Raw genomic sequence first — 57,671 nt, 5'->3', positions numbered from 1 at the left:
GGGAACGGACTCGATCGAGTCTTCTGCGTGACCTGTGGTTCCCGGGTCTACACCAACAACCTGGCTGACTTCCCCGGTGGCGTCTTCGTTCAGGAGGGGAGCCTCGACGGGCTGGACCAGTGGTTGCCGCCGCAGGTCGAGATCTTCACCTGGAGCCGCCGGCCCTGGATGCCGGCCCTTCCGGTCCCTCAGTACGACCACGGGGTACCGGCCACCGCGGACGCGTGAACAGGGGCCCGTCGGCCCTGTCGTGACCCGCCCGGCCGGGAAGCGCCCTGGACTTGCGGGAGACTGCGTCGTAACGTCGGGGCGAGATCATTAACTAGCGGTGCTAGTTATCACCCCCGCCGGAGGCTGTCGTATGTCCGCGTCCTCGAAGCTGCCGCCCCTCGACCCCGCCGATCTGCTCGGGATCGACGACCTGCTGGACGCGGAGGACCTCGCGATCCGCGACACCGTGCGGACCTGGGCCGCCGACCGGGTGCTGCCCCACGTGGCCGACTGGTACGAGAAGGGCGAGCTGCCCGGCATCAGGGAACTGGCGCGGGAACTGGGCGCCCTCGGCGCCCTCGGCATGTCGCTCCAGGGCTACGGGTGCGCCGGCGCCAGCGCCGTGCAGTACGGCCTCGCCTGTCTGGAGCTCGAAGCGGCCGACTCCGGGATCCGCTCGCTCGTCTCGGTGCAGGGCTCTCTCGCCATGTACGCCATCCACCGGTTCGGCAGCGAGGAGCAGAAGCAGGCGTGGCTGCCGGGCATGGCGGCCGGCGAGATCATCGGATGCTTCGGACTCACCGAGCCCGACCACGGCTCCGACCCGGGCTCCATGCGGACGTACGCCAAGCGCGACGGCGGCGACTGGGTGCTCACCGGGCGCAAGATGTGGATCACCAACGGGTCCGTCGCCGGTGTCGCCGTCGTCTGGGCGCAGACCGACGACGGCATCCGCGGGTTCGTCGTCCCCACGGACGCCCCCGGCTTCTCCGCTCCCGAGATCAAGCACAAGTGGTCCCTGCGGGCGAGTGTGACCAGCGAGCTGGTCCTCGACGACGTACGGCTGCCCGCCGACGCCGTCCTGCCCGAGGTCGTCGGCCTCAAGGGTCCGCTCAGCTGTCTCTCCCACGCCCGCTACGGCATCGTGTGGGGCGCGATGGGCGCGGCGCGCTCCAGCTTCGAGTCCGCCGTCGCCTACGCGAGGACGCGGGAGCAGTTCGGGCGTCCCATCGGCGGTTTCCAGCTCACCCAGGCCAAGCTCGCCGACATGGCCGTCGAGCTCCACAAGGGAATCCTGCTCGCCCATCACCTGGGCCGCCGCATGGACGCGGGGCGGCTCCGCCCCGAGCAGGTCAGTTTCGGCAAGCTCAACAACGTGCGCGAGGCCATCGAGATCTGCCGCACCGCGCGCACGATCCTGGGCGCCAACGGCATCTCCCTGGAGTACCCCGTGATGCGGCACGCCACGAACCTCGAATCGGTGCTCACCTACGAGGGCACCGTCGAGATGCACCAACTCGTGCTGGGCAAGGCGCTCACCGGACTCGACGCCTTCCGGTAGAGACCCGTTCCCGGAACCCCGGTGAGGCAGGGCCGGTGAGCGGCCCTGCCTCAGCTCTGGTTGAAGAACCCGTCGGTCTGACGGCCGGCGGCCTCGCCGCTGACGATCTCCGTGTTGGCCGGGGTCAGCAGGAAGACCCGGGTGGCGACCCGCTCGATGGTGCCGCGCAGGCCGAAGGTCAGACCGGCCGCGAAGTCCACCACGCGCTTGGCGTCGGTGGGTTCCATGGCCGTGAGGTTGATGATCACCGGGACGCCGTCCCGGAAGAGTTCGCCGATACCGCGTGCGTCCCGGAAGCTGTCCGGGGTGACCGTGCCGATCCGGCGGCCCTTCTCCTCCGCCGTCTCGGAAGCGACCTTCACGCGCGGGTCGGTGACCCAGGCCTCGCCAGGGGTCTCCTGACCCTCGGCGTAGTCGTCGTCGTAGTAACGCTCGTCATCGTTGTCGTCGACGAGGCCAAGCCAGGCACTCGCCTTGCGCACCGATCCCATGGACGCCTCCTCTCACAGCGGTCTTTCGTGCTTCCGCATCCCCATGGTCGTCCATGATGCGGATGTCGCGCCAAGTGGATAGACGCCGCGCGGGGGTTTCGTGACGGTACTGGTGCACAGCGAATCCGTCGAGAGCCCGCGCCCCCCAAGGGTCCTGTGCTGTACGGCTGCTGACTGAGAGTGAAATATGATTTCTCTCGGCGATCGGGTGACGACGGGGCGTACGGGTGAACGGAGTGGTCGATACGATGCCGCAGCCCAACGTCGTACGTGTCACGGGGGAGTGTCGTGTTCGGAATCGTCAGGCCCTGCAGCCATCGCCTCGGTGAGGGGCTCAAGACGCAGTGGATGGCGCATCTGTGCGGGTTGTGCCTCGCACTGCGCGGGGACCACGGCCAGTTCGCACGGGTCGTCACCAACTACGACGGCCTGCTCATATCGGTTCTGACGGAGGCTCAGGCCGAGCGCGCCACAGGATGGCGGCGCACCGCCGGCCCCTGTCCGCTGCGCGGCATGCGCACCGCCTCCGTCGCCCAGGGCGAGGGTGCCCGGCTCGCCGCGGCCGTCTCGCTCGTCCTCGCCTCGGCCAAGGTGAGCGACCACGTCGCCGACGGGGACGGCCTCTTGGCGCGCAGGCCGGTGGCGCTCGCCGCTCGCCGGGTCGCGGCGAGCTGGGGGCGGGCCGGAGCACGGACCGGGTCCGACGTCGGCTTCGACACCGCCGTGCTCGTCGACGCGGTGGACCGGCAGACCGGGATCGAGGCGCTGGCCGGCCCCGGCACCTCGCTGCTGACCGTGACGGAACCCACCGAGACGGCCACCGCGGCGGCCTTCGCCCACACCGCCGTCCTCGCCGGGCGTCCCGGCAACGCCGCGCCGCTGGCCGAGGCCGGCCGGCTCTTCGGCCGGCTCGCGCATCTGCTGGACGCCGTGGAGGACAGGGAAACTGACGCCGCGTCGGGTGCCTGGAACCCGCTCACGGCCACCGGCACGCCGCTCACCGAGGCCCGCAGGCTCGCCGACGACGCCCTGCACGGTATACGGCTCGCGCTGCGCGAGGCCGAGTTCACCGACGGCAGGCTCGCCCATGTGCTGCTCGCCCACGAACTGGGCCGCTCTGTGGACCGCGCGTTCGGGACGTCGGGATGCGGGCACCCCGCGGACGGCTCGCACGGGTCGGGTGATCTTCACGGTGTCCCCGGTACCCCCGGAGTTCCGGGTTCACTCGGATCGGCTGTCCTGCTCGGTCCCGAGGGTGCCTTCGGGCCGCCGCCGCAGCACGGCGGCACCCCGTACGTCGGTGGCGGCAACCCCTTCGGCGGAGGTCCTTCCGTCCAGCCCCCGAACCCCGGCAAGCGAGGATTCTGGGCGGGCTGCGCCGCCGCCGTCGGGCTGTGCTGCACCTGCAAGGTGTGCTGCGCCGACGAGTTCGAGGGCCCCTGGTCGCGCAAGAAGCGCGAAGGGTGCCTGAACGACTGCGACTGCGACTGCGGTTGCTGCGAGGCGTGCCAGTGCTGTGAGTGCTGCTCGTGCTGCGACTGCGGGCTCTGAACCCTTTCGCCGAACGGGGTGTCGGCGCGGGGCACGGCCCGACTTCGGGCCATGCCCCGCACCGTCGTCGTCCTGGCCCGGAACGGGGCGTGACGCCGTTCCGTGGTGCGCGGTGAGGGGAGGGGTGCGCGTGTGAAGGCGGGGAGTGAGGAAACGCTGCGAAACGCCGGCAGGTGCGGCGGGGCGACCGTCCGGGACGGGCGCACAGGCGGTCAGCTCAACAGGAAGAGGACCACACGCGACCGAAGTCGATGTGGGAGCGCTTGACCAGCCACTGCTGTGGATGCATGGGCCAAGTGGAACAGGCATCCGGGGGCACGTCAACCGATGTGAGACGGACCGCTCACAGTACGGACACCCTTGACACGGAGGGGAAACGCCGCCGTACTCTCGTGCCACGGCCCTGCTGAGGGGCTCGGCCGTGCGGCGCCCCAGGGCGTCCTGCGTGACCTGTGTGAAGGCACCCGTGCTCGACTCGACGCATCACGGAGCCTCCGCATGTCCTCCGACACCCCTGCGCACCCCGTTCCCGCACCGGACGAACCGGTGTCCCCGCCCGCCGCCCGGCAGCCCGGCCCCGTCGTGCCGGCGCACGTCCCCGCCGCACGGGTCCCGGTCGCACGGGACCGGGGCGCGCCGACCGCGGGCCGCCCCTCGCTGGTGATCGTGGGAGCCGGGCCGCGCGGGACCGGACTCCTGGAGCGGATCGCCGCCAACGCACCCGAGCTGTACGCCGGTTCGGTGCTCGACATCCATGTCGTGGACCCGTATCCGGCGGGCGCGGGACGCATCTGGCGCACCGAGCAGTCGCCGCTGCTGTGGATGAACTCCGAGGCGCAGGACGTCACCATGTTCACCGACGAGACGGTCGACATGGCCGGACCCGTGCTCGAAGGGCCCACGCTGGACACCTGGGCCGGCCTCGACGGGCGGACGTTCGCCGGCCGGCCGCAGCAGGGCGCCTATCTCCGGTGGGTGTACGAGCGGGCGGTGGCCGCCCTGCCGCCGGGCATCCGGGTGCACCGGCACGCGTGCCGTGCGGTGCGGGTGAGCGGATCCCGCGACGGCCGGCAGCAGGTCTGGCTGGAGGGCAGGGCCCGGCCGCTCCTCACCGACACCGTCGCCCTGACCCTCGGCCATCTCGACGCCGAACTCGACCCGGAGCAGGTCGCGTTGGCCGCGTACGCGCGCGAGCACGAACTGCTCCACCTGCCGCCGGACTTCACCGCCGACAGCGACCTGTCCGCCCTCGCGCCCGGCGAGCCCGTCCTGGTCCGCGGTTTCGGACTGGCCTTCGTCGATCTGATGGTGCTGCTCACCGAGGGCCGCGGCGGCCGGTTCGAGGGCGACCGCTACCGGCCGTCCGGACGGGAGCCGATCCTGTACGTCGGCTCCCGGCGCGGCGTCCCCTACCACTCCAAGATCGGCTACGACTGGGAGGGCGAACGGCCTCCGCTGCCACGGTTCTTCGGGCCCGCCGAGGTCGACGCGCTGCTCGCCCGCCCGGACGGCCACGACTTCCGGCGGGACGTGTGGCCGCTGATCGAGAAGGAACTGGGGTTCGCGCACTACCACCGGCTGTTCGCCGCCCACCCCGAACGCACCCGCACCCCCTGGCCGGACTTCGAGGAGAAGTACGCCGCCGGCACGGGGGAGGAGATCCGGGCGCTGGTCGCGGACGCCGTGCCCGACCCCGCCGACCACCTCGACCTCACCGCGCTCGACCGGCCGCTGGAGGGCGTGCGGCACACCTCGTACGAGGATCTCCAGCGCGGACTGCGGACGTACATCGAGGACGATCTGGAGCGACGGCACGACGCCTCCCGCAGCCCCGACCTGGCCGTCTTCCTCGGACTCCTCTCGGTCTACGGGCAACTGGTCCGGCTCGGCGACATCGGTCCGTGGTGGCACGGGTTCTTCAGCTACCTGGCCTCGGGGCCGCCCGGGCCCCGGCTGCGGCAGATGCTCGCCCTGTCCCGGGCCGGCATCCTGAGGTTCCTCGGCCCGGACATGACCCTCACCGCCGAGGACGGGGTCTTCCGGGCGTCCGGTGCCACTCTGCCCGGCGCGGTCGTCGAGGCCCGCGCGCTCGTCGAGGCCCGGCTGCCGCACCCCACCGTCGAGCGCACCCGGGACACCCTGCTGCGCGAGCTGTACACCGACGGAGCCGCCGCGACCCCCGAGGGGCTCCTCGCCGTCGACCCCGCCGACGGACGGATCCTGGACCACGACGGCACCCCGCATCCCCGACGCTTCGCGCTCGGGCCGCACACCGACGCCCGGGGTTCCGGTGCCTTCACCCGGCCGCGCACCGGCGGGCCGGCCTTCCGGCAGAACGACGCGACGGCCCGCGCCGCGCTCACGTTCCTGCGGGCGCTGTCCTGCCGCATGGCGGCCTGACGGTCCGTGACACGGGCGCGGGAGCGGGCCCCACGACGGCGCGGCGGGCCGCCGCGCCCGTGCCGTGCGCCCGCGCCGCACGGAATACACGGACACCACGGCGCGCTCGCACCTCGGGTTGGCCGAGTGCGTGTGGAAGGGTTGATCACATGACGACGGACGCACCCGAGGACTGGAAGCACTGGCAGGAGCACCGCGAGGCCGCGGTGTCCGCGCCGTACGGACCGCTCTCGCTCACCGCCACCCACTGGGTCGAGGACTATCCGGAAGGGCGACTTCCGGACATCCCCGGTCTGTGGGGTGTGAAGGGCGACGGAGTGGTCCTGACGGCGGTGGCCGAGGAGGGGCTCACCGTCGACGGAGAGCCGTTCACCGGCGAGATCGTGCTGGGCGCCGACCACGGTCCGGCCGACGGGGCACGGGTCGGACACGGCGACCGCCGGTTCGTGGTCCTGGTGCGCGAGGAACTGTGGGGCGTACGCCGCTACGACCCCGACGCCCCCGCCCGGAAGGCCTTCGCCGGCATCGAGGCGACCCCCTACGACGAACGCTGGTCGGTGCCGGGACACTTCACCCCGTACGGCGAGAGCCGCACCGTCCGGGTCGAGAACGCCGACGGCGTCGCCCGCGGACTCCCCATCGGCGGCATCCTCGCCTTCACCCTCGACGGGCAGGACCTCACCCTCCAGGTATCGGTGGAGAGCGACGGCTCCCTGTGGGCCGTCTTCTCCGACACCACCAGCGGGGACGGCAGTTACCGCTTCCGGTTCCTGCGCCCGGCGGCACCCGACGCCGAGGGGCGCACGACGGTGGACTTCAACCGCACCGTGCTTCCACCGTGCGCGTTCGCGGACCATTTCGTCTGCCCCTTCCCGCCGCCCGGAAATACCCTGGGCGTGGCCGTCGCCGCGGGGGAGCGCCGGCTGGGCTGAGGTCCCCGGGACTCCCGAAGCCGCGTGGGGATTCCGGGGTCTGTGATGCCCTGTCGATCAACCTCCAGGGGACGTACGCAAGTTGAACGCTGCACGGCCGAAAGGCGCCCTTGCGGCTGTCGGCCGTGCCGCCGAATACTCCCCCTCAGCGCTTGTCAGGAGCACGGCTTGTCCGGAATCCGGACGGGCGGCTCCCGGCTGCGCCTCACGGGCCCCACCACCCCACTAAACGGGGGCCCCTTACTTCCCTTCGGAGGAACGAAACGTGAGGATCAAGCGCACCACCCCCCGCAGTGGCATAGCGAGACGGAGTCGGCTGATCGCCGTCACCACCGGACTCGTCGCCGCGGCAGCGTTCGCGGTCCCCAGCGCGAACGCGTCCGACGCCCAGACGTTCAGCTCCACCCAGCTGAGCAGTGCCAAGGAGTCGGTCCTCAAGTCCGACGTCGCGGGCACCGCCTGGGCGGTCGACGCCAAGACGAACCGCGTGGTCGTCACCGTCGACAGCACGGTCTCGAAGGCGGAGATCGCGAAGATCAAGGAGCAGGCGGGCGGCAACGCCGGCGCCCTCACCATCAAGCACACCCCGGGCACCTTCAAGAAGCTGATCTCCGGCGGCGACGCCATCTACGGCGGCGGCTACCGCTGTTCGCTCGGCTTCAACGTGCACAGCGGAAGCACCTACTACTTCCTGACCGCCGGTCACTGTGGTGAGGTCGCCTCCACCTGGTACTCCAACTCGGGCCAGACCACGAAGCTGGGCACGAACGTCAGCTACAGCTTCCCGACCAACGACTTCGCGCTGGTCCGCTACACCAACACCTCGGTCGCGCACCCCAGCGCGGTCGGCAGCCAGACGATCAGCAGTGCGGCCACGCCCAGCGTGGGCACCACGGTCTACCGGCGCGGCTCGACCACCGGCACGCACAGCGGCCGGGTCACCGCCCTGAACGCCACCGTCAACTACGGCGGTGGTGACGTCGTCTACGGCATGATCCAGACCACGGTCTGCGCCGAGGGCGGCGACAGCGGCGGTCCGCTGTACGGCGGCAGCGTCGCCTACGGTCTGACCTCCGGCGGCAGCGGCAACTGCAGCTCCGGCGGGACGACCTTCTTCCAGCCGGTCACCGAGGCGCTGAGCTACTACGGCGTGAGCGTCGGCTGACCACCGCCCGACCGATGGACCGGCCCCTCGATCGACTCGTCGCCTGACGGAACCGGCACCCCCCACACCGCTTCCGCACGACAGAACGACCGCGCTCCGCACGACGGAGCCACCGGAACAAGGACGAGCCCCCGCACGCAACCGGCGTGCGGGGGCTCGCCCTTGTTCCGTCGTCGGAGTTACCTTCGAAGCACACGCTGTGCACACGCCTGCTGCGCCCACGTCGGACCCTGGGGGGCCGTGATGGTCGAGGAACTGGTGGCGGCGGGGGTCTCCGTCGCGTCCGTGGGGCTGGTCTACGTGATGACCGGAGCCCGCGTCGTCAAACAGTACGAACGGGGCGTGGTGCTGCGGCTCGGCCGGCTGCGTCCTGAAGTGCGCGGTCCCGGGTTCACGATGATCGTTCCGTTCGTGGACCGGCTCCGCAAGGTCAACATCCAGATCGTGACGCTGCCGATCCCGGCCCAGGAGGGCATCACCCGCGACAACGTCACGGTCCGGGTGGACGCGGTCGTCTACTTCAAGGTCGTCGAGGCGGCCGACGCGGTCATCCAGGTGGAGGACTACCGTTTCGCGGTCTCGCAGATGGCGCAGACCTCGCTGCGCTCGATCATCGGCAAGAGCGACCTGGACGACCTGCTGTCCAACCGCGAAAAGCTCAACCAGGGGCTGGAGTTGATGATCGACAGCCCGGCGATCGGCTGGGGCGTGCAGATCGACCGCGTCGAGATCAAGGACGTGTCGCTGCCCGAGACGATGAAGCGCTCCATGGCCCGGCAGGCCGAGGCCGACCGTGAGCGGCGGGCCCGGGTCATCAACGCCGACGCCGAGTTGCAGGCCTCGAAGAAGCTCGCACAGGCCGCCGAGGTGATGTCGGAACAGCCGGCCGCCCTCCAACTGAGGCTGCTGCAGACCGTGGTGGCCGTCGCCGCCGAGAAGAACTCCACCCTCGTCCTGCCCTTCCCCGTCGAACTGCTCCGCTTCCTGGAGCGGGCACAGCAGGGCGGTCCGCCCCAGCAGCCGATGCAGGCACAGGAGTCCGCGCCCCAGCCGTCCGCGCGGCCGGACGAGCCCCGGCGGCAGGTGGCCGAGTCCGGAGCGCCGGCCGCGCCGCAACAGACCTCCGCGGCACCGTGGTCGGCGGTGCCCGAGCAGTCCGCGGAAGTGCGGGAGCCGGTCACTCCGCCCTCGAACGAACCTCCCGAGGGGTCGAAAACAAGACAGGACTAGTCCTCACAGGCTGCGCCTCGGTGATCCGCGGAGAGTGTTTGCAGGGGGAATCGACGCGCCGTGACCATGGGGGGTCACGGTGTGGGAGGTGTACGGCGGTTGTCGTCCACGCGTCCTGAAGTCGACCTTGTGGGTCCCCTGTGCGTCTCGGAATAGTGGGCCGCGAACAACTGGCATGGACGCGTCGAAACGAGCATTTCTGTCGTTCCGCGGGTTCATGTCCGTACGCCTTCCGGTCCTGGAGGTCCCCACAACCTCCCGGTCCGACCCCCCACAGGAGGACGTGAGTTGAAGCACCGACGCATATCCCGGCGCCGTGCCGTCATGACGGGCGCGGGCGTCGCCGCACTCGTCACCGCCGGCGTCACCTTCCAGACTGCGAACGCGAGTGAGGTCCCCACGGCCTCGACGCCGCACACCCTCTCCGCGCTCGCGGCCGGAAAGCTCGCCTCGACCCTGGGCAAGGACCTGGGTGCCGACGCGGCGGGAACGTACTACGACGCGAAGTCGAAGCACCTCGTCGTCAACGTGCTGGACGCGAGCGCCGCGGACGCGGTCACCGCGGCCGGCGCCAAGGCCAGAATCGTCGAGAACTCCCTCGCCGAACTGAAGGGCGCCCGCACGACGCTCAAGAAGGACGCGACCATCCCCGGTACGTCCTGGGCGACCGACCCGGCGAGCAACAAGGTCGTCGTCACCGCGGACCGCACGGTCTCCAAGGCCGAGTGGGCCCAGCTCGCCAAGGTCACCGACGGGCTCGGCGACGCGGTGGAACTCCAGCGCACGAAGGGGGAGTTCAAGCCCTTCATCGCCGGCGGTGACGCCATCAGCGGTTCCGGCGGCCGCTGCTCGCTCGGTTTCAACGTGGTCAAGGGCGGCCAGCCGTACTTCATCACGGCCGGGCACTGCACCGAGGCCATCTCCACCTGGTCGGACTCCAGCGGCAACGAGATCGGCACGAACGAGCAGTCCAGCTTCCCGGACAACGACTTCGGTCTGGTCAAGTACACCGGGAGCACGGAGCACCCGAGCGAGGTCGACCTCTACAACGGCTCCTCGCAGCCCATCACCAAGGCCGCCGAGGCGACCGTCGGCGAGAAGGTGACCCGCAGCGGTTCGACGACCCAGGTGCACAGCGGCACGGTCACCGGCCTCGACGCCACCGTGAACTACGGCAACGGCGACGTCGTCAACGGGCTCATCCAGACCGACGTCTGCGCCGAGCCCGGCGACAGCGGCGGTTCGCTCTTCGACGGCGACTCCGCGATCGGTCTCACCTCCGGCGGCAGCGGCGACTGCACCGCGGGCGGCGAGACCTTCTTCCAGCCGGTCACCGAGGCGCTCTCCGCCTTCGGCGCCCAGATCGGCTGACGGCCTCCCCGGTCCGACGGAGCTCCGCTCCCGCGCACCCGCGCGGGAGCGGGGCTCCCGGCGTTCCCGACGCGGTCGCGGTCGCCGGCTACGAAGGTTCCGCGGCGGTGCCCCCTGCCGGGGCGCCGGCGCGGGGCCGGGTGCGGAACGCGGCGGCGAGCAGCGTCACCGCGCTGCCCGCCACCGCCCACGCCGAGAGCACCAGCAGGGAGCCGGTCATGTCGTTGCCCTTGAAGTACGCGATCGAACGGGCCGACCAGGTGCCCGCCCCCGGCGGCAGGGCCGGCCCGATCGCCTTCCAGAAGGGCGGCAGCATCGGCAGCGGGAAGGCGCCGCCCGCGCTCGGGTTGCCCGCGATCACCACCAGCAGGATCGCCAGACCGATGCCGACGACCCCGAAGAGGCCCTGCAGGCCGAGGGTGGCGGCGCCCACCGCGAAGGTGATCAGGGCGCCGAGCCCCCAGAAGGCGCAGACGGGTCCGGGCAGGGCGCCGAGGATCGGGCCCACGATCACCGCGCCGCCGAGACCGCCGACGATCGCGACGAGGGCCATCACGAGGAGCCGGACCACCGCGCGCCGCAGGTTGGCGGGCCGGGCCCCCGCGCTGATCGCGAGGATCGAGGCGCAGAGGTAGCCGCCGACGCACCAGCCGACGACCAGATAGAAGGACGAGAGGCCGTCGAAGTCGTGGGTGGAGGCCCGGGCCACGTCGACGGTCCGCACGGTGCGCTGTTCGGTCGCCTCCAGGGTGGTGACCAGTTTCTCCAGGGTGGTGGCGAGGACGGTGCCGCCGCCGGAGGCGACCAGCAGCGTGTCCTTGGCGCCCCGGGGATCGATGATCAGGGCTCCGTCGATCTCCCGGTTCAGGATCTGCTCGCGCGCGGCGGCCGCGTCGGAGACCGTCCGCGGGTCCAGCGGCTCGCCCTTGATCCCCTCCAGCCGGGTCACCGTCCGCTGGGCCACCGCCTGCGGGGCGACCACGCCGAACGGGACGTCCTTCGGCTTCGGATCGTGGAGCGCGCCCACGTAGGAGGCGATGAAGAGCAGCTGGAGCGCGATCACGCCGATGACGAGCAGCGTGGCCCGCGGGGTGACGGCATCCTTCACCTCGGTCAGGAAGGACGGGCGCGGGGCGGTGTCACCGGCTGTCTGCGTCATGCCCCCACGGTCCGAGCCGGCCGGTGTTCGCGCAGGTGGGGAGGGTCCGAACGGATGTCGTACAAGAGTTCGAAAATTGGTCTATGGTGGAGACGGGATGGTTGGGAACTAGTGTTCGAAGTCCGCAAGGACTCACAGGTCGGGAGGTGTGCGTGCCGGGATTCACGCATCTGCACACCTCCTCCGGATTCTCCCTGCGATACGGCGCCTCGCACCCGGAGCGGCTCGCCGAGCGCGCCTCCGAGCGGGGCATGGACGCCCTCGCGCTCACCGACCGGGACGGTCTCGCGGGCTCCGTCCGGTTCGCCAAGGCCTGCGCGAAGGCGGGTGTCCGTCCGCTGTTCGGCGTGGACCTGGCGGTCGGGGAGCCCGTGCGCATGGAGCGGCGGCGGACCCCGGTGCGCGGTGGCGCCTTCATCGACGAGTCGGCGGCCCGCGTGACCTTTCTCGCCCGGGACGGCGGCGCCGGCTGGGCCGACCTCTGCAGGATCGTTACGGCGACCCATGCCGACGCCCAGCGGAGCGGCCCTCCCCTGCTGCCCTGGCCGGACAACCACGGCGACGGCCTGACCGTGCTGCTCGGCCCCTCCTCCGACGTCGGCCGCGCACTCGCCGCGGGCCGCCCCGACCGCGCGGCCGAACTGCTCGCTCCCTGGCGGGAGATCTACGGCGACGCCCTGCGGCTGGAAGCCGTCTGGCACGGCCGCCAGGGCACCGGGCCCGGCTCCCTGCGCCTCGCCGCCCGCACGGTCGGCTTCGCCGCCGAACAGCGGGTGCGCCCCGTGCTCAGCAACGCCGTCCGCTACGCCGACCCCGGCCTCGGGCCGGTCGCCGACGTGCTGGACGCCGCCCGCCGGCTCGTCCCCGTCGACCCCCGGCGCGAACTGGACTCCGGCGAGGCCTGGCTCAAGGACGGGGCCGCCATGCTGGACGCCGCCGAACGGATCGTCGAGGCGGCCGGTTTCCGCCGCGACACCGCGCACCGGCTGCTCGAACAGACGGCGGACACCGCCGCGGCCTGCCGTGTCGACCCCGAGGACGACCTCGGCATCGGCAGCGTCCACTTCCCGGAACCGCGTCTCGTCGGCGCGGACCGCCGTACCGCCCAGCGCGTCCTGGCCTCCCGGGCGGCGGCCGGCATGGTACTGCGCGGGTATGCGGGCCGGCACGCCTACTGGGAGCGGATGCACCACGAGCTGGACATCATCGCCCACCACAACTTCGCCTCCTACTTCCTGACGGTCGCTCAGGTAGTCGACGACGTACGGGACATGGGCATCCGGGTCGCCGCGCGCGGGTCCGGGGCCGGCTCCCTGGTCAACCACCTCCTCGGCATCGCCCACGCCGATCCCGTCGAGCACGGGCTGCTCATGGAGCGCTTTCTGTCCAAGCGCCGCCCGGTGCTGCCCGACATCGACATCGACGTGGAGTCCGCGCGCAGGCTGGAGGTGTACCGCGCGATCATCGGCCGGTTCGGCACCGAGCGGGTCGCGACCGTCTCCATGCCCGAGACCTACCGGGTCCGGCACGCCGTCCGTGACGTGGGCGCCGCCCTCTCCCTGGACCCGGCCGAGATCGACCGGATCGCCAAGGCCTTCCCGCACATCCGGGCCCGCGACGCCCGCGCCGCCATGGCCGAACTCCCCGAACTGCGCGAACTGGCGGCGGAGAAGGACCGGTACGGCAGGCTGTGGGACCTGGTCGAGTCCCTCGACGCCCTCCCGCGCGGCATCGCCATGCACCCGTGCGGGGTGCTCCTCTCCGACGCCTCGCTGCTCGCCCGTACGCCGGTCGTGCCGACCAGCGGCGAGGGCCTGCCCATGTCGCAGTTCGACAAGGAGGACGTCGAGGACCTCGGGCTGCTCAAGCTCGACGTGCTGGGCGTGCGGATGCAGTCCGCGATGGCGCACGCGGTGGCCGAGGTGGAGCGGGCGACGGGGGAGCGGCCGGACATCGACGCGGCGCCGCCGGGCGACCCGGCGACGTACCGGCTCGTGCAGTCCACCGAGACCCTGGGGTGCTTCCAGATCGAGTCGCCCGGCCAGCGGGACCTGGTCGGACGCCTGCAGCCCGAGACCTTCCACGACCTCGTGGTCGACATCTCGCTCTTCCGGCCGGGGCCGGTCGCCGCCGACATGGTCCGGCCGTTCATCGAGGCTCGGCACGGCAGGGCGCCGATCCGTTACCCGCACAAGGACCTGGAGGGGCCGCTGAAGGAGACGTACGGAGTCGTCGTCTTCCACGAGCAGATCATCGACATCGTCGACATCATGACCGGCTGCGGACGTGACGAGGCGGACCGGGTGCGCCGGGGGCTCTCCGACCCCGAGTCGCAGGGGCGGATCCGGTTCTGGTTCGCCCAGCACGCGACCGCGAAGGGGTACGACGCCGAGACCGTCGCGCGCACCTGGGAGATCATCGAGGCCTTCGGCTCGTACGGCTTCTGCAAGGCGCACGCGGTCGCGTTCGCCGTCCCGACGTATCAGTCGGCGTGGCTGAAGGCCCATCACCCGGCCGCCTTCTACGCCGGGTTGCTCACGCACGACCCCGGGATGTACCCGAAGCGGCTGCTGCTGGCGGACGCGCGGCGGCGCGGGGTGCCGATCCTGCCGTTGGACGTGAACCGGTCGGCGGTCGCTCACCGGATCGAACTGGTGTCTGAATCGAGTGAGTCGGGCTCGGCCTCCGGCTCCGCGGGCTCCGGAGGCGGCACGGGCGCGGGTGCGGACACGGACACGGACTTGGCCGGCTCCGGCTCGGCCCCGGCCGGCCGCGGCCCGGGTTCCGGCGGCACCGGTCGCTGGGGCGTCCGGCTGGCGCTGTCCGACGTGCACGGCATCAGCGAGGCCGAGGGCGCGCGGATCGCCGACGGCAGGCCCTACGCCTCGCTGCTCGACTTCTGGGAACGGGCCCGGCCGAGCCGGCCGCTCGCCCAGCGGCTCGCCCAGGTCGGCGCGCTGGACGCGTTCGGCGCCAACCGCCGTGATCTGCAACTGCACCTGGCCGAACTGCAGCGTGGCGCCCGCGGGGTGCGCGGCGGCCAGCTCCCGCTGTCCGGCGGACGGGACACCGCTCCGGCCGGGCTGCCCGACCTGTCCTCGGCGGAGCGGCTGAGCGCAGAACTGGGTGTGCTCTCGATGGACGCCTCCCGCAACCTGATGGACGACCACCGGGCGTTCCTGGGCGAGTTGGGCGTGGTCACGGCCCGTCGGCTGCGCTCGGCGCGACACGGCGAGACGGTGCTGGTGGCCGGCGCCAAGGCGGCCACCCAGACCCCGCCGATCCGCTCCGGCAAGCGGGTCATCTTCAGCACGCTGGACGACGGGACGGGCCTGGTCGACCTCGCCTTCTTCGACGACTCCCACGACGCCTGCGCCCACACCGTCTTCCACTCCTGGCTGCTGCTCGTCCGCGGCGTGGTGCAGCGCCGCGGCCCGCGCAGCCTCAGTGTGGTGGGCGCCGCCGCCTGGAACCTCGCCGAACTGGCCGAACTGCGCGCCGAGGGCGGCCTCGACGTGGTGGCCGCGCGGCTGGCCGAGCCCGCGCCGCGGGCGCCGGGCGGGCGGGACGAACCGGGGGAGTCCGGGCAGCCGGGAGCGCCCGGCGCGTCCGGTGACGGAGGTCCGGCCGGGGGCCGGACGATCCGGATGTCCACGGGGTACGAGATGCACCCCTGGGCCGATCTGCGCCCCGCGGGCGAAGGGCCCGCGGGAGGAAAGAAGTTGTGGCACCAGAGCCCGGGGAGTGCGGGATGACCATCCTCTGCGTACGTTTCCAGCTGCCTCCGACGCGCGAGGCGGAATTTCCCCGACTCCTCGGATTACTGGAGGAGTTCACACCCGTCATCGAGGCGCTGCCACCCGACGGGGCACTGCTCGACGTGCGGGGTGCCGAGCGGTACTTCGGCCGTGGCCCGGCCGGGTTCGCCTCGCTGATCCGGCTCCGCGCCCTCGCCCTGCACGGCGTCGACTGCGTGATCGGCGCCGGTCCCGGACCGATGCTCGCCCGGATGGCGCTGCGCGACGCCGTCCCCGGAACGCCCCGGGTGGTGCTCGCGGACCCGGACGCCGTCACGGAGTTCCTCGCCGAGCGGCCCGTCGGCGCGCTGCCCGGCGTCGGCGGCGCCACCGCGCGGACCCTGGGCGAGTACGGCCTCGACACCCTCGGCAAGGTCGCGGCCGCACCCCTGTCCACACTCCAGCGCCTCACCGGCGCCCGGACCGGCCGCGACCTGCACGAGAGGGCCTCCGGGGTCGACCGCGGCCGGGTCGTGCCGAACGCCACCTCTCGCTCCCTCGCCACCGAACGTCCCTTCCAGCGAGACGAGTTGGACCCCGACCGGCATCGCCGGGCGCTGCTCTCCGCGGCCGAGGAGCTGGGCGCACGGCTGCGCGCCCTGGAGAAGGTCTGCCGCACCCTGACCCTCACCGTGCGCTACGCCGACCGCTCCGCGACCACGCGCAGCCGCACCCTCGCGGAGCCGACGGCGCACTCCTCGACCCTGACCGGAACCGCCTACCGCATGTACGAGATGCTCGGCCTCCAGCGTGCCCGGGTGCGCGCGATCGCGCTGCGCGCCGAGGGGCTCACGCCCACCGAGCGGGCCTCCCATCAGCTGACCTTCGACCCGGTGGACGAGAAGGTCCGCCGTATCGAGGAGGTCGCGGACCGGGCGCGGGCGAAGTTCGGCCCGCATGTGATCGGACCCGGGACGCTGGCCGCGTGACGCCGCCGGATGTGACGCACTCGGGTGTGACGAACGATCCGGCTCCAGGCCCTAGTTGGCCCACGGCGGAGTCAGGACCGAGCCGTCGGCCAGCTCCGCCCGCAGGCCGACGGAGGTGGTGACCCAGGCGGTCGCCGGCCGCTCCGAGGTGTTCTCGATGCCGAGCGCGGTGCCCGCGTTGACGATCACGGTGTCGCCCGCGGTGACCTGCTCGGTCCTGCCGTCGAGCGTGATCAGCAGGTCGCCGGTCAGGAGGTGGAGGATCTCCTCGCGGTCGACGGTGTGCACGGGGGCCCGGAGCCCCGCCGGGAGCTCCGTGCGCCAGGCGCACAGCTCCTTGCTCCCGCTGCGCGGAGCGGCGTGCGAGACGAATCGGCCACCGTGGATCTCGTGGACGACGGCTTCGGAAGAACGGACGACGGGCACGGGTGCCTCCTGGATCGGTGCATCGGACAGGTGGATCGGATCGGTGGGAACCGGGGTCGCGGTCCGGTTCCGGACGGTGCCCGGGACCCGGCGGGGCGGGTCCGGGCCCGTACGGTCGGACGGATGCGACACATGGTCAAGCAGCTTGACCATGTGTGCTGTCCTTATGGTCAAGCTGCTTGACTGATTCGTCAAGGGTGTTTCAATGCCTGAGTGCAGAACTCCGAGGCCATGGCCCTGTCCGCCGCCCTGCTCGCCACCGCCGGCGAGCTGACCCGCCGCATCCACGAGGGCGTGGTCTCCCGCGGATTCGACGACGTGCGGCCCGCCCACGGGTTCGCCTTCGCGCGGCTCTCGGCGGACGGGGCGACGGTCACCGATCTCGCCGCGCATCTCGGGGTCACCAAGCAGGCCGCCAGTCAGCTCGTCGACGAGCTGGTCCGCAAGGGGTACGTCGAACGCCGGCCGCACCCGGAGGACGCCCGCGCCCGGCTGATCCTGCTGACCGAGCGGGGGCGGGCGTGCACCCGTGCGGCCGAAGAGGCGGCGGCGGACGCCGTGCGGACGTGGGGTGAACTGCTCGGTGAGGGTGACATGCGCGCGTTGTATACGCGTCTGCTGCGCATCGCGCCCTACGGTCCCATCAGGCCCGCCTGGTGACGGTTCGAAGGACCGTGGCATCCCTCATCGGCTACCACTGAATGTTTTTACTGACGCGTAACTTCACACGCGTGCTACTCGCTCGTAACTTGACGAGTGAACAGCATCCTCGTGATCCGGATCACAGGGCGTACGCCGTCGCAACTCCCTTGAGCCGCAAGGAGATCACACGATGCTGCCCTGGAACCGAGTGCTCAGACCCCTGGCCGCCCTGCTCCTGGCCGCCGCCGTCGCGGTCGTCCCCGCCGCCACGGCCCAGGCCGCCTCCGCCCCCAGCAGTGGCTGGAACAACTACTCCTGCAAGCCGTCCGCCGCGCATCCCCGCCCCGTCGTCCTCGTCCACGGCACGTTCGGGAACTCGGTCGACAACTGGCTGGCACTCGCCCCCTACCTGACCAGCCGCGGGTACTGCGTCTTCTCCCTCGACTACGGCCAGCTCCCCGGCGTCCCCCTCTTCAACGGCCTCGGCCCCATCGACAAGTCGGCCGCGCAGCTCCAGGTCTTCGTCGACAAGGTGCTCACCGCGACCGGCGCCGCCAAGGCCGACCTGGTCGGCCACTCGCAGGGCGGCATGATGCCCCGCTACTACCTCAAGTTCCTCGGCGGAGCCGCCAAGGTGAACGCCCTCGTCGGCATCGCCCCCGACAACCACGGCACGACCCTGAGCGGCCTGGCCAACCTGCTCCCGTACTTCCCCGGCGCGGCGGACCTGCTGTCGTCGGCGACTCCCGGACTCGCCGACCAGGTCGCCGGTTCCGCGTTCCTGACCAAGCTCAACGCGGGCGGCGACACCGTCCCCGGCGTGCACTACACCGTCATCGCCACCAAGTACGACGAGGTGGTCACGCCGTACACCTCGCAGTTCCTGAGCGGATCCGACGTCCACAACGTCCTGCTGCAGAACCTGTGCGGCCTGGATCTCTCCGAGCACGTGGCCATCGGGATCGTCGACCGGATCGCCTACCACGAGGTGGCGAACGCCCTCGATCCCGCCCACGCCTCCGCCACCACCTGCGCGTCCGTGTTCAGCTGAACACAGCCGGGGGCTGACCGGCCCGAGCCGCCGGTCAGCCCCCGGAGTCCGTGGTCCGAGGCATGTCCTAGCGGCCGTGCCGGCCGCCCGGGGTCGCCCGGCGGCGCACCGACGCGAAGAGGGTCGCGGCGCCGAGCGCCAGGACGGCGGCACCGCCGACCGCGATGTACGGGGTGGTGGAATCGCCGCCGGTCTCGGCGAGGTTCGCGGAGGAACCGGCGGCCTCCGGCTGGTTCGCCGCGGCGTCCGCGGTGGTGTCCGTGTCCTCGGCGACGCCGGCGGCCTTCGCGCTCGCGCTCGCCGCCGGTTCGGCCGACGTACCGGCGTCGCCGTCGCCGTGACCGTGGTGCTCCACCGTCGACCTGTCGCTGCCGTCCGCGATCTGCTCGTCCGAGGGCGCGGAGGCGGTCGGCACCGGAGTGGTTCCGCCGCCCGCTCCCTTGCCGTCACCGCTGCCGCCGAACGCCACGTCGGAACACGAGTAGAAGGCCTCCGGGCTGTCCGAACGCTGCCAGACGGCGTACAGGAGCTGCTTGCCGGAACGCTCCGGGAGGCTGCCGGAGAAGCTGTAGAAGCCGTTCGAGGCGGTCGGGTCGGTCACCGTCGCGACGGGGTGCGCGAGATCGAGGTCCGCCCAGGCCAGCGGCTTGGACGGGTCGTAGCCGGACTTCGTGATGTACACCTTGAACGTGCCCTTGTGCTGCGCCGTCACCCGGTACCTGAAGGTGTACGCCCCGCTGCTCACGCCGGTCGCCGGCCAGTCGGAGCGCGCCAGGTCGAGCCCCTTGAACTCCTCGCTGTTGGCGCTGCACAGCTTGCCGTCCGGGATCAGCGCCTGGTGCTGCCCGTTCGCGTCACCGATGCGGATGCCGTTCCAGTCGTAGAGCGCCTGCGTGCCGCCCGCGGCGACCGCCGCCTTGCAGGCCGCCGACTTCGGGCTCTCCGGACCCTCCGCGTAACACTGGGACACCCGGCTCACCGGGTCCCCCATCGTGCCGTGCGCCGACGCGGGCGCGGCGGCCAGCGCGGACAGGGCGAGCGGGGCGATGCCGGCGGCGACGACAGCGGCGGCCTTGCGGCGTGCAGACATGCGGGAACTCCTCGAACGATCCTGATGCGGGGGGGCGAGCCCCGCACACCGTTCGTGCGGGGATCCCGTGGGGGTGATCAGAAACTAGCCCCAGGAATCCGTGAAATCGCCTGCTGGGGACGGGTGACGGGGATCCTTATGGCGCCGTTAAGGCGGGGCTAACGGGGGGCTCAGGAAGGGAGCGCGGGGCCCGGCCGGGCATCGGTGCGCCGCGGCCTGTGGGTAGCGTGCGGGGTATGACGGAGATGCCCGGGAGATCAGGCGGGTTCGGGGAGCCCGGAGAGCGGCTCGCGGCGTTCGGGGTGCGGCGTGCCGCTGCCGGTGACGTGGCGGCGGTGCGGGCCGTGATCGACGCCGCCTTCGAGCCGTACGTCGAGCGCATCGGCGTCGTGCCCGCGCCCATGGTGGCGGACCACGAGGCCGATGTGGCGGCAGGCCGGGTGTTCGTCACGGGGGAGCCGGTGACCGGACTCGTGGTCGTCGAGGAGCGGCCGGACCACCTGTACCTCGACATCGTCGCCGTGCGGCCCGACGCCCACGGCAGGGGCATCGGGGGACGACTGCTGCGGTTCGTCGACGCGCACGCGCGTGCTCGGGGACTGGACGAGGTCAGGCTCTGCACCAACGCGATGATGTGGGAGAACCAGAAGATCTACCCGAAGCTCGGGTACGAGGTCGTCGAGCGGCGCGTGGACGGGCCCTACGACCGCGTCCACTACCGCAAGCGCCTCGGCTGACAGGGGCCGCGCGCCGGTCCGGCGGGGCGGGCTCAGCCGTCCGGCCACCAGGTGCGCGCGATGTCCTTGCGGATCTCGGGGCGCGCGGCGGGACGTTCCTCGGCCTCGTCCCGTACACGGCGGGAGTCCGACTTCCTCAGGGGCTTCTGCACGGTCGCACGGCGCATGGCTGCCTCCTCGCGTCTACCGGATCCCGATGGTGTACGGAGGTAGACCTTTCGGGGGAGAGTTCCTCATCGGTGGCGATCTGTCTGTGGCGCCGGTCACGTCCTGCGCCGGCCGGTCCGCCCCGGCGGCCCCGCCGGACTGTCGGCCGGACTGTCAGTGGCGGCTGACACGATGGGACGCATGGTGAGCGACAGCGTGACGAATCCGGGGGCGGGCGTCGACTGGGACGCGGAGTCCGCCACGTTCGACGAGGAGCCCGACCACGGCCTGCGTGACCCGGCGGTCCGCGCGGCCTGGGCGGTCCGGCTGCGGACCTGGCTGCCGGACCGGCCGGGCGACCTGCTCGACGTGGGCTGCGGTACGGGAAGCCTGTCCCTCCTCGCGTCCGAGGAGGGACACCGCGTCACCGGGGTCGATCTCTCGCCCCGCATGATCGACCGTGCCAGAGCCAAGCTGGCCGGCCGTGACGCGGCGTTCCTCGTCGGTGACGCGGTGGCGCCCCCGGTCGGCGAGCAGCGGTACGACGTGCTCTTCTGCCGCCATGTGCTCTGGACCCTGCCCGCCCCCGAGCGCGTGCTGCGGCACTGGCGGGGGCTCCTGCGTCCGGGCGGCCGGCTCGTCCTCGTCGAGGGCGTCTGGGGGACCGTGCACCCGGTCGGGCTGTCCGCCGACCGGCTGACCGCCCTGCTCCGGCCGCTGGTCGCCGAGGCCGGCGAGGGCGCCGGGCTGCGCGTGGAGCCGCTGTCGGACGACGCGCGGCTGTGGGGCCACGAGGTCGACGACGAGAGGTTCGCCGTGGTGGCCACCTTCTGACCCCGGGCGACACGGCCCGCCCGGCACCCGACCGGCCCCGGCACCCGACCGGCCCCGGCACCCGACCGGCCCCGGGAGCCGACGGCACCGGCGCTCCGAAGAGGCGGCCGGTGCCCGGCGGAACCCGCCTACTCCAGCAGCGCTTCGAAACCGCCCTCGCGGGCCAGGCGTTCGAGGTCGTCCAGGGCCTTCTCGGCGGCGAGCGCCGCCGCCGGGTCGGTGGCCGCCAGGCCGCTCTCCGCGAACTCGTCCTCGTCCAGCCGCAGGACCTGCGTGCCGTCGGCCGAGCGCCACAGGTCCAGGTCGAGGTCCTCGACCACCAGGCGCCCCTCGGACACGGTGGCGGGCCGCGTGACGTCGCAGTACCAGCCCTTCCGCACGCCCGCCGCGTCCCGGACCTCCTTCACCGCGTACCACCGGTCCCGCCAGTAGTACTCGGTGAAGACGTCACCCCGCTCGAACCGTACGAAGCCGAAGTCCCGGGCGGTGTCGCCGGCCCAGGGAGCGCGCACCACGACCCGCGTCCCGTCGTCGGCGAGCAGCTCCGCCGGGTAACTGATCTTCGTACGGCCCGCCTTGACGAGCACGATCTCCACCGGGTCAGGAGCCCCCGCCGAGTTCGTGGACATACTTCACCTCCGTGGCGCACACCTCGTAGCCGAACCACTTGTTGATCGCGAGCATCGGCCCGTTGTCCGTGTCGTTGCCGGTGAACGCCTCCCGGAAGCCGGCCGCGCGGGCGCGGTGCAGGGAGTGGTTCTTGGCGAGCTTGGCGAGACCGCGGCCCCGGAAGGCACGGGCGGTGCCCGTCATCACCGTGCCGTAGCGGGTGCCGCCGTCGGTGCGGGCCGCGCTGAACGCCGCCGGCCGGCCGTCCACCAGAGCGACGGACGTCAGCTCGTGGTCGAGGAGCGGATGACGCCAGGTCTCCTCCAGCCAGGCCTCGTAGTCCGTGAACTCCCGGTCGACGTCGCTGGGTTCGTCGAGGAGCGTCTCCGCGTCCAGGACGAACAACGGCCGCGGATCGTCCGCGAAGTCCGCCCCGCTGCGCACCTCGACGCCGGGGGGCGGGGACTGGAGCGGCGGCAGCTCGCCGTTCGCCAGGTCGAGGCGGAGGAAATGCGCGGAACGGGCCGAGCGGTAGCCGCGCTTCTCCGCGAAGGCACGGTTCGCGGGCGCGTCCAGCACCCAGGCGAACAGCCTGGTCGCGCCCAGGGCGGCGAGCCGCTCCTCCGCGGAGCGCACCAGCAGCGACCCCGCGCCGCGGCCCGTCCGCTCCGGGTGCACATAGACGTTGACGTAGCCCTGCCCCGGCTCGGGGCTGTCGTACACGATGCCCACCTGCGCGGTGCCGACCGGCTCGCCGTCCTCCAGGGCCAGCAACGGCCGGTAGTGCGCGTCGGGATGGGCGTGCTCGATGTCGTAGGCGATGGACTGCGGGGTGAAGAGCACGAAGGGGAGAGCCTCGTGACGGATGCGCGCGAAGCTCGCGGCGTCCACCGGGTCCCCGCGACGCACCTCACGGATGATCAGTGTCATGGCAGCGAACGCTACGGGCAGGCCGTGTGCGGATGCCTCCCCTTTTCCCCGGGTGCGGGACAATCGCCGGGTGACCCTGAAGATCCACATCGCAGAGGGGGCCGCGCCGTACGAGCAGGTGCGCGCCCAGATTTCCGAGCAGGCCAGGTCCGGTGCGCTGCCGGTCGGCCACAAGCTGCCCACGGTGCGGGGGCTGGCCGAGTCGCTCGGCCTCGCGGCCAACACCGTCGCCAAGGCCTACCGGGCCCTCGAATCGGACGGGGTGATCGAGACGCGCGGCCGCAACGGGACGTTCGTGGCCGCCGCCGGGGACGCCGCGGCGCAGCAGGCGGCGGCGGCCGCGCAGGCCTACGCCGACCGGGCGCACCGCCTCGGACTGACCGAGACCGCCGCGCTGGCCGCCGTACGGGACGCCCTGCGGGCGGCGTTCGAGGGGGACTCCTAGAACGCGGAGCGCTCGGAGCGCCCTGGGCGCCGAAGCCTGCGCCGCCCTTACAGGTACAGCCCGGCGTCCGCGCCCTCACGCTGGTCCGGGACCGAAGTCGGTGTCGTGCCGCGGCGCAGCGCGTACAGCTCGGCGAGGGTCGCGCCCTCGCGCGGGACGCCCTCGTCGGTGCCGAGCCAGCCGACCGACTCCCGGCGGGTCAGCGGTCCGACCTCGATACGGGCGAGACAGCGGCCGGGGCGGACCACGGCGGGGTGCAGACGCTCCAGGTCCTCGTTCGTCGTGACGCCCACCAGGACGTTGCGGCCCTGGCCGAGCAGTCCGTCGGTGAGGTTGAGCAGCCGGGACAGGGCCTGGCCCGCCGTGTGCTTCGCCTCGCCGCGGATCAGCTCGTCGCAGTCCTCCAGCAGGAGCAGCCGCCAGCGTCCCTTGCCGGTGCCGTCCTCCTCGCCGATCGCGATGTCCATCAGATAGCCGACGTCGGAGAAGAGCCGCTCGGGGTCCAGCACACAGTCCACCTGGCACCAGTCGCGCCAGGAACGGGCCAGGGTGCGCAGGGCGGACGTCTTGCCGGTGCCCGGCGGACCGTGCAGGAGCAGCAGCCGGCCCGCGATGTCCTCGGGGGTCGTCTTCATCAGGCCGTCCATCGCGTCCGCGACCGGCGCCGTGTAGTTGGCGCGGACCTCCTCCCACGTCCCGGCGGAGATCTGCCGGGTGGTGCGGTGCGGGCCGCGGCGCGGCGACACGTACCAGAAGCCCATCGTCACGTTCTCCGGCTGCGGCTCGGGCTCGTCCGTGGCACCGTCCGTCGCCTCGTTCAGCACCTTCTCGGCAAGCTCGACGCTCGTCGCGGTCACGGTGACGTCGGCGCCCCTGTTCCAGCGCGACACCAGAAGGGTCCAGCCGTCACCCTCGGCGAGCGTCGCGCTGCGGTCGTCGTCCCGCGCGGAGCGCAGCACCCGGGCGCCGGGCGGGAGCAGGGTGGCTCCGGACCGGACACGGTCGATGTTCGCGGCGTGCGAGTGCGGCTGCTCGCCCGTCGCGAAGCGACCGAGGAACAGCGCGTCGACGACGTCCGACGGCGAATCGCTGTCGTCGACGTTGAGCCTGATCGGCAGAGCGTCGTGTGGGTTCGCAGACATGCCGCCATGATCCGTCACCCGGGCGTCCCATGCACCCGGTTTCCGCAGTGCGTCGCGTGTGTCGCGTGGGTCCCGCTCTTCCGGTGTATCCCTTCCATCCTGTTACAGGGCTGTACGACGACAGACCTGTCGCGCGCCCGATTCCCCCCGTTACTGTTGCCCATGATGGGACGTCATGGGTGGAATTCGGGGGAACGACGGTGGCGCCTGACCGCGCTGCTCGGCGTGGGCGCGGCCGTACTCGCCCTGGTCGTGACACTGCTCAACACCCTGCCGGGGGACGGCGGGAGCACCGCGGGCACCACCCGCGACGGGGACAAGGTGCACGGCACGCCGGTCACCCCGCCGCAGACGCCCCGCCCCGACGTGGGCTGGGGGTTCACCCACACCCAGTACAGCGCCGACGAGGGCGACGACGCGGCCACCGAGCGGGTCGAGGGACTGCTGGGCCGTGACGAGGTGTCGCTGCCGCAGAACCAGCACATCATGGGCTGGGGTGCGGGCAACCCCGAACCGTCCAAGGGACGTTACGACTTCTCCGAGATGGACAGCCGCGTCGACTTCGTCCGCAGGTCCGGCGGCACCCCGGTCGTGACGCTGTGCTGCTCCCCGGACTGGATGAAGGGCGGCGAGGCCGGCGCGGACCGCACGAACTGGAGCCAGGCCTCCCTGGAGACGGCCCCGGAGCCGTCGCACTTCGCGGACTTCGCCGCGCTCGCCGCGACGGTCGCCCGCCGCTACCCCGACGTACGCCACTTCATCGTCTGGAACGAGTTCAAGGGCTTCTGGAACGACCGTGAGGGCCGCTGGGACTACGAGGGCTACACCAAGCTCTACAACCTGGTCTACAAGGCGCTGAAGAAGGTGGACAAGGACATCATGGTGGGCGGCCCCTACCTCGTGATGGACAGCTTCGACCCGCGCCAGACGCAGGACGCGTCCACGACGGTGAAGGGACCGTGGGGCGCGATGGACCAGCGGGTCCTCGACGCCTTCACCTACTGGAACGAGCACAAGGCGGGCGCCGACTTCGTCGTCGTGGACGGCTCCAGCTACACCAACGACGACGAGACGCTGCCCGACGAGTTCGCGGCCACCGACAAGTTCACGGCCGTCGGCAGATGGCTGCGCGGGCAGACGCACGGCCTGCCGCTGTGGTGGGCCGAGTACTACGTCGAACCGGCCGACTCCACGGACGAGCGCAAGGGCTGGTCCGAGACCCGCCGCGTCGCGGTCCAGGCGAGCGGCATGATCGCGATGGTGCGGGGCGGGGCCTCCTCCGGCTTCTACTGGAACCCGGAGAAGGAGAAGGGCGCCGGCTGCCCCGGCTGCCTCTGGACCCCGACCGGCACCGCCGGTGGCGGCCGGGACCTGCCCATGTACGACCTGATCTCCCGTTTCGGCAAGGCGTTCCCGCCGGGCACGGCCTACGCGAAGGTGTCCGTCGCCGCGGACGACGTGCCGAACGTGCGGGTCCTCGCCACCGACCGGACCGTCCTCGTCGTGAACACGCGGGACCGGTCGATCAGCGCCAAGGTCGACGGGAAGCGGTTCGAACTGGGCGCGTACGCGGTGAAGTGGCTCAGCCGCTGACCGCGCGGGCCGACGGCACCCGGACCCGAGGAAGTGGCCGGGCCGGCGTACCGGCCCGGCCACTTCGGCCGCACGCACCGCTCCGGGGCCGCTACTTCATCGTCAGGAATCGCTGCACCAGCGAGGCCAGCAGGACCGCCAGCAGGGGCAGGGAGAACCAGAAGCTGCTCTGCACCCACCGCAGTTGCCGCACGCCGGGCCGCACCGCCACCCGTACGACCTCCCGTGCCGTCAGCAGCACGACGAGGGCGATCGCGGAGAGACCGCCGACGACCGACCACGGCGTCCACGTCACCTGCGGTCCGATCGGCCCCGGCTCGGCCCGCGGGACCGTGCCCTCCGGCCGTACACGCAGCGCGTACATCGTCACGTCGTCGTTGACCAGGACCTTCCTCAGCTCCGGCCGTTCGTCGAGATGGGTGATCAGCCGCGTCTCCCACGTCGCCGAGTAGCCCACGTCCAGCTGCAGGTAGACCACCTGACTGCGGTTGATCATCAGATACGAGTTCGGCCCCGCGTCCTTGAGCGCCTTGACGAGCCCGGACACCAGCACCGGGTCGGCGGGCGCGAGCGTGGGGACGTACTGCACCTTCTCCATGTCCTTGGCGCCCCAGGGCATGGCGGGTGTCACGTTGTCGACCGTGTCGTTGCTCAGCCACAGCAGCCGGGCCGTCGGATCGTCGTGCGCGTACACGTAGTCCATGGCCGTGACCTCGCCCGGCCGGATCCGCTCGAACGACTCGTTGCCCCAACGGGCCACCAGGAACCCGCCCATGAGGAGCAGGCCCGCCATCAGCGCGGCGACCGGGGCGAGACTCAGCCGGTCCTTCTCCCGTTCCTTCGCGGTGATCCCGGTGCGCGGGAAGAGGGCCAGTCCGGCGAGCAGCGCGGCACCCGGCACGGCGAACATGAAGACGCGCAGCGCCATCTCACCGCCGTAGGACTGCATGCCGAAGCCGAGGAACGGGACGAAGGTCAGGACGAGCAGGGACCGCTCGCGGTACCGGTGCTCACGCCGCCGCCACCAGCCCCAGCAGGCGAAGGCCATCATGCCGCCGGCGAGCAGGACCCGGGTGTACAGCACGAGCTTGTGCGTCGAACTGCCGCCCTGGATACGGCCGGAGACCGACGTCGACACATTGCTGCCGACGCCCCCGACCCCGCCGAACAGGTCGTCGAAGTGGCCCGACCAGTACGGCTCGGCCATGAACCCGACCCAGGCGGCGACCAGCACGGCGAACAGGATGGGCAGACCGCGCAGTTCGGAGCGGCCGACGAGGACGAGGACCGCGAGAACGCCCAGCATGACGAACGGGGTGAGCTGATGCGCCGGCACGGTGGCCGCGAACAGCCCGATCAGCACCATCAGGAGCACGGCCCGCTGCCGCCGGTCCGTCGGCTCGACCTCCGCCTCGCCCGGCCGCCGCTTCGTCCACAGCACCCGCGGCGCCCGGAACCACACGAGCAGGATCGCCACGAACACCAGGTACAGCAGGTAGGTGAAGCCCTGCGGTGAGAAGTAGTCCTGGCCGACCCAGCCGCACAGCGTGAAGAACCAGATCCCCGTCCACTTGGCGCGCCAGCCGGCCCGCATCGACCGGACCAGCAGGAACATCGGTGCCAGGTAGAGGAGTTGGACGGCCGTCGGCCACCAGCGGATGACCTCGGACAGATCGGAGACCCCGCACGCCTTCGCGGCGAACGCGGCCACCGCGAAGAAGCCCGGCCAGCTCCAGCGGGCGTCCAGGTCCGGCACGGCGGACCCGGTGCGGTCGATGTAGTCGAGGAAGCCGAGGTGCTGCCAGGCGGTCGCGAACCGCGGCTCGGTCTCGATGACCGCCGGGAGCGCGTGCAGCGACACCACGGTGGCGAGCAGCGTGACCAGCAGCAGCCCCCGGTGCTCGCGTTTCATCCAGAGCAGCGAGCTGAACACCGTGACCAGCAGGGCCGCGCCGATCAGCGTCGGCAGCGGGAGCACCGAGATCAATCCCAGGCCGCCCATGTCCGCGAGCGACGCGTCGTCGAGGCCGACCGCGGGGACCCAGTAGAGCAGGAGCGCCGAGACCAGCAGGAAGCCGAGGACGACACCGGGTCGCGACGGGCGCCGGACGCGCTCACGCCAGGACGGGGGAGGCACGTCCGGTGGTTCCCGGTCCTCCGCCGTCCCGGCCGCCGCGACCGGTTCCGCCGACGCGACCTCCGCCGAGGCGGTCCGCACGTCGGACCCCCCGCCGTCGGGCCCCTCCGTGTCGAACGGGGCGTCGACCTCCGGCACCTCCACCGGACCCAACGATGCCTCCGAACCCGGCTCGCGCGCCTCCACGGGCAGCCCCACGGACGGCTGCCGCCGCGCCCAGGCGGGGCGGCGCTCCGCGCCCGTCCCGGTGCGCGCCGAGGGGGTGCCGGTCGGCGGCGTGCCCGGCCCGGGGCGCACGTCCGGACGGCGTTCCAGGTGGTCGAGGTCGATGTGCAGGCGCAGGGCCAGGGTGTCCGAGTCGAGCGCCCGGACCGGGCCACGCTTCGGATCGTGCGACGGGACGGCGTCGCGCGGTCCCAGGTCGGCGAGGTCCCCGTCCGGTGCCGCGTCCGCCGGCGGGGCGACGGGCGGCGCGGTCCGCACGATCCGGAACAGCCTGGGTGCCGCGATCGTCACGATCACGGCGAGGCTGGAGATCTCCGCGACCCCCGCGCCCGTCAGCCCCATGCGGGGCAGCAGGATCACCGTGAGGCCGAGCACCAGCAGACACAACAGGCCTTGGAGATAGGCCAGTCCGGATGTACGGCTCTGTGCGCGCAGCACGGCGAAGTAGGTCTCCATGACCACCCGCAGCAGCGCGCCGACGGCGAACCAGCGCAGCAGCGGCGTCGCCGCGTGCGCGTACCCGGCGCCGAAGACGTGCAGAATGTACGGCGCACCGAGGAACAGCAGGCCGCACACCGGCAGCATGATCCGGGCCATGCGTTTGAGCGCGGCCCGCGTGTTGGCGGCCAGCCGCGCCGGATCGTGCGACCCCTCCACCGTCAGCGAGGCGCCCATGTTGATGGCGAGCAGGTTGACCGTGCCGCCTATGGTCGTGGTGATGTAGAAGTACGCGTTGTCGGTGGAACTGACCTGCGAGGCCACGATCACCGGCACGAGGTAGACGACCGCGAGCGAGAACAGCGACCCGGTGTAGTCACCGGCCAGGAACCGCCCGATCTCCTTCAGGGTGGGCGGCTCGGTGCGGGTCTCCGTCGCCTTCACGTGCCGGGGCACCAGCCGGCGGAACACCAGGATTCCGAGCGGCACCACCGACAGGGCGATCGCGGCGACCCAGGAGACGAAGACGCCCGAGGTCGGGATCGCTGCGGCGAGACCGATGAGCAGGGCCAGCTTCACCGCGGAGAAGACGGTGTTGCCCACCGGCACCCACAGCGCGCTGCGCAGCCCCGTCAGCACCCCGTCCTGGAGCGTCAGCAACGACCAGGCGACCACCGCCAGCACGAAGAACGTGCCGTGCAGCGGCCCGTGCAGGAAGCGGTACGACGGCCCCCACAGGTTCAGGGTGAGCAGGAAGATCCCGGCGGCGACCGCCACGACCATCGAACTGCCCGCGTACGTACGGAAGATGAGGCGGGCGGTGGCGCGTCCCGCGACGGGGATGAAGCGGGCGAGGGCGCCGGTCAGTGTCACCGCGGTGACACCCGCGAGGAGCTTCATCGCGGCGATGGCGGCGGAGCCCTGGCCGACGGCCGACTCGGTGTAGTACCGGGCGGCGATCAGCCAGTACCCGAGGCCCAGCACCGCGGAGATCCCGGTGTTGAGCATCAGCGCGTAGGCGTTGCGGAACAGCGGACTGCCGCCTCCGCCCGTGCGGCCGGTGCCGGGCAGACGGAGACGGCGGGCCGGACGCTGCTCGCGGGCCTCGGGCGCGGTGGTCGAGGCCTGGGCTGTGGTGGTCGTGTCAGACACGGGAACGGATGGCCTTCCGGCGGACCTGTCGTGCTCTTCGGACCATGGCGTACCCCTTGGTGAGGGCGCGGTCCCGGGCGAAGGTGCGGGCGATCGAACGGCCTTCGACCAGCCGCTCGAACTCCTCGATACCGGTCGTGCGGCGCACGGTGACGCGTTGCAGGGCGTAGGGGCCCTGGCGGCGGCGGGCGAGGCCGTTGCCGACGGCGAGCGACTGGGTGAACCCGGCCGCCCGCACCGAACGCCGCACCCGTGCGCTGGAGTAGCCGTAGGGGTACGCGAACGAGGCCGGGAAAGCGCCCAGTTCGCCCGCGATGATCTCCCGGCAGCGCAGCAGCTCGAACCGGAGCGTGTCGTCCGTGATCTGGTCGAGCTGCGGATGGGTGTGGCTGTGCCCGCCGATCTCCACCTGCTCCCCGGCGAGCGCGCGCACCTGGTCCCAGTCGAGCATGGAGTCGAGACCGCCCCCGGTGTCGTACGCGCCTCTGATCCACCCCGTGGACACGAAGAGGGTCGACGCGAAGCCGTACTTGGCGAGGGCGGGCAGGGCGTGCCGGTGCACGCCCTCGTAGCCGTCGTCGAAGGTGATCAGGACGGGGCGTGCGGGCAGCGGGACGCCCGAACGCCAGGCCGCCGCCAGCCGGGCGGTGCCGACCGGGGTGAACCCGCGGTCGTCGAGCAGTGCCATCTGCTCGGCGAACGCCTCGGGCGCGACGGACAGCGCCCGGGTCGCGGCGTTCGGCGTCCGAGCGACCGAGTGGTACATCAGGATCGGTACCGGTCCGCTCATGCCGCCGCCCCCTCGTCGTCCGGGACCACCTCGACCGCCGCGACGGGGACGACCGAGAACACGGCGCCGCTCCGGTGGGCCCGGACGCTTCCCGCGACATACCCGCCGGCCGCCGTCAGTACCCCGGCGACGATGGCTCCGGCGCGGCCCGCGCCGCCGGGACGGGCCAGGGCCGCGTCCCGCAGCCCGCGCAGCACCCCGACGGGCAGGACCCGGGTGCTGTAGCGACGCTCCGATTCGAGTCCCTTGCCGGCGCCCACACTTCGGGCGACCAGGGCTTTGGAGAGACCCTCGGCGTAGGCCCGGGTGCGGAAGTAGCGGAAGCGCTCGCGGACCGCGGGCACCCGGTGGTGGATGACCGCGCGATCGTCGATCAGCAGGACGGCGTCCGGCCGGGCGCGGGTGAGCCGGATGCACAGCTCCGTCTCCTCGCAGCCCAGGGGACGTCTGTCGCCGTCGCGGCCGATCCCGGTCGCGAAGCCGCCCGCCGCGTCGAACGCCGTGCGGCGGAAGGAGGCGTTGCCGCCGAGGACGTTGCGGACCCGGACCCGGCCCGCCGGCAGGCCCTTGTACGTGCAGCCCACCACCCAGTCGAACTCCTCGGGGAACCAGGCCGGCCGGCGGCCCGACGCCCAGACCGGCATCGTACGGCCGCCGACGGCCATCACCCGCGGGTCGGTGTAGCCCTCGGCGAGATGCCGCAGCCAGTCCCGTTCGGCGACGGCGTCGTCGTCGAGGAAGGCGATGACGCAGCCGTGCGAGGCCGCGATCCCGGTGTTGCGGCCGGCGGACAGACCGCGGGGGCCCGCGTTGGCGAGCACCCGCACGCCCTCGGTCTTCCTGTACTCCCCGGCCAGCCGCTCCAGCAGAACGGTGTTGTGGTCGACGACCAGCAGTGTCTCCAGGGCGGGCAGGGACTGCGCGCGCACCGAGGAGACCGCCGCGAGGATGTCCTCCCAGCGGTCCTCGGTGTACACGCAGATCACCACGGAGATGTCCCGCGTGCTCAAGACACCTCTCCCCGGCCGGAGTCGAGCTGGTGGGCGTGCGGCGTCCGGCGCAGCGCACGCCGGTTGGACCGCTCCTTGAGGATCACCTTGAGCACCCGGATCCCGTCCCGCACGGCCCGCAGATTGCTCGCGCCGTGGATGCGGAGGTACTCGTGGCTGGGTATCTCCTGCACCTTGAGGCCGGCCTTGACGACCCGGATGTTCATCAGGGTCTCGACCTCGAAGCCCGTGCAGTCGAGTTCGATCTTGTCGAGGCAGTGCCGCCAGAACGCGTTGTAGCCGTAGCAGAGATCGGTGTAGCGGGCGCCGAACTTGGCGTTGACGGTCGCGCAGAGCACACGGTTGCCGAGCTTGCGGATCGGCGTCATGTCGGACGTGCCGCCGCCGTTGGCGAACCGCGAGCCCTTGGCGAAGTCCGCCCCGGACACCAGCGCGGAGACGTACGAGACGATCTCGTGGCCGTCGGCCGAGCCGTCCGCGTCGACCATGACGATGATGTCGCCGGTGCACGCCGCGAAGCCGGTGATCAGCGCGTCGCCCTTGCCCCTGCCGAGCTGCTTGACGACCTTGACGTCCGGCCACAGCTCACGGGCGACCTCGACGGTGTCGTCCGTGGAGTTGCCGTCCACGAGGACCACTTCGTGGATCCAGGACGGCAGCGTCTTGAAGACGTACGGGAGATTCTCCGCCTCATTCATGGCGGGAATCACGACACTCACCGGTGGCGCGATGGCCAGGTGAGAGGAGATCGGCCGGTAGTTCGCGGCCACTAACGGATCGTCGCCCGAGATGGCTGGGCGCAGGACTGAGCTCATGAGTCTGGTCCCTCTCGTCCGGTGGACCGCCCGCCCCTGGGCGGTCCGTCTCTTTGTCCGGTTCGAAAGGGGGGTTACTCACTGACGGCATGCCGGAATGGATCTCCGTCCATGCCGGGTGAGCTGGCAAAACGTGCCGGCTCCGCATTGAGGAGCAGGCTGCGCGGCCCGACTCGGCATACGTCTGGTCACCGAGAACGGCACCCCCCAACCGCGCCCCGCGCCGGCTTCCATCGCGGTCCTGAGCCCTCCCCTGGAGCCGCTGATGATGGACCGATGCGGGTGAGATGTACGACGATATTGACGATTGCGCACGTATGGCAAGACCTGAAACGAGGCCTCACCTTTTTGTTGGTTTGACCGTTACCCAGTACCTCGAACGGATTTTCCCCATCCGTTTGAGGGTCCGTGGGTGCGCCGTCGGCGCACCAGTGTGAGCAGCAGAATCAGCGAACTGAGCGCCGTCACGGCGACGATGCCGCCGGGGACCGACCAGCGGTGCACGGCGAGCATGCCCTGCGCCACCAGCATGTTCAGGACGACGGCGCCGGCGACGGACGTGAGGACGCGGCCGAACGGGTCGAGTCCGCGCAGCGCGGCCCCGATCGAGGCCGACGGTGCGGCGAGCAGGAAGAAGAGCGTGAAAGGCCCGCGCAGCGGTGAGTTCGCGTCGGCGAGTGCGAGGAACGCGCCCACGGCCCCCACCGTGGTCGCGCCGCCCGCGAGCAGCGCCGGCAGATCCCTTCCCCTGGGCTGCCGAAGCCCCTTCACGGTGTCGGATGAGGATGCCTTGATCCGTAAGGTCTGCATTGGCGACTTTGCCCCCTGAAGCGCCGGATGCCGGGCTTCAATGTGGCGCAGCGCGTCCGGGGCCGTCAAGGCGCAAAGGGGGCGCGTTCGCGGGTTTCCTGACGCAGTGGCACAGAAGTTTTGGCATGAACACTTCCTGTCAATGCGCGTAGCTGGTACCAAAGTTGTGGCAGAGATCCTGCTAAAGGGAGGTTCCATGAGACGTTCCCGAATTACGGCATACGTGACCTCACTCCTCCTCGCCGTCGGCGTCACCCTCACCGGGGCGGCCACGGCGCAGGCACGAACGGCCGCCGCCACCGGCTATGTGGCCCTTGGTGACTCCTATTCGTCGGGAGTCGGCGCGGGGAGCTACACCAGCGAGAGCGGCGACTGCAAGCGCAGCACGAAGTCGTTCCCCTATCTCTGGAAGACCGCGCATTCACCCTCGTCGTTCGACTTCAAGGCCTGCTCGGGCGCTCGTACGGGTGATGTCACGGCGAACCAGCTCGGCCCCCTCACCTCCTCGACCGGCCTCGTCTCCATCAGCATCGGCGGCAACGACGCCGGCTTCTCGGACGTCATGACGACCTGCGTCCTGCAGTCCGAGAGCTCCTGCCTCTCGCGGATCGCCACCGCGAAGGCCTACGTCGACTCCACCCTCCCCGGCAACCTCAACTCCGTGTACTCGGCGATCCGCGCGAAGGCCCCGTCCGCCCATGTCGTCGTCCTCGGCTATCCCCGCTTCTACAAGCTCAACGGCAGCTGCCTGACCGGACTCTCGGAGACCGAACGGTCCGCCATCAACGGCGCGGCCGACTACCTGGACAGCGCGATCGCGGCCCGCGCCGCCGCCTACGGATTCACCTTCGGTGACGTCCGGGGCACCTTCACGGGCCACGAGATCTGCTCCAGCAGCGTCTGGCTGCACAGCCTGAACTGGCTGGACATCGGCGAGTCGTACCACCCGACCGCGGCCGGACAGTCCGGCGGCTACCTCCCCGTCTTCGGCGGAGCGGTCTGAACTCTCCGGCCTTCCTGAGGTGATGCGGAAGCGGAGGCCCCGTCGCTCGGGGTCTCCGTCGCACACGTGATCGTGAACGGCACCGCGTCGGACGTCGCCCGCACCGGGCTCCGGACCTCCACGCTGATCCTGTTGGCGAACTCCCCGCTCGTGTCGTAGGTCGTCGCCACCACCGTCGTCTGCCGCGTCCTGCCGCCGCCCGCGGGGAACGAGAGTGTCTTCCAGCTCTTGTCGGTCACCTCGCCGGTCTCCGTGACCCATCGGTACTGGACGTCCACCGGCACCCGCCCGACCGTGAAGGTCGCCGTGAACGAGGGTGCCTGGGTGCCGGGCGGCGGACACGCCCCCGTGTAGTCGGTGTGCCGGCCCGACACCGTCACCCGCACCGACTGGGCCGGCGGGGCGGTCGTCGCTCCTCCGCCCGTGGGGGCGCTCGCGGCGGAACTCCCGCTCGCGGTGGGGCTCGTCGCGTCGCTCCCGCTGTGACTCCTCCCGCCGTCCGACGCGCCGCTGTTGCCGCTGCCGCCTCCGTCGGTGGTGCTCCGTCCTTCGGTCCCGCCGGTATCGCCGTTCCCACCGCCGTGGTCGCTCAGCGCGTACGTCAGCCCGCCGACGGCGAGCGCGAGCGCGGCCGCGCCGGCGATGAGGACGAAGGCCGCCGGGCGGCGACGGTGCGGCTCCGCGGTGGGAGCCGTCGAGGACGCCGTCACCGGAGGCGGACCGAATCCTCCCGACGGTGTCGGCGGCCCCGGGGACGGCTGGTGGAACGCGGCGATCGTGGGGGTGTCGGAGGGCGCCGGCGGACCGACGGCCCGCGTGGGTGTCCTGCCGCCCTCGGCGACCGCGCGCAGTTCCGCCTCGGCCGCGGCGGCGCTCGTCCGCCCGGCGGGATCCTTGGCCAGCAGCCCTTCGATCACGGGGGTGAGCGGACCCGCCCGGCGAGGCGCGGGCAACGGCTCGTCCACGATGGCCCGCAAGGTGCTCAGCGGAGTGTTCTGCCGGAAGGGAGAGTTGCCCTCGACCGCCGCGTACAGCAGCACGCCGAGCGACCAGAGGTCCGACTCCGGTCCCGGTGTCCGCCCCAACGCCCGCTCCGGAGCCAGGAATTCGGGCGATCCGATGACCTCGCCCGTCATGGTCAGCGCGGAGCTGCCCTCGACGGTGGCGATGCCGAAGTCCGTCAGCACGACCCGGCCGTCGTTCGACATCAGGACGTTGGCCGGCTTCACGTCGCGGTGCAGCACCCCCGCGGCGTGCGCGGCCCGCAGCGCGGACAGCACCTCGGCGCCGATGCCGGCGACCCGTCGTGGCGCCAACGGTCCCTCGGCGTCCAGCAGATCGGAGAGCGCGATGCCCCGGACCAGTTCCATCACGATCCAGGGCCGGCCGTCCTGGGTGGCCACGTCGTACACGGTGACCACGTTGTGGTTCGAGATACGGGCGGCCGCCCACGCCTCGCGTTCCAGGCGGGCGTACATCCGCTCGATCTCGGACCCGGCCAGTCCGGCCGGGGCGCGGACCTCCTTGACGGCCACCTCGCGCTGCAGCACCTCGTCGCGGGCGCGCCACACCGTGCCCATTCCGCCCTCGCCCAGGGGCGAGAGCAGGCGGTAGCGACCCGCGATCACACGCTCACTGCCCGGATCTTCGGACACGTGCGTCCCCCCTTCGCGTCCGCGCGATATCTCCCCAAAAGTAGCTCAACCGAGTGCGGATGCCGCCCCCTTGAGCACCAATCCGACCCCGAGGGCCACGACGACCGCCGCCGATCCCAGGGGCGCGGTCCGGCGGACGAACCGTACGGCCCGCCCCTCGGCCCAGCGTGGTCGCCTGGCCAGCGCCCGGTTCATCCCGCCGCCGAGCCGGACGACGGCGAAGCCCGCCGCCGTCAGCGTCAGGGCCAGCCCGACGCCGTACGCGAGGACGAGCAGGAGGCCGAACCAGGCCTGACCGAGGGCCGCGGCCCCGACGAGGACGACCACCGCGGACGGACTCGGTACGAGCCCGCCGGCGAAGCCGAGCAGGATCGTCCCGCGCAGGGTCGGCGCGATCTCGTGGGTGTGGGTGAAGCCGCCGTGGGTGTGTTCGAGAGCGGGGGAGGGGCGGCCGAGGGGTCGGGAGACCCGGGACCGAAGGGTGGCCGCGGAGGTGGGGGGCGACGGGTGCCGGTGCTCGTGTTCGTGTTCGTGGGGGTGGGCGTGGGCGTGACCGGGGCCCACGTCCTGCGGGTGCGGGTGCGGGTGCGGGTGGGGGTGGGGTGCGGTCGTGGGCAGGGCCTGCGCCCGGGGAGCCGCGGCGGCGTGGGCGAGTACGAGGGGCCGCTCGGGACGGCCGGCGGCGTGCCGGTCCACGGCAACGGTGTCCCTGTCCGGGGCGACCGGCTCCCGGTCGTGCCGACGTGTGCGGGACGGGACGCCCGACCCGGGCTCGTGGTCGTGGTCGTGACCGTCCGGGTGTTCCTGGTCGACGGCGTGGTGGTGCCCGTCGGCGTGATCCCCGCCGTGCGGGTGCCCGTGGGCGTGATCCCCGCCGTGCGGGTGCGCGTGGACGTGTTCGTCCGTGGGGCGACGGGGCAGGCCGGGTCCCGGCGCCCGGTGGTGCCAGGCCCGGCGCAGGAGCGTGACACCCGCCAGGGTCACCAGGACGCCGCTGGACACACCCAGCCAGGCGATCACGGACGGAGCCGCCGCCGAACCCGCGGTGACCAGAAGGCCGAGCGCGACGACCCCGAGGGTGTGCGTGACCGTCACCGACGCGGCCAGCGGCAGCACGTCCTTCAGCCGGGCCCGGCCGCCGCGCGCCGCCGCGGTCGCCGCCATCAGGGTCTTGCCGTGGCCCGGCGCGAGGGCGTGCATCGCGCCCAGGCCGACGGCGATGAGCAGGGCGAGCGCGGCGAAGCCGACGGTGAGGTGGTGCCGGGCCACCAGGTTGTTCAGGGCCTCGGTCCAGCGGTCGGCGCCGCGCGGCAGCACGGAGGCGGCCGGCGCGTCCCGGTGGCCCTCGACGAGAGCGGGTCCGCCGGGCCGGATCCGCAGCGAGGCGGCGGCGGTGTCGGCCGGGGAGGACAGCAGCGCCTTCGGGTACGAGGTCAGCTCCGCCGACACCGACGAGCGCGGTACGTCCGACGCGGTGAGCGTCATCCGGTCGCCCCGGGCGGTGATCTCCCGCCAGCCCGGCCCGTGGTCGGCACCGGCGCTGCGGAAGCCCACCGCGACGCCCGCGTCCTCGCCCCGGGGGAGCGGCGCCGTCAGCCGGCACTCCACGCGCAGGGTGTCCAGGCCGGCCTGTCCGGGCCGGGTGCGCGCGTGGCTCGCGCCCCGCGCGAGTGCGACCTCGTGCCCGCCTACGGTGACCCTGCTCCCGCGCGCGGCGCTCTCGCACCGTTGCCGGGCCCACTCGGCCATGCCGAGCCGCGCGATGTCCGGCTTCGCCTGGGTCGCGGGGATCTCCGCGAGGTCCTCGACGTGGTCGACGCGCAACTCCCCCGGGGCGGCGACGAGTCCGTCGTACCGGTTGACGGTGAAGTTCCCCAGGGGATGCGCGCCCGCCTGTCCCGCGGGGATCAGCACGAGCGCGCAGGCGGCGGTCAGGGCCGCACCGGCCGCGGCGAGCAGCCGCCGCGCCCTCACCGTGCCGCCTTCAGCGCGGCGCGGGCCTCGCGGGCTCCCGGCGGAGAGAAGCCCGGGTTCAGTTCCAGGGCCGCCTTCAGCGCGGCGCGGGCCGCCTTCGTGTGTCCGGTGGCCCGTTCGATGACTCCCCGGTGATAGAGGAAGGCCGCGTTGCGGTAGCCCGTCGCCGTGGCCTCGCGGGCGTGGGGGAGAGCCTCCTTGTCGCGGCCCGCCATGTGCAGGGCCCAGGCGAGCGCGTCCGCGGTGTGCACCGTGTGCCGTCGCGCCCACTCGTCGCGGGCCGCCTTCAGCGCCGCCCGGTGGTCGCCGTGGTCGGCCGCCGCCAGAGCCGTGTCGAGGTCGGCGTCGACGCCGTTCGCGCGGGCGAGCGAGACCCAGGCGTTCACCAGCGCGTACTGGTCGCGGGCCCGCCGCGCGTCGCCGGCCCGGCCACGTGCCTCGTACAACTCGCCCAGCTCGACCAGAGGTTGCGGCAGCGGATAGCGCTGGACCACCTGTTCCATGCCCTTGATCGCCGAAGCGCGGTCCCCCAGCGCGGCCTGGGCACGGGCCCGTCCCTCCAGGGCGGGCAGATAGCTGTCGTCGGCCGCGAGGGCCCGTGCGTAGAAGGTGAGAGCCGAGCGGTAGTCGCCCTGGTTCCAGGCGAGTTGGCCGAGCGCGGCGGACACGTACGCGATGTCGCCGCGGCTCGTCGCCGTGGCGAGCGCCTGCTTCAGCACCCGTCGGGCCGTGGACACGTCACCACGCAGCTCGTGGACGTACGCGTACCGGGTGAAGACAGGGACGCCCGGGCGCCGGGAGTCGGCGAGGTCGGCCGCCTTCGACGCGTCGGCGTAGCGGCCGAGTTCCACGAGGGCGTCGATCCGGGAGCAGAGGGCGCGCTCGCTGTACGGGTTCTGCGCGAGGGCGAGGTCCGCGTACTTCAGGGCCCCGGTGAAGTCGTGCCGGGCGGCGGCGAGCGCGGCCCGGCCGGCGAGCGCCGGGTCGTAGTGGGGCCGCAGCCTCAGGGAACGGTCCAGCGCCTGCTGTGCCTGCGGATAGCGGGACGGGTCGCCCTTGGTGCGGGCCTGTTCCACGTAGGCGAGACCGAGGGTGGCCCAGCCGCCGAAGTCGCCGGGCTGCGTGCGGAGATGGGCCTGGAGCGAGGTGATGCTCGCGTCGAGGTCGCCGTTCGCCGGCACCAGCGGTGACACCCCGGCCGCGGCGACGGCGGGCGTCGCGCCGCCGTCCCGGAGGGCGCCCACGACCACCGCGCCCGCCGTCATCGCGACAGCCAGCGCGGCCGCGCAGAAGACCAGCCGGGCCGACCGCAGGCGGTCGCGGGAGGCACCGGTCCCGCCCGGCGCGGTCCCCACGCCGTCCGCCTCGGGCGCGGCCCTGTCGGCTTCGGGCGTCGCGTCGTCGTTCGTACCCGGGGACATGCCCTCTCCTCAAAGTCCGTGATGGAACGGGTCGTTGCTGCAGAAGGGAAGGGGGGCGCGGCCCGCACCGTGGGGGGTTCGGTCCGTGCGGGCCGCGCCGGTCGGGAGGCCGGGTCAGTAGGCCCGGTCGTACCGGCGGCGCCACCAGCGCAGGCCGGTGGCGATGAGCAGGATTCCGGCGGCCCCCGCCGCCGCGGAGCCCGCGACGAGCACGGTGTCGGTCCCGCCGCCGTCGGCTCCGGCAGGCTGCAGCGCGTCGCCCAGCTGGCTTCGCACGTCTGTCCCGTCGCTGGTGCCCTTGGCGAGGGCGCCGCGCGAACCCGAGGTGGGCTCGGCCACGTACGGGAAGTACTTCTCGAACTTCTTGTCGTTCTTGTCGACCGCGTCACCCAAGTCGTTCTTGGAGCCGACGAGTTCACCCTCGACGACCTGGAGCGAGGCGTCGATCACGTCGTCGGTGAGCCGACGTCCGTTGGGGAAGCCCGCGTTGTCGCCGTCGAGCACGCCGAGTCGCTTGGGGTGCATGGCCGGCTTGACCGAGGTGTTGAGACGCAGTTCCTCCGCCGGACGCACGTGGGGCGGCTGGTTCAGGCCCTTCACGCCCTTCAGGAACACGTCGACCAGGTCGTTGCGGGGCTCGGCCGGGGCCTTGATCTTGTAGATCCCCTCGATGAGCTTCGGCAGCTCCGGGTTGGTCACGTTCTTCAGGAACTGCGCGTCGTTCCAGGGCGCGGACGCGTTGAACGTGTCCTTGTCCTTCTGCGGGTTGACGACCTCGTTCACCAGCGGCATGCCGAGCCGGGACACCTGCCGGTAGCCGCCGCGGGCGTCCTTGCGCTGCGTGGTGGACCAGATGCCGACGACCGGCTGTCCCGCCGACTCGCGGATCATGTCGTTCGGCACCTGCAGGGCTATGGAGTTGACGTTGTAGCCCTTGAGCGTGTCCCGCCCGACCTCCGTCAGGTTCCCGCCGTACAGCAGGTCGAAGACGCGCAGGTCCAGGAAGAAGGGGTCGTCCGCCTGGCCGGCGAACGTCGTCGAGCCGCCCGCCAGCTTGTGCACGGCCTGCCCGCGCAGCTTCGCGTAGTCCGGCATCGACGCCTTGCCGACGTTCGACGGCGCGACCGGCACGTCGTCCGCGACCTTGGTCCGCGACACCAGCTTCTGGTCGTGCAGCCGCAGCAGATCGATGTCGTACGTCTGCGTGATGTTCAGGTCGGGGTCGTCGAGACTGGTGACCGGACCCGTGTTGTACAGGAACGTGTCGCCGTTCTTGCGGTGCGTCCTGAAGGTGTAGCGGTAGATCAACTCGCCCTGCGCGTCACCGTTGTTGTCGATGTGCAGGTCGTACTGGGCGTCGTCGGCGAACGTATAGAAGTTCGGCCCGCCCGCGGGTTCCTCGAAGGGGATCCAGTTCGCCACGATGGTCGTCGTGTCGGGCTTGTCCGGGCTCACGAACGCGTACACGTCGGTGTTGTCGTACTGGGGAGTGCCCGAGATCAGCGGGGCCTCCCGGTGGCTGGAGGCGGAGGCCGCCCCCGGTTGCAGCGCGGTCACGCCGGCGGCTGCGAGCGCCCCGGCGGCCAGCGCACCGCATACGAGGGTCGCGAGAGTCCTGCGTCCCCCGCCGCTCCTGGAGATAGGTGTCATGCCGTCCGTCCTCATGTCCAACTTGCCTGACGCACGCCATTCGGAGCGGTGGTGGGGGCGGATTGGTCGAATCTCAAACGCGTTTGCGGCACCTGTTTCGCGGCGACGACGAACTGCTCGGCGCCGGACTCGCGTTTTCGGCTTCCTGATCCGTAACCCATCCGGAGAGACGTTCGCTGCGAACAGGTAGGGGAGGGCGCGGACCGTGCACGTCCGGAGAGGGGGACGCGTGGAGGCTGACGAGCTGCTGATACGGGTGGCCGGAGGCGACCAGAGGGCGTTCGAGGATCTGTACGCACTGGTCTCCGGGCCGGTGTTCGGTCTGGTGCGCCGCGTCGTGCGGGATCCCGCGCAGTCGGAGGAGGTGTCGCAGGAGGTGCTGCTCGAACTCTGGCGCTCCGCGGCGCGGTTCGACCCGGGACGCGGCACGGCCCTGTCCTGGATCCTCACCCTCGCGCACCGCCGCGCGGTCGACCGCGTGCGCAGCGCCCGCGCGGCCACCGAACGCGAGCAGCGCGAGGGCCGGCGCCATCACCACCCGGCGTTCGACCAGGTCGCCGAGGAGGTGGAGGCGGGACTCGAACGCGAGTGGGTCCGCCGCTGCCTCGACCGGCTCACCACCCTGCAGCGCCAGTCCGTCACCCTCGCCTACTACGACGGCTACACGTACCGGGAGGTCGCCGAACGGCTCTCGCTGCCCCTCGGCACCGTCAAGACCCGGATGCGTGACGGCCTGACCCGCCTGCGCAACTGCCTGGGAGGTGCCGCGTGAGTGTCCTCGACAGGCTGCTGGGCCGTGACCTGCACTCCCTCGCCGCCCCCTACGCCCTCGACGCGCTGGAAACCGACGAGCGGCGCCGATTCGAACGCCACCTCAGGAGCTGCCAGCGCTGCGCCGACGAGGTCCGGGCGCTGACCGAGGACGCCGTACGGCTCGCCTGGTCCACGGCGGCGGCCCCGCCGGCCGCGCTGCGCGAGCGGGTGCTGTACGCCGTGCGCACCACCCCGCAGGAACCGGCGCCCCGCGAGCGCACCGCGCACGCGCGGACCGTCGAACCGCCCGCCCGGGCCCGCTCACCCCGTTTCCGCCCGCTGCTCGCCCCGCTCGCCACGGCCACGGCCGCCGCGGCCCTCGTCGTCGCCTCCCTGTTCGCCGTGCAGACGGCGCGGACACAGGAGAGTCTGGACCAGCAGCGCGCCCAGGCACGTGAGATCGCCCACGTTCTCGCCGCACCGGACGCCCGGGCCACCGGTGAACGGGACGCGCGGGGGCGGGGGATCGGCGTCGTGGCCTCCGCCACGGAGCGGCGCGCCGTCGTGACACCGAGCGGACTCGGCACCCCCTCCGGAGGGCGCGTCCACCAGCTGTGGCTCATGCGCCCCGAAGGGAAACCGCGCTCTCTCGGTCTCTTCGACGGCGACACGCCCCTGATCGCCGACGGACTGAACCCGGACGCGACGTCACTCGCTGTGACCGTCGAGCCTCACGGAGGGTCGGCGCAGCCCACCAGCCAGCCGATTGTCCAACTCGCCCTGGAAACGCTCGGATTCGGAGAGTAACCGTCAACCCCCTTACAGAGATGGTGAATCCTGCGACCGCGATACACGAGTGCCACGAGGGAGCGATAGGGTTAGCCTGCCCGGGCCGGGTGGACTCGTACGGGTGGGGAGTGACATGGAACAGATAACAGTGCGCAGCAGGGCACGTGTCCCTGCGATCACGTGCGGGAGCAGCGCGACCAGTTCGCGCCTCGACCGCCATCTCGCGGTGCTGGGCGGTCCCGCCATACCGCAACGCGAGACGGTCGAGGCGACGTCACTGATGCGCGAGCTCACGGCACGCGACACCGCGCACGACAGCGGCTCCAGGAGCGCACGCGTGCGGCGGGTCTCGCTGTTCGCGCCGCTCAGGCGGCTGCGTCGCTCGCTGTTCGGCGGCCACTGAGCGGCCGTCGGCACCGGCGTTCCCCGACCCGCGCTCCGCTGACCCACCGACCCGCGCAGCGCTGCCCTTCCGCGTCCGTCATCCCCACGGCAGGCAGCGGCGCCCGGTGGCCACCACGGCCGGAGCGCGGGTCACCCACGTCCTGAGCCGCACGGTCAGCGCACCACTCCGTCCCGCCGCAGCCCGGCGACGTCCGACTCCGTCATGCCCAGCCCCCGCAACACCACGCCCGTGTGCTCACCCAGCCGCGGGACGGCCCCCATGCGCGCCTCCTCCCCGCCCGGCAGCGTGATCGGAGGCAGCAGCGCCCGCAGCGGCCCGACCGGCGAGTCCACGTCCCGCCACCGGTTCCGTGCCGCCAGCTGCGGATGCTCCGCGACCTCCCGTACGTCCCGCAGCCGTGCGCACGCGATACCCGCCGCGTCCAGGCGGGCCACGGCCTCGTCGGCGCCCAGCGCGCTCAGCGCCTTCGTCACCAGCGTGTCCACCCGCTCCCGGTTCGCCACCCGCGCCGGGTTCGTCGCGTACCCCGGATCATCCGCCAACTCTGGCGTTCCCAGGACCTGTTGGGCCAGCCGGCGCCACTCCCGGTCGTTCTGCACCGACAACAGCACCCGACCGCCGTCCGCCGTCGAATAGACGTCGTAGGGAACGATGACGGAGTGCGCGAGACCCGTGCGTTCCGGCGGGGTGCCGTCGTGCATCGCGTGGTGCAGCGGATGGCCCATCCACTCCGCCAGCGCGTCCAGCATCGACACCTCCACGGGGCCGCCCCGCCCGGTCGTGCCGCGCCGCACCAGCGCCGCGAGGACGCCGGAGAACGCGTACATGGCCGCCGCGATGTCGGCCGCGGGAATGCCCGCCTTCGCCGGCTGCCCGGGCGTCCCGGTCACGGACACGAGCCCCGCCTCGCACTGCACGAGCATGTCGTACGCGCGTTTGCCGGCGTACGGTCCGGACGGCCCGTAGCCCGAGATGTCCACGGCGATCAGCCGCGGATGCTCGGCGCACAGGGTCGCCGCGTCCAGGCCGAGCCGGGCGGCCGCCCCCTGTGCGAGGTTCTGCACGAACACGTCCGCGTCCGCGACGAGCCGGCGGACGACGTCGAGCCCGCGCGGGTCCTTCAGGTCGACGGCGAGGGACTCCTTGCCGCGGTTGCACCACACGAAGTGCGAGGCCAGACCCGAGGCCGCGGAGTCGTAGCCGCGGGCGAAGTCGCCGCCGTCGATCCGTTCGACCTTGATGACGCGGGCGCCGAGATCGGCGAGCTGACGCGTCGCGAAGGGAGCCGCGACCGCTTGTTCGACGGCGACGACGGTGATGCCTTCGAGGGGCAGAGGCTGTGACTGCATGCCGTGGATCATGGCTCCTCGGCGACACCTTTGTCATGCGTGGGCGGCGAGGGGGCCGAACGGAGCGCGGGCCGTTCATGTCCCGAGGTGTCGGTCGGGGCGGGCGCGCCGCGGTCAAAGGAGCGCGAACTGCCCCTCCGGGCCCTCCTCGTGGTGGTCCAGGACGGACGCGGGGCGGCGGGCCGTGGCGGGGGCCGGGAGGACGCCCGCCGCGTCGAGTTCGGTCCGGGTGATCGGGGAGTGGAGGCGCAGACCGGCCCGCAGGGGGAGCAGTTCGGCGAGCAGGGCGAGCACCGTGACGAGTTCGAGGAGTTCGGACGTCCAGCTCTGCGGCCAGGCGGTGGGGCCGACAGCCTCCAGGGTGCCCGGCTCGGCCACCCCGGTCCTGGCCGTGAACCACTGCTCCAGCACGCGCACCCCGCCCACCTCGAAGTCCCAGGCCTCGGGCGGTACCGGGGAGATCCTTCCCTCCCCGAGGAGCAGGGCCTCCTCGTCACGGTCGTAGCGCGGGTCGAGGAGCAGTGGCCCTCCGGGGCGGTCCGCGTCGGCGTGGGGGAGGACGCTGAGAGGGGCGCGGACGTACGGGCGCCTGCCGCCGGGGAGCTTGGGACGCTCGCCGTCGCGGCACATGAGCCACAGCATCCGCCGCCCCGACTCGACGCCGCACGCCCACACTTCGGGATCGGCGGTGAGCGGGACCCGACAGCCGTCCCGGCCCGGGCGGGCGACCGCGACCGTCCAGGCGAGCACGTCCCGGGGATCGGGGGAGTGGCCGAGCCGAGTGCCGAGGTGCTCCAACAGGCCCGGCGCCAGGTTCGGTTCGACGCCTCCGGGACGCCGGTACAGAGGGCGCACCCGGCCGCCCCGGCCGGCGGCCAGCGGCAGCACGGAGGTGGCCAGCAGCGCCGGTCCGGGCGACTCCGGCACCAGCGTCTGCTCGACGGCGAACACCTGGCCCTCGCCCGCCACCCGCCACAACTCGGGGCGCGCCGCGTCGATCAGCCGGTGGTCCGGGATCAGCCACTGCTCGTCGAAGGGCGCGGTCAGCACCCGCACCGGATCCGGGCACGGGCCGGCGGCGCGGGCCAGCCGGCCCGTCCCGCTCGACTGGCCCGGCAGCTGGGCGACCGCCGAGTGCGTCGTGCGTGAGCGCGTCGGCCCGAACAGCACCTCGCGGTCCGGCCCTTCGGCCTTCACGAGGGCGTCCCACCGTGCCTTCAGGGATGCCGCGTCGGGAGCCGTCGGCCACCCCCGGCCCAGCCTCGGCGGTGCGACGGACCACGGCATGAGGTCCGCGAGCAGCGGAGCGGCGTCGTGCGTCACGCTCGGCATCGTACGACGCGGGTGTGGCGCGGCGCCCTCGTACCGCGTGCTCAGTGGGCGTCGAGGGTGACCGTGAAGGAGAAGCGGTCGCCCCGGTAGTGGATGACGGCCACGTCCAGCGCGCGCCCGTCCTGGCCGTAGGTGACGCCGGTGTAGCGCAGGATCGGGCTCAGCAGCGGGACCTGGAGCAGCCGGGCCGTCTCGGGATCCGCGAGCCGGGCCTCGACGGTGTCGGTGATCCTGCTGATGGCGACCCCGAGCACGTCGCGCAGCACCTTCGTCATCGGCCAGCGGATCAGGTCCTCCCGGTCGATGCGGTCGGCCAGGTCCGTCCTCAGGTAGTTGCGCGCGTGGTTCGTGGGCTCGCCGGTCGCCTCGTCCCCGCGCAGCCGGTGGTACGTCGCCACCTCGTCCACGTCCGGGAAGAACTCGACCAGTTCACCCGGCACGGGACCCTTGCCCTCGCCCAGCAGCTCGGTCGACATGCCCGACTGCTGGGCGACGATCGCGTCCACCGAGCCGAGCAGCCGCACGGGCGCGCCGCGCTGCGCGCTCGGCTCGATGAACGTCCCCCGCCGGCGGTGCCGGGTGATGAGTCCCTCGTCCTCCAGCTCCTTGAGCGCCTGCCGCATGGTCAGCACACTCACCCCGTAGTGGCCCGCCAACTGCTCCTCGGTGGGCAGGCGGAGGGGGTCCTGGGGGGCGCGGCCGAGTATCGAGGCGCGCAGGGACTGCGACACCTGATACCAGAGCGGCAGCTTGCGGTTCAGGACGATCGAGTCCGGAGCGAAGGAGGTCACGAGGGTATCCGTACCGGTCGCGGGCGGGGAAGGCAACGGCCGGTGGGCCTCAGTCGCCCGCGCGGAAGCGCCGCTGGAGGCCCCGCCACACGTCGTCGTACCCCCGCTGGAGGTGTTCCGCCCGGGCCGCCTGGGCCGTCGCGGTCACCGGCCAGCGTGTCTCGAACATGAACGCCAGCCCGTCGTCGATCTTCTGCGGCCTCAGCTCGGCCGCGCTCGCCCGATCGAACGTCTCCTGGTCGGGGCCGTGCGCCGACATCATGTTGTGCAGCGAACCGCCGCCCGGCACGAAGCCCTCCGCCTTCGCGTCGTACGCGCCCTCGATGAGCCCCATGTACTCGCTCATCACGTTCCGGTGGAAGTACGGCGGGCGGAAGGTGTCCTCGCCCACCAGCCAGCGGGGCGCGAACACCACGAAGTCGACGCCCGCGAGGCCCGGGGTGTCGGACGGCGAGGTCAGCACCGTGAAGATCGAGGGGTCCGGGTGGTCGTAGCTGATGGAGCCGATCACGTTGAAACGGCGCAGGTCGTACACGTACGGCACGTGGTTGCCGTGCCAGGCGACCACGTCGAGCGGGGAGTGGTCGTACGTCGCCGTCCACAGGTTGCCGCAGAACTTGTTCACCACCTCGACCGGGCCCTCGACGTCCTCGTACGCGGCGACCGGGGCGAGGAAGTCGCGGGCGTTGGCGAGGCCGTTGGCACCGATCGGGCCGAGGTCGGGCAGCCGGAACGGCGCCCCGTAGTTCTCGCACACGTAGCCGCGGGCACCCGCCGCCGGTCCGTCCGCCGCGGCGGAGTCGCCGTCCAGCAGCTCCACCCGGAAGCGCACCCCGCGGGGGATCAGCGCGACATGACCCGGCTCCACCCGCAGCAGCCCGAACTCGGTGCGCAGCAACAGACCGCCCCGCTCGGGGACGATGAGCAGCTCGCCGTCGGCGTCGCTGAACACCCGCTCCATCGAGGAATTGGCGTGATAGAGGTGCACCGCGACGCCGGTGCGCTGCGTCGCGTCGCCGTTGCCGCCGAGGGTCCACAGGCCCGCGAGGAAGTCGGTCCCCGCCGCAGGCTCGGGCAGCGGGTTCCAGCGCAGCCGGTTCGGGTCGGGCACCTCCTCCGTGAAGGGCGCCGTACGCAGCGCGCCGTTGCCCGTGCGGGTGAACGCGGGGTGCGCGGCCGACGGACGGATCCGGTACAGCCACGAACGCCGGTTCGACGCCCTCGGCTCGGTGAACGCGGTGCCGCTGAGCTGCTCCGCGTACAGCCCGAGCGGTGCGCGCTGCGGCGCGTTGCGGCCGTGCGGCAGGGCCCCCGGGACCGCCTCCGAGCTGTGTTCGTTGCCGAATCCGGAGAGGTAGGTCAGCCCTTCGGCCGTCTTCCTCGCGTCCCCGCTCATGATCGCTCCCTCGCGCCTGATTCCTATGTATCACCGTAGGATTCGGTCTGCGCCCGCGCAAGGGGGCGGCGACGGACACCGAACGGGACCGGCCACCGCACGCTCCCTCGTGACGGCCGTGGGCCTTCCCCGGACGTAGTCCCCAGGACCTGCCCGCGGAGCCGAGAACCCGACTTCAGGGGGATCCCGCTGCCGGAGCCTTGTTCTACGCTCCCCGTCATGCGGTGGACGCGTGGACTGTTCGCCGCGCTCGCGGTCTGCGCCGTGCTGGGCGGACCCGCGGGTTGCGGCACCGGTGATGCGCACGGGCGGGAGGACGGAGTGTCGGCCTCCCCCGTGGGCACGTTGCTCGACGAGGCGGACGAGGAGGGACGGCCCTACCGTGACGTGGACGAGAAGGGCGCGCCAGAGGTCGGGATCGAGATCCAGCCGGACTCCGTCGACAGCTGGGACGTGCGTCTGACCGTCCGCAACTTCCGCTTCTCGCCGAGGGGCGCGGGCACCGTGCCGGTCGTCGGACGGGGCATCGCCCGTCTCTACGTCGACGGCCGCTCCGTCGCCCGGCTGCGCACCGCCGAATACCACCTGGCGGGCCGGCTGGTGCCGCACGGCACCCACCACGTCACCGCACGGCTGTACGCGGACGACGGCACCGTGTGGGCCGTCCACGGCGAGGCCGTCGAGAGCACCGCCGACGTCACGGCGTCGACGCCCGGCTCCGCGTCCGCGACGGCGTCCTCGTCCCCGCCCGGGAGCCCGGGCGCGCGAATGAGTGGGCAGGGCACCGAGGTACGTAGTGAAGAGGGAGGTTCACCGGACCCCGGCGGAAAGGCATCATGAAGACCGTGCCCCATGCGACCTCGCTGCGCAGAGCGCCCGTACAGCGGCGCAGCGCAGAACGACTGACCCGGATCCTCGACGCCTGCGCCGACCTCCTCGACGAGGTGGGTTACGACGACCTCAGCACCCGCGCCGTGGCCCAGCGGGCCGGCGTGCCCATCGGCTCCGTCTACCGCTTCTTCGGCAACAAGCGCGCCATGGCCGACGCCCTCGCCCAGCGCAACCTGGAGCTCTACACCGAGCGCGTGACCCGGCGCCTGGAGGAGTCGGACGGACAGGGCTGGCGGGCCGCGATGGACGCGGTGCTCGACGAGTACCTCGCCATGAAACGCACCGCCCCGGGCTTCTCCCTCGTCGACTTCGGGAACCAGATCCCGGTGGGCGCCTCCCACGCCGAGCCCAACACCCGGGTCGCCGACCGCCTGACCGAGCTGCTCTCCGGCTATCTCGGCCGCACCCCGGACGAGAACCTCCGCCGCTGCTTCCTGGTCGCCGTGGAGAGCGCCGACAGCCTGGTGCACCTGGCCTTCCGGGTCGCGCCCGAGGGCGACGAGGGGATCATCGCCGAGACGCGCGAACTGCTGCGCGCCTACCTGGGCCGCGTCCTCGACTGAGCCCGACCGTCCCTCCCCACCGTGCGTACCGGTCGGTATGCTCGGCGGTGTCCGCGTGCCATCGACGTCACCGCCCTCCGGGAGGACCCGTGTCCCGCACCGCCGGCAGTACCCCCGACGCCCGTACCGCCGTACGCGTCTGCCCCCTCTGCGAGGCCACCTGCGGGCTCACGCTGACGATCGAGGGCACCCGGGTCACCGGCGCCCGCGGCGACCGCGACGACGTGTTCAGCAAGGGCTTCATCTGCCCGAAGGGCGCCTCCTTCGGAGCGGCCGACGGCGACCCCGACCGGCTGCGCACCCCGCTCCTCCGCGAGGACGGCGAGCTGCGCGAGGCCACCTGGGAGGAGGCCTTCGACGCGGTCGCCGCCGGGCTGCGCCCCGTGATCGAGCGATACGGGCCGGACGCGGTCGGTGTCGTCCTCGGCAACCCGAACGTGCACACCATGGCCGGCGCCCTCTATCCGCCGGTCCTGCTCGGAGCGCTGCGCACCCGCAGCGTGTTCACCGCCTCCACCGTCGACCAGATGCCCAAGCACGTGTCGAGCGGCCTGCTGTACGGCGACGCCAACGCGATCCCCGTCCCGGACCTGGACCACACCGACCACCTGCTCCTCATCGGCGCCAACCCACTGGAGTCCAACGGGAGTCTCTGCACCGCCCCCGACTTCCCCGGCCGGCTCCGGGCACTGCGGGCCCGCGGCGGCACGCTCACCGTCATCGACCCGCGCCGGACCCGAACGGCCAAGCTCGCCGACCGCCATGTGGCCATCCGCCCCGGCACCGACGCGACCCTCCTCGCGGCGATGGCGTACGTCCTCTTCGAGGAGAAGCTGGTCGACCTCGGCGCACTGGCGCCGCACGTCCAGGGAGCCGACGAACTCCCCGACGCGCTACGGGACTTCACTCCCGAGGCGGCGAGCGCGGCCTGCGACGTGGACGCCGGCACCATTCGTGCACTGGCGCGCGAGCTGGCCGCCGCGCCCACCGCCGCCGTCTACGCCCGGATCGGCAGCTGCACCGTCCCGCACGGCACCCTCGCCAGCTGGCTCGTGGACGTGCTCAACATCCTCACCGGCAACCTCGACCGGCCCGGCGGTGCCCTCTTCCCGCTGGCCGCCACCGACCGGGCACCGCGCCCCGCGGGACCCGGCCACGGCTTCGCGCTCGGCCGCTGGCACAGCCGGGTCAGCCGGCACCCCGAGGCCAAGGGCGAACTGCCGCTGGCCTCCCTCGCGGAGGAGATCGACACCGCCACGCCGGAGGGCAGTCCGGTCCGAGCCGTCATCGCCGTCGCCGCCAACCCCGTCCTGTCCGCGCCCGACGGCCTCCGGCTCGACAAGGCGCTCGGCTCCCTGGACTTCATGGTCAGCGTCGACCCCTACCTGAACGAGACCTCGCGCCACGCCCACGTCGTTCTGCCGCCGCCCCCGCCCTCCCAGGGCGCGCACCACGACTTCGCGTTCAACACCCTCGCGGTCCGCAACCAGGTCCGCTACAACCGGCCCGCCGTCCCGCTGGAGGAGGGCCGCATGGCGGAGACCGAGATCCTCGCCCGGCTCGTCCTCGCCGCGACCGGCATGCACGGCGCCGACCCGACCGCCGTCGACACGATGGTCATCGACAGCACCCTGGGCAAGGCGGTCGGCGACACCGCCTCTCCGGTGCACGGCCGCGACCCGCTGGAACTCGCCGCCGCGCTGACCGGCGAGAACGGCCCAGAACGCCGGCTCGACATGATGCTGCGCCTCGGCCCGTACGGCGACGGCTTCGGCGCGCGGGAGGACGGTCTGACCCTGGACAGGCTGCTCGCGCACCCGCACGGCATCGACCTCGGCCCCCTCGCGTCCCGCGTGCCGCAGCGGCTGAAGACCCGCAGCGGAAGGATCGAGCTGCTGCCCGGACCGATCGCCGCCGACCTGCCGCGCCTGCGCGCGGCGCTTCGCGAACGTCCGGCCGGAGTCGTGCTCGTCGGCCGCCGCCATCTGCGCTCCAACAACAGCTGGATGCACAACGTGCCCGCCCTGACCGGCGGTTCGAACCGCTGCACGCTGCACATCCACCCGGACGACGCCGCCCGGCTCGGACTGGCCGACGGCGCCGCGGTCCGCGTCAAGGGTGCCGGGGGAGAGGTGACCGCCCCCGCGGAGATCACCGACACAGTCCGGCGCGGCGTCGTGAGCCTTCCGCACGGCTGGGGCCACGACCGGCCCGGCACCCGGATGAGCCACGCGGCGCTCGACCCCGGTGTGAACGTCAACCAGTTGCTCGACGGCTCGCTGCTCGACCCCCTGTCCGGCACGGCGGTGCTCAACGGCGTCCCCGTCGAACTCGCGGCCGGTCCATCGCTGTGACCTGGAGTTCTGCGCTTATTGCTCGCGTGTCAACATCTTGTTAACGCTTTCGGGCGCGACCTAACGTCGTCGGACCGCCGGCCCTGGTGGGAGTTCAAGGGCGAACGTTAGGTGTCCATTCCATGCTGACCATTCTCGGCTTCGGCATGATCGCGACCTTCCTGGTCCTGATCATGCTGAAGAAGATGTCGCCGATCGCGGCGCTCGTGCTGATCCCGGCACTCTTCTGTGTCCTCGTCGGGAAGGGCGCCCACCTCGGCGACTACGTCCTCGACGGCGTCACCGACCTCGCGCCCACCGCGGCGATGCTGATGTTCGCGATCGTCTACTTCGGCGTGATGATCGACGTCGGCCTCTTCGACCCGATCGTCCGGGGCATCCTCAGGTTCTGCAGGGCGGACCCGCTGCGCATCGTGATCGGCACCGCGCTCCTCGCCGCCATCGTCTCGCTGGACGGCGACGGCTCCACCACCTTCATGATCACCGTCTCGGCGATGTACCCGCTCTACAAGCGGCTGAAGATGAGCCTCGTCGTGATGACCGGTGTCGCGGCCATGGCCAACGGCGTGATGAACACGCTGCCCTGGGGCGGCCCGACCGCCCGCGCCGCGACCGCGCTCAAGGTCGACGCGAGCGACATCTTCGTCCCCATGATCCCCGCCCTCGCCACCGGCCTCCTGGGCGTCCTCGTGCTGGCGTACGTCCTCGGCCGCCGCGAGCGCACCCGGCTCGGCGTGCTGACGCTGGACGAGGTGCTGGAGCCCCACGCGGCGCACAGCGAGACGGTGCTCGTCGCGACGGCGGGCTCCGGCGCCGTGCCGGGCGCGGCGAAGGGACGCTCCGGAACAGCCAAGGCAGCCGTGCGCGGAGGGAGTTCGGGCCCCGGAGGCGACAAGGCGGGCGGTCCCGGGGGAGACACGGGCACGCGGACCGGCGTGGACGCCGAACACCCCGACGAGGACGACGAGTTCCAGGGGCTCGACCCCCACCGTGCCACCCTGCGACCGCGGCTCTACTGGTTCAACGCGCTGCTGACGATCGTCCTGCTCACCGCCATGATCATGGAGTGGCTGCCGATCCCGGTTCTTTTCCTGCTCGGCGCGGCCCTCGCCCTCACCGTCAACTTCCCCCACATGCCCGACCAGAAGGCCCGCGTCGGCGCCCACGCCGAGAACGTCCTCAACGTCTCCGGCATGGTCTTCGCCGCCGCCGTCTTCACCGGCGTCCTCCAGGGCACCGGCATGGTCGACCACATGGCGTCCTGGCTGGTCGGCAACATCCCCGACGGCATGGGCCCCCACATGGCGCTGGTCACCGGCGTCCTGAGCATCCCGCTCACGTACTTCATGTCCAACGACGGCTTCTACTTCGGCATCCTCCCGGTGCTCGCCGAGGCCGGCCACGCCCACGGCGTCACCACCCTGGAGATCGCCCGCGCCTCGATCGTCGGCCAGCCCCTGCACATGTCGAGCCCGCTCGTGCCCGCCGTGTACGTCCTGGTCGGCATGGCCAAGGTCGAGTTCGGCGACCACACCCGCTTCGTGGTCAAGTGGGCGGCGCTCGTCTCGCTCGTGGTGCTCGGCGCCGGAATCCTCTTCGGCACCGTCTGACCCACCCGCACACCACGGCCTCCCGCGCGCGTGCTCCCGCGAGGCCCGGAAGGACGTCACCATGAGGCCCGGCGGGAACCGCGGCTGGCTGCTCCGCCTCGTCATCGCCTTCGCCTTCACCCAGGGCGCGGTGTCGATGGCGCGGCCCGCCGTCTCCTACCGGGCCCTCGCGCTCGGCGCCGACGAGCGGGCGATCGGCGTCATCGCGGGCGCCTTCGCGCTGCTGCCGCTGTTCGCGGCCGTACCCCTCGGACGCCGTACCGATCACGGTCGGTGCGCGCCCCTCCTCCCCGCCGGAGTCGTCCTCATCGCCGCCGGCTGCGCCCTGAGCGGCACCGCGGACGGCCTGACCGCGATGGCCGCCTGGAGCGGCGTGATGGGCCTCGGCCACCTCTGCTTCGTCATCGGCGGGCAGTCGATCGTCGCCCGCCAGTCCGCCCCGCACGAACAGGACCGCAACTTCGGGCACTTCACCATCGGTGTCTCGCTCGGCCAGCTGATCGGACCGGTCGCCGCGGGCGCGCTGATCGGCGGCCACGACCGGTCGGACGGCAGCGCCGTCGCCCTGCTCGTCGCCGGCGCGGTGGCCGCCGTCTCCTTCACCGCGCTGTGGCGCATCGAGCACCGTACGGGGGACACGGTCCCCGGGGCGGGCGGCGACCGTGTGCCCGTGCACCGCATCCTGCGCACCCGAGGCGTCCCGGCGGGCATCTTCGTCAGCGCCGCCGTCCTGTCCGCCACGGACATCCTCACCGCCTACCTGCCGGTCGTCGGCGAACACCGGGGCATCGCCCCCGCGGCGATCGGCGTGCTGCTGAGCCTGCGCGCCGCGGCGACCGTCGCCTGCAGGCTGGTGATGACGCCCATGCTGCGACTGCTCGGCCGGACCGCGCTGCTCACCGTGACCTGCCTGCTGGGCGGCGTGCTGTGCGCGGGCATCGCGCTGCCCGTGCCCGTGTGGGGGCTCGCCCTGCTGCTCGTCGTCCTCGGCTTCTGCCTCGGCGTGGGCCAGCCGCTCTCGATGACCACGGTCGTCCGGGCCGCCCCCGGCGACGCCCGCTCGACAGCGCTCGCGCTGCGGCTGACCGGCAACCGGCTCGGCCAGGTCGCCGCACCCGCCGCCGCGGGCCTGGTCGCGGGAGCGGCGGGCGTCGCGGCGCCGTTCGTGATGCTGGGCGGGCTGCTGCTGGTGTCGTCGGGCATCGCGCTGCGCGCACCCGCGAGCGCCGAACCGGACCACGGACCAGCGCGGCTTCCGCGACGTCCCGCTCGCCGCCGCAGCCGCATCTGAGTGGCCGATACGGGCACGACCGGCGGCCCCGCACGGACCTGGCCTGGTGGCCGCGGCGGCACCGGACGCCGCTCCGGCACCGGCCCCGACCTGCGGTCCTACACGGAACCCCATCGTTCGCCCGGCGCCGTACGCACGTGTCCGGTGGCCCCTGAGAGGGTGTCCGGATCCGACCGGTAGACGATCGTCCGTTTCCGCCCGGACCGAACCGGCCCGTCCGATACCGGTAGGTGTCTTCCCTCAGGCATGCGCGGTCCGTTAGCTTCCGTGACTCATACGTCCCGTACGACTCCGGCGGGACGACCGACCGCGGAGCACCAGCGCCTTGCACGCCCCCGGGGGCACCTGTCATGACACGCGCCATCTCCCTGCACCACGTCAGCAAGTCGTACACGCGCGGCGTCCGCGTGGTGGAACGGCTCTCGCTGGACATCCGGCCCGGCGAGTTCCTCGTCCTGCTCGGCCCCTCCGGCTGCGGCAAGTCGACCGTGCTGCGGATGATCGCCGGCCTGGAAGAGGTCACCGAGGGCGAGATCCGGCTCGACGGGGAGTACGCCAACGAACTCGCCCCGTCCGGACGCGACATGGCGATGGTGTTCCAGAACTTCGCGCTCTACCCGAGCATGACGAGCCGCGACAACATCGGCTTCCCGCTGCGCATCGAGTCACCCGGCGAGGACCCCAGGGCCCGCGTGGACGCCACGGCCCGCATGCTCGGCATCCAGGACCTCCTCCACCGCTTCCCCAGCCAGCTCTCCGGCGGCGAGCGGCAGCGGGTCGCGATGGGACGGGCCATCGCGCGGCACCCCTCCGCCTTCCTGATGGACGAGCCGCTGTCCAACCTCGACGCCAAGCTCCGCAACCACCTGCGCGCCGAGATCGCCCGGCTCACCCGGGAGTTGGGCGCCACCACCGTGTACGTCACGCACGACCAGGCCGAGGCGATGTCGCTCGGCGACCGGGTCGCCGTGCTGCGCGGCGGGGTCCTCCAGCAGGTCGGCACGCCCCGCACGGTCTACGGACTGCCCGCCAACGTCTTCGTGGCCGCCTTCATCGGCACCCCCCGGATCAACCTGCTGCGCGGTGTCGTCCGGGCCCCGCTCGACGGGGCGATGACGATCAGCCTCGGCAAGCAGTTCCTCCGGCTGCCCGAACCCCTCTCCCTCGACCACCAGTTGCTCCGGGTGCAGCAGGGCCGCGAGGTGATCGTCGGGCTGCGCTCCGAGGCCGTCCGGCTCGCCAGGGCGTCCGACGCGCGGGCGGGAGAGGTGGCGATCACCGGCTTGGTCGAGCACGTGGAGTTCCAGGGGCACGAGGTCCTGGTCCACTTCAACACCGGGTCGCGGCCCGCCCTCGTACCGGATCTGGAGTCGCCGCGGCCGGCCCGCGGAGCCCGGAGGCGACGCCGTGACGGCACCGTCCTGGACCGGCTGCGGGAACGCGCCGGTGCCCTGCGGGCCGGACCGGTCGTGGTCCTCGACCCGCCCGGCGAGGGGGACGCGGACCCCGACCTGCCGGGGCGGACCCCGCCCGAGGGACGGCTCCCCGGTGACCTCGTCGTGCGCACCACACCCGACATCGACCTCCGGTACGGGATGCAGGTCCCGCTCCTCGTCGACCTCGCCCATCTCTTCGTCTTCGACCAGGGCGGCGAGCGGATCTGCCCGGCACCGGCGCGCCTGCCGGATCTGGACGAGTGAGAGGCGTGCGGCGGCCGCCGACGAGCCGCCCCGCACCCCGCCCGGACCGGAGGAGCGCCGTGCTCGTGGCCGTTTCGGAGTGATGCCCCGTCCTCCCGGGTGCCTCCTTGCCGCGGGTCCCCCTGGCGCCGCAAAACTATCATCGCTAGTTTAGGGCGCGGACGACGCTGCCCCGCCCGGGAGGAACACGATGAAGGCACACGACGGCATGTACATCGACGGGGCGTGGCGCCCCGCCGCCGGACGGGACACGATCGAGGTCGTGAACCCGGTCGACGAGCAGGTGATCGGCCACGTCCCGGCCGGCACGGTCGAGGACGTCGACGCCGCCGTGCGCGCCGCCCGCGCCGCGTTCCCCGGCTGGGCCGCGACCCCGCCCGCCGAGCGGGCCGCCCGGCTGGCCGCCCTGCGGGACGTCCTGGCCGCCCGCAAGGACGAGATCGCCGAGACGGTCACCGCGGAGCTCGGCTCACCGCTCGCCTTCTCGCAGGCCGTGCACGCGGCCGTGCCCGTCCTGGTCGCCGGTTCCTACGCCGAGCTGGCGGCGACGTACGCCTTCGAGGAGAAGGTCGGCAACTCGACCGTCCACCAGGAGCCCGTCGGCGTCGTGGGCGCGATCACGCCCTGGAACTACCCGCTCCACCAGATCGTCGCCAAGGTCGCCCCGGCGCTCGCCGCGGGCTGCACGGTGGTGCTGAAGCCCGCCGAGGACACCCCGCTGACCGCCCAGCTCTTCGCGGAGGCCGTCGCCGAGGCGGGCGTCCCGGCCGGTGTCTTCAACCTCGTCACCGGCCTCGGCCCCGTCGCGGGACAGGCCCTCGCCGAGCACCCGGACGTGGACCTGGTCTCCTTCACCGGCTCGACGGCGGTCGGCCGGCGGATCGGCGCCACCGCGGGCGCCGCCGTCAAGCGCGTCGCCCTGGAACTCGGCGGCAAGTCCGCCAACGTCATCCTGCCGAGCGCCGACCTCGCGAAGGCCGTCAACGTCGGGGTCGCCAACGTGATGTCCAACTCCGGCCAGACGTGCAATGCCTGGACCCGCATGCTGGTGCCTGCCGAGCGCTACGACGAGGCGGTCGAACTGGCGGCGGCCGCCGCCGCGAAGTACGGCGAGCGCATCGGTCCCGTCGTCAACGCCAAGCA

General features: G+C 72.4%; 48 protein-coding genes (2 of these 48 cut by a window edge). 27 read left to right on the top strand and 21 right to left on the bottom strand.

Annotated features, from left to right (window positions below):
* On the top strand, positions 1-228 hold the 3' portion of the coding sequence (locus B0675_RS34880; RefSeq protein WP_081223596.1) for a GFA family protein. It extends 210 nt beyond the left edge of the window; only the last 228 of its 438 coding nucleotides appear in the window; its start codon lies off the left edge, out of view; the stop codon is at positions 226-228.
* Positions 229-361: 133 nt separating this feature from the next.
* Complete coding sequence (locus tag B0675_RS34875) at positions 362-1,552, top strand: acyl-CoA dehydrogenase family protein (protein ID WP_081223595.1); 1,191 nt, start codon at positions 362-364, stop codon at positions 1,550-1,552.
* Positions 1,553-1,602: 50 nt separating this feature from the next.
* On the opposite strand, the gene B0675_RS34870 is transcribed toward B0675_RS34875, so the two are convergent.
* Positions 1,603-2,043: a cell division protein SepF gene (locus B0675_RS34870; protein WP_081223594.1), complete on the bottom strand. Its 441-nt coding sequence runs from the start codon at positions 2,041-2,043 to the stop codon at positions 1,603-1,605.
* Positions 2,044-2,331: 288 nt separating this feature from the next.
* On the opposite strand from B0675_RS34870, the gene B0675_RS34865 reads away from it, so the two are divergent.
* The 6 genes from B0675_RS34865 to B0675_RS34840 all read left to right on the top strand — a co-directional run bounded on the left by B0675_RS34865 (position 2,332) and on the right by B0675_RS34840 (position 10,692).
* Complete coding sequence (locus tag B0675_RS34865) at positions 2,332-3,594, top strand: DUF5685 family protein (RefSeq protein ID WP_081223593.1); 1,263 nt, start codon at positions 2,332-2,334, stop codon at positions 3,592-3,594.
* A 498-nt stretch (positions 3,595-4,092) separates the two neighbouring features.
* Positions 4,093-5,994, top strand: coding sequence for an FAD/NAD(P)-binding protein (locus B0675_RS34860; RefSeq protein WP_081223592.1), 1,902 nt, complete (start codon positions 4,093-4,095; stop codon positions 5,992-5,994).
* A gap of 149 nt (positions 5,995-6,143) precedes the next feature.
* Positions 6,144-6,926 (top strand): DUF1684 domain-containing protein, encoded by a 783-nt coding sequence (locus B0675_RS34855; protein ID WP_081223591.1) that lies wholly within the window; start codon positions 6,144-6,146, stop codon positions 6,924-6,926.
* 265 nt (positions 6,927-7,191) lie between these two features.
* Positions 7,192-8,091, top strand: coding sequence for a S1 family peptidase (locus B0675_RS34850; protein WP_081223590.1), 900 nt, complete (start codon positions 7,192-7,194; stop codon positions 8,089-8,091).
* A 243-nt stretch (positions 8,092-8,334) separates the two neighbouring features.
* Positions 8,335-9,321 carry a slipin family protein gene (locus tag B0675_RS34845; protein ID WP_081223589.1) on the top strand — a complete coding sequence of 329 codons (987 nt, stop codon included), beginning with the start codon at positions 8,335-8,337 and terminating at the stop codon, positions 9,319-9,321.
* A gap of 288 nt (positions 9,322-9,609) precedes the next feature.
* Positions 9,610-10,692 carry a S1 family peptidase gene (locus B0675_RS34840; RefSeq protein WP_081223588.1) on the top strand — a complete coding sequence of 361 codons (1,083 nt, stop codon included), beginning with the start codon at positions 9,610-9,612 and terminating at the stop codon, positions 10,690-10,692.
* Positions 10,693-10,780: 88 nt separating this feature from the next.
* Here B0675_RS34840 and B0675_RS34835 read toward each other — a convergent pair whose 3' ends face one another.
* Positions 10,781-11,851 (bottom strand): ABC transporter permease, encoded by a 1,071-nt coding sequence (locus B0675_RS34835; RefSeq protein ID WP_081223587.1) that lies wholly within the window; start codon positions 11,849-11,851, stop codon positions 10,781-10,783.
* A gap of 152 nt (positions 11,852-12,003) precedes the next feature.
* Here B0675_RS34835 and dnaE point away from each other — a divergent pair, with 152 nt between their 5' ends.
* Positions 12,004-15,606, top strand: a complete 3,603-nt coding sequence (dnaE, locus tag B0675_RS34830; protein WP_081223586.1) for a DNA polymerase III subunit alpha — start codon at positions 12,004-12,006, stop codon at positions 15,604-15,606.
* Positions 15,603-16,577: a hypothetical protein gene (locus B0675_RS34825; protein WP_081223585.1), complete on the top strand. Its 975-nt coding sequence runs from the start codon at positions 15,603-15,605 to the stop codon at positions 16,575-16,577. The genes dnaE and B0675_RS34825 overlap by 4 nt, the downstream gene beginning before the upstream one ends.
* Before the next feature lie 51 nt (positions 16,578-16,628).
* Here the strand turns inward: B0675_RS34825 and B0675_RS34820 are convergent, their stop codons facing one another.
* Entirely contained in the window at positions 16,629-17,003 is a 375-nt protein-coding gene (locus B0675_RS34820; RefSeq protein WP_081224053.1) for a cupin domain-containing protein, read from the bottom strand.
* A 213-nt stretch (positions 17,004-17,216) separates the two neighbouring features.
* Between B0675_RS34820 and B0675_RS34815 the strand changes: the two genes are divergently transcribed.
* Both B0675_RS34815 and B0675_RS34810 read left to right on the top strand, forming a co-directional pair.
* The gene (locus tag B0675_RS34815; RefSeq protein WP_081223584.1) at positions 17,217-17,663 is read left to right on the top strand and encodes a MarR family winged helix-turn-helix transcriptional regulator; all 447 of its coding nucleotides are present in this window, start codon (positions 17,217-17,219) and stop codon (positions 17,661-17,663) included.
* Between the two features lie 172 nt (positions 17,664-17,835).
* Positions 17,836-18,696: an alpha/beta fold hydrolase gene (locus B0675_RS34810; RefSeq protein ID WP_081223583.1), complete on the top strand. Its 861-nt coding sequence runs from the start codon at positions 17,836-17,838 to the stop codon at positions 18,694-18,696.
* Positions 18,697-18,763: 67 nt separating this feature from the next.
* Here B0675_RS34810 and B0675_RS34805 read toward each other — a convergent pair whose 3' ends face one another.
* The gene (locus tag B0675_RS34805; protein ID WP_081223582.1) at positions 18,764-19,786 is read right to left on the bottom strand and encodes a lytic polysaccharide monooxygenase; all 1,023 of its coding nucleotides are present in this window, start codon (positions 19,784-19,786) and stop codon (positions 18,764-18,766) included.
* Positions 19,787-20,031: 245 nt separating this feature from the next.
* Here B0675_RS34805 and B0675_RS34800 point away from each other — a divergent pair, with 245 nt between their 5' ends.
* On the top strand, positions 20,032-20,523 hold the full coding sequence (locus B0675_RS34800; RefSeq protein WP_081224052.1) for a GNAT family N-acetyltransferase: 492 nt from the start codon (positions 20,032-20,034) through the stop codon (positions 20,521-20,523).
* A 32-nt stretch (positions 20,524-20,555) separates the two neighbouring features.
* On the opposite strand, the gene B0675_RS42490 is transcribed toward B0675_RS34800, so the two are convergent.
* The gene (locus B0675_RS42490) at positions 20,556-20,690 is read right to left on the bottom strand and encodes a hypothetical protein (protein ID WP_266612465.1); all 135 of its coding nucleotides are present in this window, start codon (positions 20,688-20,690) and stop codon (positions 20,556-20,558) included.
* 181 nt (positions 20,691-20,871) lie between these two features.
* Between B0675_RS42490 and B0675_RS34795 the strand changes: the two genes are divergently transcribed.
* Positions 20,872-21,504: a class I SAM-dependent methyltransferase gene (locus B0675_RS34795; RefSeq protein ID WP_081223581.1), complete on the top strand. Its 633-nt coding sequence runs from the start codon at positions 20,872-20,874 to the stop codon at positions 21,502-21,504.
* A gap of 128 nt (positions 21,505-21,632) precedes the next feature.
* Here the strand turns inward: B0675_RS34795 and B0675_RS34790 are convergent, their stop codons facing one another.
* Together B0675_RS34790 and B0675_RS34785 are read right to left on the bottom strand one after the other, a co-directional pair.
* Entirely contained in the window at positions 21,633-22,133 is a 501-nt protein-coding gene (locus B0675_RS34790; protein ID WP_081223580.1) for a DUF402 domain-containing protein, read from the bottom strand.
* Positions 22,105-23,043 carry a GNAT family N-acetyltransferase gene (locus tag B0675_RS34785; RefSeq protein ID WP_081223579.1) on the bottom strand — a complete coding sequence of 313 codons (939 nt, stop codon included), beginning with the start codon at positions 23,041-23,043 and terminating at the stop codon, positions 22,105-22,107. The genes B0675_RS34790 and B0675_RS34785 overlap by 29 nt, the downstream gene beginning before the upstream one ends.
* A 70-nt stretch (positions 23,044-23,113) precedes the next feature.
* Between B0675_RS34785 and B0675_RS34780 the strand changes: the two genes are divergently transcribed.
* Positions 23,114-23,488, top strand: a complete 375-nt coding sequence (locus B0675_RS34780; protein ID WP_179165497.1) for a GntR family transcriptional regulator — start codon at positions 23,114-23,116, stop codon at positions 23,486-23,488.
* Between the two features lie 47 nt (positions 23,489-23,535).
* Here the strand turns inward: B0675_RS34780 and B0675_RS34775 are convergent, their stop codons facing one another.
* Entirely contained in the window at positions 23,536-24,630 is a 1,095-nt protein-coding gene (locus tag B0675_RS34775; protein ID WP_081223577.1) for a DUF5925 domain-containing protein, read from the bottom strand.
* 165 nt (positions 24,631-24,795) lie between these two features.
* Here B0675_RS34775 and B0675_RS34770 point away from each other — a divergent pair, with 165 nt between their 5' ends.
* Positions 24,796-26,223, top strand: coding sequence for a xylan 1,4-beta-xylosidase (locus tag B0675_RS34770; protein WP_081223576.1), 1,428 nt, complete (start codon positions 24,796-24,798; stop codon positions 26,221-26,223).
* Positions 26,224-26,314: 91 nt separating this feature from the next.
* On the opposite strand, the gene B0675_RS34765 is transcribed toward B0675_RS34770, so the two are convergent.
* From B0675_RS34765 to B0675_RS34745, 5 genes are all read right to left on the bottom strand, one after another.
* Positions 26,315-30,175, bottom strand: coding sequence for a lipopolysaccharide biosynthesis protein (locus tag B0675_RS34765; RefSeq protein WP_081223575.1), 3,861 nt, complete (start codon positions 30,173-30,175; stop codon positions 26,315-26,317).
* Positions 30,168-30,965 carry a polysaccharide deacetylase family protein gene (locus B0675_RS34760; protein WP_081223574.1) on the bottom strand — a complete coding sequence of 266 codons (798 nt, stop codon included), beginning with the start codon at positions 30,963-30,965 and terminating at the stop codon, positions 30,168-30,170. Before B0675_RS34760 ends, B0675_RS34765 begins: the two co-directional genes overlap by 8 nt.
* Positions 30,962-31,975: a glycosyltransferase family 2 protein gene (locus B0675_RS34755; protein ID WP_081223573.1), complete on the bottom strand. Its 1,014-nt coding sequence runs from the start codon at positions 31,973-31,975 to the stop codon at positions 30,962-30,964. Before B0675_RS34755 ends, B0675_RS34760 begins: the two co-directional genes overlap by 4 nt.
* Entirely contained in the window at positions 31,972-32,790 is an 819-nt protein-coding gene (locus tag B0675_RS34750) for a glycosyltransferase family 2 protein (RefSeq protein ID WP_081223572.1), read from the bottom strand. The genes B0675_RS34755 and B0675_RS34750 overlap by 4 nt, the downstream gene beginning before the upstream one ends.
* A gap of 363 nt (positions 32,791-33,153) precedes the next feature.
* A complete protein-coding gene (locus B0675_RS34745; RefSeq protein WP_347110772.1) occupies positions 33,154-33,561 on the bottom strand; it encodes a hypothetical protein in 408 nt (135 codons plus the stop codon).
* A 235-nt stretch (positions 33,562-33,796) separates the two neighbouring features.
* On the opposite strand from B0675_RS34745, the gene B0675_RS34740 reads away from it, so the two are divergent.
* Positions 33,797-34,603, top strand: coding sequence for an SGNH/GDSL hydrolase family protein (locus B0675_RS34740; RefSeq protein WP_081223570.1), 807 nt, complete (start codon positions 33,797-33,799; stop codon positions 34,601-34,603).
* Here B0675_RS34740 and B0675_RS34735 read toward each other — a convergent pair.
* The 4 genes from B0675_RS34735 to B0675_RS34720 form a co-directional block, all read right to left on the bottom strand.
* Positions 34,573-36,258, bottom strand: coding sequence for a serine/threonine-protein kinase (locus B0675_RS34735; RefSeq protein ID WP_081223569.1), 1,686 nt, complete (start codon positions 36,256-36,258; stop codon positions 34,573-34,575). The two genes, B0675_RS34740 and B0675_RS34735, sit on opposite strands and share 31 nt — an antisense overlap.
* Positions 36,259-36,303: 45 nt before the next feature.
* Entirely contained in the window at positions 36,304-38,232 is a 1,929-nt protein-coding gene (locus tag B0675_RS34730) for a sulfite exporter TauE/SafE family protein (RefSeq protein ID WP_081223568.1), read from the bottom strand.
* Positions 38,229-39,653 (bottom strand): tetratricopeptide repeat protein, encoded by a 1,425-nt coding sequence (locus B0675_RS34725; protein ID WP_107482909.1) that lies wholly within the window; start codon positions 39,651-39,653, stop codon positions 38,229-38,231. Before B0675_RS34725 ends, B0675_RS34730 begins: the two co-directional genes overlap by 4 nt.
* Before the next feature lie 114 nt (positions 39,654-39,767).
* Positions 39,768-41,303, bottom strand: coding sequence for a DUF4331 domain-containing protein (locus tag B0675_RS34720; RefSeq protein WP_081223567.1), 1,536 nt, complete (start codon positions 41,301-41,303; stop codon positions 39,768-39,770).
* Between the two features lie 229 nt (positions 41,304-41,532).
* Between B0675_RS34720 and B0675_RS34715 the strand changes: the two genes are divergently transcribed.
* From B0675_RS34715 to B0675_RS34705, 3 genes are all read left to right on the top strand, one after another.
* A complete protein-coding gene (locus B0675_RS34715) occupies positions 41,533-42,075 on the top strand; it encodes a sigma-70 family RNA polymerase sigma factor (RefSeq protein ID WP_081223566.1) in 543 nt (180 codons plus the stop codon).
* Positions 42,072-42,863 carry an anti-sigma factor gene (locus B0675_RS34710; RefSeq protein WP_081223565.1) on the top strand — a complete coding sequence of 264 codons (792 nt, stop codon included), beginning with the start codon at positions 42,072-42,074 and terminating at the stop codon, positions 42,861-42,863. Before B0675_RS34715 ends, B0675_RS34710 begins: the two co-directional genes overlap by 4 nt.
* Positions 42,864-42,978: 115 nt before the next feature.
* Positions 42,979-43,248 carry a hypothetical protein gene (locus B0675_RS34705; protein WP_081223564.1) on the top strand — a complete coding sequence of 90 codons (270 nt, stop codon included), beginning with the start codon at positions 42,979-42,981 and terminating at the stop codon, positions 43,246-43,248.
* Positions 43,249-43,403: 155 nt separating this feature from the next.
* Here B0675_RS34705 and B0675_RS34700 read toward each other — a convergent pair whose 3' ends face one another.
* The 4 genes from B0675_RS34700 to hmgA form a co-directional block, all read right to left on the bottom strand.
* Positions 43,404-44,600: a CaiB/BaiF CoA-transferase family protein gene (locus tag B0675_RS34700; protein WP_081224050.1), complete on the bottom strand. Its 1,197-nt coding sequence runs from the start codon at positions 44,598-44,600 to the stop codon at positions 43,404-43,406.
* Between the two features lie 114 nt (positions 44,601-44,714).
* Positions 44,715-45,932, bottom strand: coding sequence for a type ISP restriction/modification enzyme (locus B0675_RS34695; protein WP_081223563.1), 1,218 nt, complete (start codon positions 45,930-45,932; stop codon positions 44,715-44,717).
* 41 nt (positions 45,933-45,973) lie between these two features.
* Positions 45,974-46,723, bottom strand: a complete 750-nt coding sequence (locus tag B0675_RS34690) for a GntR family transcriptional regulator (RefSeq protein ID WP_081223562.1) — start codon at positions 46,721-46,723, stop codon at positions 45,974-45,976.
* A gap of 49 nt (positions 46,724-46,772) precedes the next feature.
* Positions 46,773-48,119: a homogentisate 1,2-dioxygenase gene (gene hmgA / locus B0675_RS34685; protein ID WP_081223561.1), complete on the bottom strand. Its 1,347-nt coding sequence runs from the start codon at positions 48,117-48,119 to the stop codon at positions 46,773-46,775.
* 219 nt (positions 48,120-48,338) lie between these two features.
* Here hmgA and B0675_RS34680 point away from each other — a divergent pair, with 219 nt between their 5' ends.
* The 7 genes from B0675_RS34680 to B0675_RS34650 all read left to right on the top strand — a co-directional run.
* A complete protein-coding gene (locus B0675_RS34680; protein WP_081223560.1) occupies positions 48,339-48,959 on the top strand; it encodes a hypothetical protein in 621 nt (206 codons plus the stop codon).
* Positions 48,956-49,573, top strand: coding sequence for a TetR/AcrR family transcriptional regulator (locus B0675_RS34675; protein WP_081223559.1), 618 nt, complete (start codon positions 48,956-48,958; stop codon positions 49,571-49,573). Before B0675_RS34680 ends, B0675_RS34675 begins: the two co-directional genes overlap by 4 nt.
* 89 nt (positions 49,574-49,662) lie before the next feature.
* On the top strand, positions 49,663-51,927 hold the full coding sequence (locus B0675_RS34670) for a molybdopterin oxidoreductase family protein (RefSeq protein ID WP_081223558.1): 2,265 nt from the start codon (positions 49,663-49,665) through the stop codon (positions 51,925-51,927).
* Positions 51,928-52,049: 122 nt separating this feature from the next.
* Positions 52,050-53,537, top strand: coding sequence for a citrate:proton symporter (locus tag B0675_RS34665; protein WP_081223557.1), 1,488 nt, complete (start codon positions 52,050-52,052; stop codon positions 53,535-53,537).
* A gap of 61 nt (positions 53,538-53,598) precedes the next feature.
* Positions 53,599-54,828: an MFS transporter gene (locus B0675_RS34660; RefSeq protein ID WP_081223556.1), complete on the top strand. Its 1,230-nt coding sequence runs from the start codon at positions 53,599-53,601 to the stop codon at positions 54,826-54,828.
* 350 nt (positions 54,829-55,178) lie between these two features.
* Positions 55,179-56,528 carry an ABC transporter ATP-binding protein gene (locus B0675_RS34655; RefSeq protein WP_081223555.1) on the top strand — a complete coding sequence of 450 codons (1,350 nt, stop codon included), beginning with the start codon at positions 55,179-55,181 and terminating at the stop codon, positions 56,526-56,528.
* A gap of 190 nt (positions 56,529-56,718) precedes the next feature.
* Positions 56,719-57,671 carry the 5' portion of an aldehyde dehydrogenase family protein gene (locus B0675_RS34650; RefSeq protein ID WP_081223554.1) on the top strand. 436 nt of this gene lie beyond the right edge of the window, so only the first 953 of its 1,389 coding nucleotides appear in the window; the start codon lies at positions 56,719-56,721; its stop codon lies beyond the right edge, outside the window.

Origin of the sequence: Streptomyces sp. M41(2017), assembly GCF_002078175.1 — a bacterium.
Classification (GTDB): domain Bacteria; phylum Actinomycetota; class Actinomycetes; order Streptomycetales; family Streptomycetaceae; genus Streptomyces.
Note: the sequence above shows the minus strand (reverse complement) of the source record. Positions and strands in the feature narration are given on the sequence as shown.

Coding starts and splice junctions, on each gene's coding strand:
- B0675_RS34875 (WP_081223595.1), top strand. CDS start 362: ATGTCCGCGTCCTCGAAGCTGCCGCCCCTCGACCCCGCCGATCTGCTC.
- B0675_RS34870 (WP_081223594.1), bottom strand. CDS start 2,043: ATGGGATCGGTGCGCAAGGCGAGTGCCTGGCTTGGCCTCGTCGACGAC.
- B0675_RS34860 (WP_081223592.1), top strand. CDS start 4,093: ATGTCCTCCGACACCCCTGCGCACCCCGTTCCCGCACCGGACGAACCG.
- B0675_RS34855 (WP_081223591.1), top strand. CDS start 6,144: ATGACGACGGACGCACCCGAGGACTGGAAGCACTGGCAGGAGCACCGC.
- B0675_RS34845 (WP_081223589.1), top strand. CDS start 8,335: ATGGTCGAGGAACTGGTGGCGGCGGGGGTCTCCGTCGCGTCCGTGGGG.
- B0675_RS34835 (WP_081223587.1), bottom strand. CDS start 11,851: ATGACGCAGACAGCCGGTGACACCGCCCCGCGCCCGTCCTTCCTGACC.
- B0675_RS34825 (WP_081223585.1), top strand. CDS start 15,603: ATGACCATCCTCTGCGTACGTTTCCAGCTGCCTCCGACGCGCGAGGCG.
- B0675_RS34810 (WP_081223583.1), top strand. CDS start 17,836: ATGCTGCCCTGGAACCGAGTGCTCAGACCCCTGGCCGCCCTGCTCCTG.
- B0675_RS34805 (WP_081223582.1), bottom strand. CDS start 19,786: ATGTCTGCACGCCGCAAGGCCGCCGCTGTCGTCGCCGCCGGCATCGCC.
- B0675_RS34800 (WP_081224052.1), top strand. CDS start 20,032: ATGCCCGGGAGATCAGGCGGGTTCGGGGAGCCCGGAGAGCGGCTCGCG.
- B0675_RS42490 (WP_266612465.1), bottom strand. CDS start 20,690: ATGCGCCGTGCGACCGTGCAGAAGCCCCTGAGGAAGTCGGACTCCCGC.
- B0675_RS34795 (WP_081223581.1), top strand. CDS start 20,872: ATGGTGAGCGACAGCGTGACGAATCCGGGGGCGGGCGTCGACTGGGAC.
- B0675_RS34790 (WP_081223580.1), bottom strand. CDS start 22,133: ATGTCCACGAACTCGGCGGGGGCTCCTGACCCGGTGGAGATCGTGCTC.
- B0675_RS34785 (WP_081223579.1), bottom strand. CDS start 23,043: ATGACACTGATCATCCGTGAGGTGCGTCGCGGGGACCCGGTGGACGCC.
- B0675_RS34775 (WP_081223577.1), bottom strand. CDS start 24,630: ATGTCTGCGAACCCACACGACGCTCTGCCGATCAGGCTCAACGTCGAC.
- B0675_RS34770 (WP_081223576.1), top strand. CDS start 24,796: ATGGGACGTCATGGGTGGAATTCGGGGGAACGACGGTGGCGCCTGACC.
- B0675_RS34760 (WP_081223574.1), bottom strand. CDS start 30,965: ATGAGCGGACCGGTACCGATCCTGATGTACCACTCGGTCGCTCGGACG.
- B0675_RS34750 (WP_081223572.1), bottom strand. CDS start 32,790: ATGAGCTCAGTCCTGCGCCCAGCCATCTCGGGCGACGATCCGTTAGTG.
- B0675_RS34740 (WP_081223570.1), top strand. CDS start 33,797: ATGAGACGTTCCCGAATTACGGCATACGTGACCTCACTCCTCCTCGCC.
- B0675_RS34725 (WP_107482909.1), bottom strand. CDS start 39,653: ATGTCCCCGGGTACGAACGACGACGCGACGCCCGAAGCCGACAGGGCC.
- B0675_RS34720 (WP_081223567.1), bottom strand. CDS start 41,303: ATGACACCTATCTCCAGGAGCGGCGGGGGACGCAGGACTCTCGCGACC.
- B0675_RS34705 (WP_081223564.1), top strand. CDS start 42,979: ATGGAACAGATAACAGTGCGCAGCAGGGCACGTGTCCCTGCGATCACG.
- B0675_RS34700 (WP_081224050.1), bottom strand. CDS start 44,600: ATGCAGTCACAGCCTCTGCCCCTCGAAGGCATCACCGTCGTCGCCGTC.
- B0675_RS34695 (WP_081223563.1), bottom strand. CDS start 45,932: ATGCCGAGCGTGACGCACGACGCCGCTCCGCTGCTCGCGGACCTCATG.
- hmgA (WP_081223561.1), bottom strand. CDS start 48,119: ATGAGCGGGGACGCGAGGAAGACGGCCGAAGGGCTGACCTACCTCTCC.
- B0675_RS34680 (WP_081223560.1), top strand. CDS start 48,339: ATGCGGTGGACGCGTGGACTGTTCGCCGCGCTCGCGGTCTGCGCCGTG.
- B0675_RS34675 (WP_081223559.1), top strand. CDS start 48,956: ATGAAGACCGTGCCCCATGCGACCTCGCTGCGCAGAGCGCCCGTACAG.
- B0675_RS34665 (WP_081223557.1), top strand. CDS start 52,050: ATGCTGACCATTCTCGGCTTCGGCATGATCGCGACCTTCCTGGTCCTG.
- B0675_RS34660 (WP_081223556.1), top strand. CDS start 53,599: ATGAGGCCCGGCGGGAACCGCGGCTGGCTGCTCCGCCTCGTCATCGCC.
- B0675_RS34655 (WP_081223555.1), top strand. CDS start 55,179: ATGACACGCGCCATCTCCCTGCACCACGTCAGCAAGTCGTACACGCGC.